Source organism: Sulfuricella denitrificans skB26, assembly GCF_000297055.2.
Taxonomy (GTDB): Bacteria; Pseudomonadota; Gammaproteobacteria; order Burkholderiales; family Sulfuricellaceae; genus Sulfuricella; species Sulfuricella denitrificans.
The window spans coordinates 2,148,810-2,203,522 of sequence record NC_022357.1 but is presented as its reverse complement, the minus strand read 5'-3'; the positions used below and the strand labels follow the sequence as shown (position 1 = coordinate 2,203,522).

63 protein-coding genes and 2 tRNA genes (1 of these 65 only partly in view) are annotated in these 54,713 nt (G+C 56.1%); 40 read left to right on the top strand and 25 right to left on the bottom strand.

The window, feature by feature from the left end; translation table 11 throughout:
* Positions 1 to 143: 143 nt before the first annotated feature.
* The 3 genes from SCD_RS10715 to SCD_RS10705 all read left to right on the top strand — a co-directional run bounded on the left by SCD_RS10715 (position 144) and on the right by SCD_RS10705 (position 2,000).
* A complete protein-coding gene (locus SCD_RS10715) occupies positions 144 to 608 on the top strand; it encodes a rubrerythrin family protein (protein WP_009205171.1) in 465 nt (154 codons plus the stop codon).
* A gap of 73 nt (positions 609 to 681) precedes the next feature.
* On the top strand, positions 682 to 846 hold the full coding sequence (locus SCD_RS10710) for a rubredoxin (protein WP_009205170.1): 165 nt from the start codon (positions 682 to 684) through the stop codon (positions 844 to 846).
* A gap of 2 nt (positions 847 to 848) precedes the next feature.
* Complete coding sequence (locus SCD_RS10705; protein ID WP_009205169.1) at positions 849 to 2,000, top strand: NAD(P)/FAD-dependent oxidoreductase; 1,152 nt, start codon at positions 849 to 851, stop codon at positions 1,998 to 2,000.
* Positions 2,001 to 2,062: 62 nt separating this feature from the next.
* On the opposite strand, the gene SCD_RS10700 is transcribed toward SCD_RS10705, so the two are convergent.
* From SCD_RS10700 to SCD_RS10680, 5 genes are read right to left on the bottom strand one after another with little or no spacing between them, the layout of a single operon-like run.
* The gene (locus tag SCD_RS10700; protein ID WP_009205168.1) at positions 2,063 to 2,308 is read right to left on the bottom strand and encodes a CDGSH iron-sulfur domain-containing protein; all 246 of its coding nucleotides are present in this window, start codon (positions 2,306 to 2,308) and stop codon (positions 2,063 to 2,065) included.
* A 54-nt stretch (positions 2,309 to 2,362) separates the two neighbouring features.
* Positions 2,363 to 2,929, bottom strand: coding sequence for a YceI family protein (locus SCD_RS10695; RefSeq protein WP_009205167.1), 567 nt, complete (start codon positions 2,927 to 2,929; stop codon positions 2,363 to 2,365).
* Positions 2,930 to 2,953: 24 nt separating this feature from the next.
* Complete coding sequence (locus SCD_RS10690; protein ID WP_009205166.1) at positions 2,954 to 3,499, bottom strand: YceI family protein; 546 nt, start codon at positions 3,497 to 3,499, stop codon at positions 2,954 to 2,956.
* Positions 3,496 to 4,050 carry a cytochrome b gene (locus SCD_RS10685; protein WP_009205165.1) on the bottom strand — a complete coding sequence of 185 codons (555 nt, stop codon included), beginning with the start codon at positions 4,048 to 4,050 and terminating at the stop codon, positions 3,496 to 3,498. The genes SCD_RS10690 and SCD_RS10685 overlap by 4 nt, the downstream gene beginning before the upstream one ends.
* Positions 4,047 to 4,502, bottom strand: a complete 456-nt coding sequence (locus SCD_RS10680) for a MarR family winged helix-turn-helix transcriptional regulator (RefSeq protein ID WP_009205164.1) — start codon at positions 4,500 to 4,502, stop codon at positions 4,047 to 4,049. Before SCD_RS10680 ends, SCD_RS10685 begins: the two co-directional genes overlap by 4 nt.
* 160 nt (positions 4,503 to 4,662) lie before the next feature.
* On the opposite strand from SCD_RS10680, the gene SCD_RS16180 reads away from it, so the two are divergent.
* From SCD_RS16180 to SCD_RS10625, 12 genes are all read left to right on the top strand, one after another.
* Entirely contained in the window at positions 4,663 to 4,878 is a 216-nt protein-coding gene (locus tag SCD_RS16180) for a DUF3330 domain-containing protein (protein ID WP_009205163.1), read from the top strand.
* 71 nt (positions 4,879 to 4,949) lie between these two features.
* Positions 4,950 to 5,297, top strand: coding sequence for a metalloregulator ArsR/SmtB family transcription factor (locus SCD_RS10675; protein WP_023506958.1), 348 nt, complete (start codon positions 4,950 to 4,952; stop codon positions 5,295 to 5,297).
* A gap of 78 nt (positions 5,298 to 5,375) precedes the next feature.
* Entirely contained in the window at positions 5,376 to 6,446 is a 1,071-nt protein-coding gene (arsB, locus tag SCD_RS10670) for an ACR3 family arsenite efflux transporter (protein ID WP_009205161.1), read from the top strand.
* 45 nt (positions 6,447 to 6,491) lie between these two features.
* On the top strand, positions 6,492 to 7,481 hold the full coding sequence (locus tag SCD_RS10665; RefSeq protein WP_009205160.1) for a permease: 990 nt from the start codon (positions 6,492 to 6,494) through the stop codon (positions 7,479 to 7,481).
* A complete protein-coding gene (locus tag SCD_RS10660) occupies positions 7,478 to 7,780 on the top strand; it encodes a hypothetical protein (protein WP_009205159.1) in 303 nt (100 codons plus the stop codon). The genes SCD_RS10665 and SCD_RS10660 overlap by 4 nt, the downstream gene beginning before the upstream one ends.
* Before the next feature lie 15 nt (positions 7,781 to 7,795).
* Entirely contained in the window at positions 7,796 to 8,593 is a 798-nt protein-coding gene (locus tag SCD_RS10655) for an arsenite methyltransferase (protein WP_009205158.1), read from the top strand.
* 29 nt (positions 8,594 to 8,622) lie between these two features.
* Complete coding sequence (locus SCD_RS10650) at positions 8,623 to 8,943, top strand: hypothetical protein (RefSeq protein WP_023506955.1); 321 nt, start codon at positions 8,623 to 8,625, stop codon at positions 8,941 to 8,943.
* On the top strand, positions 8,940 to 9,248 hold the full coding sequence (locus SCD_RS10645; protein ID WP_009205156.1) for a c-type cytochrome: 309 nt from the start codon (positions 8,940 to 8,942) through the stop codon (positions 9,246 to 9,248). Before SCD_RS10650 ends, SCD_RS10645 begins: the two co-directional genes overlap by 4 nt.
* Before the next feature lie 45 nt (positions 9,249 to 9,293).
* Complete coding sequence (locus SCD_RS10640) at positions 9,294 to 9,563, top strand: thioredoxin family protein (protein WP_009205155.1); 270 nt, start codon at positions 9,294 to 9,296, stop codon at positions 9,561 to 9,563.
* A gap of 5 nt (positions 9,564 to 9,568) precedes the next feature.
* Positions 9,569 to 9,997: an arsenate reductase ArsC gene (locus tag SCD_RS10635; RefSeq protein WP_009205154.1), complete on the top strand. Its 429-nt coding sequence runs from the start codon at positions 9,569 to 9,571 to the stop codon at positions 9,995 to 9,997.
* Positions 9,998 to 10,412: 415 nt separating this feature from the next.
* Positions 10,413 to 11,567 carry a DUF4236 domain-containing protein gene (locus SCD_RS10630; RefSeq protein ID WP_009205153.1) on the top strand — a complete coding sequence of 385 codons (1,155 nt, stop codon included), beginning with the start codon at positions 10,413 to 10,415 and terminating at the stop codon, positions 11,565 to 11,567.
* The gene (locus SCD_RS10625) at positions 11,564 to 11,980 is read left to right on the top strand and encodes a hypothetical protein (protein ID WP_009205152.1); all 417 of its coding nucleotides are present in this window, start codon (positions 11,564 to 11,566) and stop codon (positions 11,978 to 11,980) included. Before SCD_RS10630 ends, SCD_RS10625 begins: the two co-directional genes overlap by 4 nt.
* Before the next feature lie 34 nt (positions 11,981 to 12,014).
* On the opposite strand, the gene thrH is transcribed toward SCD_RS10625, so the two are convergent.
* The gene (thrH, locus tag SCD_RS10620) at positions 12,015 to 12,629 is read right to left on the bottom strand and encodes a bifunctional phosphoserine phosphatase/homoserine phosphotransferase ThrH (protein WP_009205151.1); all 615 of its coding nucleotides are present in this window, start codon (positions 12,627 to 12,629) and stop codon (positions 12,015 to 12,017) included.
* A gap of 335 nt (positions 12,630 to 12,964) precedes the next feature.
* Here thrH and SCD_RS10615 point away from each other — a divergent pair, with 335 nt between their 5' ends.
* On the top strand, positions 12,965 to 13,786 hold the full coding sequence (locus SCD_RS10615) for a class I SAM-dependent methyltransferase (protein ID WP_023506951.1): 822 nt from the start codon (positions 12,965 to 12,967) through the stop codon (positions 13,784 to 13,786).
* A 95-nt stretch (positions 13,787 to 13,881) separates the two neighbouring features.
* The gene (locus SCD_RS10610) at positions 13,882 to 14,802 is read left to right on the top strand and encodes a cation diffusion facilitator family transporter (protein ID WP_009205149.1); all 921 of its coding nucleotides are present in this window, start codon (positions 13,882 to 13,884) and stop codon (positions 14,800 to 14,802) included.
* A gap of 29 nt (positions 14,803 to 14,831) precedes the next feature.
* Here SCD_RS10610 and nhaR read toward each other — a convergent pair whose 3' ends face one another.
* The gene (gene nhaR, locus SCD_RS10605; RefSeq protein WP_009205148.1) at positions 14,832 to 15,761 is read right to left on the bottom strand and encodes a transcriptional activator NhaR; all 930 of its coding nucleotides are present in this window, start codon (positions 15,759 to 15,761) and stop codon (positions 14,832 to 14,834) included.
* A gap of 110 nt (positions 15,762 to 15,871) precedes the next feature.
* Between nhaR and SCD_RS10600 the strand changes: the two genes are divergently transcribed.
* From SCD_RS10600 to htpX, 3 genes are read left to right on the top strand one after another with little or no spacing between them, the layout of a single operon-like run.
* Positions 15,872 to 16,540 carry a Bax inhibitor-1/YccA family protein gene (locus SCD_RS10600; protein ID WP_009205147.1) on the top strand — a complete coding sequence of 223 codons (669 nt, stop codon included), beginning with the start codon at positions 15,872 to 15,874 and terminating at the stop codon, positions 16,538 to 16,540.
* 6 nt (positions 16,541 to 16,546) lie between these two features.
* On the top strand, positions 16,547 to 17,104 hold the full coding sequence (locus SCD_RS10595) for a YqhA family protein (protein WP_009205146.1): 558 nt from the start codon (positions 16,547 to 16,549) through the stop codon (positions 17,102 to 17,104).
* 3 nt (positions 17,105 to 17,107) lie between these two features.
* Positions 17,108 to 17,989, top strand: coding sequence for a protease HtpX (gene htpX, locus SCD_RS10590; RefSeq protein ID WP_009205145.1), 882 nt, complete (start codon positions 17,108 to 17,110; stop codon positions 17,987 to 17,989).
* Here htpX and SCD_RS10585 read toward each other — a convergent pair.
* The 5 genes from SCD_RS10585 to SCD_RS10565 all read right to left on the bottom strand — a co-directional run bounded on the left by SCD_RS10585 (position 17,986) and on the right by SCD_RS10565 (position 23,062).
* Positions 17,986 to 18,936 (bottom strand): tRNA dihydrouridine synthase, encoded by a 951-nt coding sequence (locus tag SCD_RS10585; protein ID WP_009205144.1) that lies wholly within the window; start codon positions 18,934 to 18,936, stop codon positions 17,986 to 17,988. The genes htpX and SCD_RS10585 overlap by 4 nt on opposite strands.
* A 211-nt stretch (positions 18,937 to 19,147) precedes the next feature.
* Positions 19,148 to 21,001 (bottom strand): thioredoxin domain-containing protein, encoded by a 1,854-nt coding sequence (locus SCD_RS10580; RefSeq protein WP_009205143.1) that lies wholly within the window; start codon positions 20,999 to 21,001, stop codon positions 19,148 to 19,150.
* 93 nt (positions 21,002 to 21,094) lie between these two features.
* On the bottom strand, positions 21,095 to 21,841 hold the full coding sequence (locus tag SCD_RS10575) for an RES family NAD+ phosphorylase (protein WP_009205142.1): 747 nt from the start codon (positions 21,839 to 21,841) through the stop codon (positions 21,095 to 21,097).
* Entirely contained in the window at positions 21,842 to 22,201 is a 360-nt protein-coding gene (locus SCD_RS10570; RefSeq protein WP_009205141.1) for an MbcA/ParS/Xre antitoxin family protein, read from the bottom strand.
* Positions 22,202 to 22,477: 276 nt separating this feature from the next.
* On the bottom strand, positions 22,478 to 23,062 hold the full coding sequence (locus tag SCD_RS10565; RefSeq protein ID WP_009205140.1) for a superoxide dismutase: 585 nt from the start codon (positions 23,060 to 23,062) through the stop codon (positions 22,478 to 22,480).
* A gap of 175 nt (positions 23,063 to 23,237) precedes the next feature.
* On the opposite strand from SCD_RS10565, the gene murJ reads away from it, so the two are divergent.
* The 6 genes from murJ to ispH all read left to right on the top strand — a co-directional run bounded on the left by murJ (position 23,238) and on the right by ispH (position 30,744).
* A complete protein-coding gene (gene murJ / locus SCD_RS10560; RefSeq protein ID WP_009205139.1) occupies positions 23,238 to 24,782 on the top strand; it encodes a murein biosynthesis integral membrane protein MurJ in 1,545 nt (514 codons plus the stop codon).
* A gap of 182 nt (positions 24,783 to 24,964) precedes the next feature.
* Positions 24,965 to 25,891: a bifunctional riboflavin kinase/FAD synthetase gene (locus tag SCD_RS10555; protein WP_023506949.1), complete on the top strand. Its 927-nt coding sequence runs from the start codon at positions 24,965 to 24,967 to the stop codon at positions 25,889 to 25,891.
* Between the two features lie 78 nt (positions 25,892 to 25,969).
* Positions 25,970 to 28,810, top strand: a complete 2,841-nt coding sequence (ileS, locus tag SCD_RS10550) for an isoleucine--tRNA ligase (protein ID WP_009205137.1) — start codon at positions 25,970 to 25,972, stop codon at positions 28,808 to 28,810.
* A complete protein-coding gene (gene lspA / locus SCD_RS10545) occupies positions 28,803 to 29,273 on the top strand; it encodes a signal peptidase II (protein ID WP_009205136.1) in 471 nt (156 codons plus the stop codon). The genes ileS and lspA overlap by 8 nt, the downstream gene beginning before the upstream one ends.
* Before the next feature lie 92 nt (positions 29,274 to 29,365).
* On the top strand, positions 29,366 to 29,806 hold the full coding sequence (locus SCD_RS10540) for an FKBP-type peptidyl-prolyl cis-trans isomerase (RefSeq protein WP_009205135.1): 441 nt from the start codon (positions 29,366 to 29,368) through the stop codon (positions 29,804 to 29,806).
* A 2-nt stretch (positions 29,807 to 29,808) separates the two neighbouring features.
* Entirely contained in the window at positions 29,809 to 30,744 is a 936-nt protein-coding gene (gene ispH / locus SCD_RS10535) for a 4-hydroxy-3-methylbut-2-enyl diphosphate reductase (protein ID WP_009205134.1), read from the top strand.
* A 93-nt stretch (positions 30,745 to 30,837) separates the two neighbouring features.
* On the opposite strand, the gene SCD_RS15780 is transcribed toward ispH, so the two are convergent.
* From SCD_RS15780 to SCD_RS10505, 6 genes are all read right to left on the bottom strand, one after another.
* A complete protein-coding gene (locus tag SCD_RS15780) occupies positions 30,838 to 35,370 on the bottom strand; it encodes a PilC/PilY family type IV pilus protein (protein WP_023506947.1) in 4,533 nt (1,510 codons plus the stop codon).
* Between the two features lie 29 nt (positions 35,371 to 35,399).
* Positions 35,400 to 35,969, bottom strand: a complete 570-nt coding sequence (locus SCD_RS15775) for a pilus assembly PilX family protein (protein ID WP_148290770.1) — start codon at positions 35,967 to 35,969, stop codon at positions 35,400 to 35,402.
* Between the two features lie 62 nt (positions 35,970 to 36,031).
* Positions 36,032 to 37,198: a PilW family protein gene (locus tag SCD_RS10520; protein ID WP_009205131.1), complete on the bottom strand. Its 1,167-nt coding sequence runs from the start codon at positions 37,196 to 37,198 to the stop codon at positions 36,032 to 36,034.
* A 13-nt stretch (positions 37,199 to 37,211) separates the two neighbouring features.
* Positions 37,212 to 37,613: a type IV pilus modification PilV family protein gene (locus SCD_RS15770; RefSeq protein ID WP_023506946.1), complete on the bottom strand. Its 402-nt coding sequence runs from the start codon at positions 37,611 to 37,613 to the stop codon at positions 37,212 to 37,214.
* A gap of 25 nt (positions 37,614 to 37,638) precedes the next feature.
* Complete coding sequence (locus SCD_RS10510) at positions 37,639 to 38,157, bottom strand: GspH/FimT family pseudopilin (RefSeq protein WP_023506945.1); 519 nt, start codon at positions 38,155 to 38,157, stop codon at positions 37,639 to 37,641.
* Positions 38,154 to 38,588, bottom strand: coding sequence for a type IV pilin protein (locus tag SCD_RS10505; protein ID WP_009205128.1), 435 nt, complete (start codon positions 38,586 to 38,588; stop codon positions 38,154 to 38,156). The genes SCD_RS10510 and SCD_RS10505 overlap by 4 nt, the downstream gene beginning before the upstream one ends.
* Before the next feature lie 171 nt (positions 38,589 to 38,759).
* Here SCD_RS10505 and SCD_RS10500 point away from each other — a divergent pair, with 171 nt between their 5' ends.
* The 3 genes from SCD_RS10500 to SCD_RS10490 all read left to right on the top strand — a co-directional run bounded on the left by SCD_RS10500 (position 38,760) and on the right by SCD_RS10490 (position 40,447).
* Positions 38,760 to 39,791 (top strand): FAD-dependent oxidoreductase, encoded by a 1,032-nt coding sequence (locus SCD_RS10500; RefSeq protein WP_023506944.1) that lies wholly within the window; start codon positions 38,760 to 38,762, stop codon positions 39,789 to 39,791.
* A 44-nt stretch (positions 39,792 to 39,835) separates the two neighbouring features.
* Complete coding sequence (locus tag SCD_RS10495) at positions 39,836 to 40,264, top strand: Fur family transcriptional regulator (RefSeq protein WP_009205126.1); 429 nt, start codon at positions 39,836 to 39,838, stop codon at positions 40,262 to 40,264.
* A 107-nt stretch (positions 40,265 to 40,371) separates the two neighbouring features.
* Positions 40,372 to 40,447: transfer RNA gene (locus SCD_RS10490), tRNA-Thr, on the top strand.
* Positions 40,448 to 40,520: 73 nt separating this feature from the next.
* Here the strand turns inward: SCD_RS10490 and SCD_RS10485 are convergent.
* Both SCD_RS10485 and SCD_RS10480 read right to left on the bottom strand, forming a co-directional pair.
* Positions 40,521 to 41,138: a lytic transglycosylase domain-containing protein gene (locus SCD_RS10485; RefSeq protein WP_009205124.1), complete on the bottom strand. Its 618-nt coding sequence runs from the start codon at positions 41,136 to 41,138 to the stop codon at positions 40,521 to 40,523.
* Positions 41,126 to 42,841, bottom strand: coding sequence for a proline--tRNA ligase (locus tag SCD_RS10480; RefSeq protein WP_009205123.1), 1,716 nt, complete (start codon positions 42,839 to 42,841; stop codon positions 41,126 to 41,128). Before SCD_RS10480 ends, SCD_RS10485 begins: the two co-directional genes overlap by 13 nt.
* Before the next feature lie 125 nt (positions 42,842 to 42,966).
* Here SCD_RS10480 and SCD_RS10475 point away from each other — a divergent pair, with 125 nt between their 5' ends.
* From SCD_RS10475 to SCD_RS10450, 6 genes are all read left to right on the top strand, one after another.
* Positions 42,967 to 43,296, top strand: coding sequence for a DUF883 family protein (locus SCD_RS10475; protein ID WP_009205122.1), 330 nt, complete (start codon positions 42,967 to 42,969; stop codon positions 43,294 to 43,296).
* A gap of 13 nt (positions 43,297 to 43,309) precedes the next feature.
* Entirely contained in the window at positions 43,310 to 43,702 is a 393-nt protein-coding gene (locus SCD_RS10470) for a phage holin family protein (RefSeq protein WP_009205121.1), read from the top strand.
* Positions 43,702 to 44,001, top strand: coding sequence for a YqjK-like family protein (locus SCD_RS10465; RefSeq protein WP_041673449.1), 300 nt, complete (start codon positions 43,702 to 43,704; stop codon positions 43,999 to 44,001). Before SCD_RS10470 ends, SCD_RS10465 begins: the two co-directional genes overlap by 1 nt.
* 182 nt (positions 44,002 to 44,183) lie before the next feature.
* Positions 44,184 to 44,972, top strand: a complete 789-nt coding sequence (locus SCD_RS10460) for a polyamine aminopropyltransferase (protein ID WP_009205120.1) — start codon at positions 44,184 to 44,186, stop codon at positions 44,970 to 44,972.
* 203 nt (positions 44,973 to 45,175) lie between these two features.
* The gene (locus SCD_RS10455) at positions 45,176 to 45,655 is read left to right on the top strand and encodes an RNA pyrophosphohydrolase (protein WP_009205119.1); all 480 of its coding nucleotides are present in this window, start codon (positions 45,176 to 45,178) and stop codon (positions 45,653 to 45,655) included.
* Between the two features lie 12 nt (positions 45,656 to 45,667).
* Positions 45,668 to 46,261 carry a CBS domain-containing protein gene (locus tag SCD_RS10450; protein ID WP_009205118.1) on the top strand — a complete coding sequence of 198 codons (594 nt, stop codon included), beginning with the start codon at positions 45,668 to 45,670 and terminating at the stop codon, positions 46,259 to 46,261.
* Between the two features lie 221 nt (positions 46,262 to 46,482).
* Here SCD_RS10450 and SCD_RS10445 read toward each other — a convergent pair whose 3' ends face one another.
* The gene (locus SCD_RS10445; protein ID WP_009205117.1) at positions 46,483 to 48,213 is read right to left on the bottom strand and encodes a nitrite reductase; all 1,731 of its coding nucleotides are present in this window, start codon (positions 48,211 to 48,213) and stop codon (positions 46,483 to 46,485) included.
* A gap of 317 nt (positions 48,214 to 48,530) precedes the next feature.
* On the opposite strand from SCD_RS10445, the gene SCD_RS10440 reads away from it, so the two are divergent.
* Positions 48,531 to 49,118 (top strand): CNP1-like family protein, encoded by a 588-nt coding sequence (locus SCD_RS10440; RefSeq protein WP_232504400.1) that lies wholly within the window; start codon positions 48,531 to 48,533, stop codon positions 49,116 to 49,118.
* 189 nt (positions 49,119 to 49,307) lie between these two features.
* Here SCD_RS10440 and proB read toward each other — a convergent pair whose 3' ends face one another.
* The 4 genes from proB to rplU all read right to left on the bottom strand — a co-directional run bounded on the left by proB (position 49,308) and on the right by rplU (position 52,129).
* A complete protein-coding gene (proB, locus tag SCD_RS10435; RefSeq protein ID WP_009205115.1) occupies positions 49,308 to 50,426 on the bottom strand; it encodes a glutamate 5-kinase in 1,119 nt (372 codons plus the stop codon).
* A complete protein-coding gene (gene cgtA / locus SCD_RS10430; protein ID WP_009205114.1) occupies positions 50,423 to 51,478 on the bottom strand; it encodes an Obg family GTPase CgtA in 1,056 nt (351 codons plus the stop codon). The genes proB and cgtA overlap by 4 nt, the downstream gene beginning before the upstream one ends.
* 66 nt (positions 51,479 to 51,544) lie before the next feature.
* Positions 51,545 to 51,802, bottom strand: a complete 258-nt coding sequence (rpmA, locus tag SCD_RS10425; protein WP_009205113.1) for a 50S ribosomal protein L27 — start codon at positions 51,800 to 51,802, stop codon at positions 51,545 to 51,547.
* A gap of 12 nt (positions 51,803 to 51,814) precedes the next feature.
* The gene (rplU, locus tag SCD_RS10420; protein WP_009205112.1) at positions 51,815 to 52,129 is read right to left on the bottom strand and encodes a 50S ribosomal protein L21; all 315 of its coding nucleotides are present in this window, start codon (positions 52,127 to 52,129) and stop codon (positions 51,815 to 51,817) included.
* 178 nt (positions 52,130 to 52,307) lie between these two features.
* Between rplU and ispB the strand changes: the two genes are divergently transcribed.
* The 4 genes from ispB to SCD_RS10400 all read left to right on the top strand — a co-directional run.
* Complete coding sequence (ispB, locus tag SCD_RS10415; protein WP_009205111.1) at positions 52,308 to 53,276, top strand: octaprenyl diphosphate synthase; 969 nt, start codon at positions 52,308 to 52,310, stop codon at positions 53,274 to 53,276.
* Between the two features lie 14 nt (positions 53,277 to 53,290).
* A tRNA-Pro gene (locus SCD_RS10410) sits at positions 53,291 to 53,367 on the top strand.
* Positions 53,368 to 53,416: 49 nt separating this feature from the next.
* Positions 53,417 to 53,641 carry a PP0621 family protein gene (locus SCD_RS17005; protein ID WP_269763866.1) on the top strand — a complete coding sequence of 75 codons (225 nt, stop codon included), beginning with the start codon at positions 53,417 to 53,419 and terminating at the stop codon, positions 53,639 to 53,641.
* Between the two features lie 42 nt (positions 53,642 to 53,683).
* Positions 53,684 to 54,713, top strand: partial view of a sensor histidine kinase gene (locus SCD_RS10400; RefSeq protein ID WP_009205109.1) — the 5' portion only. 572 nt of this gene lie beyond the right edge of the window; only the first 1,030 of its 1,602 coding nucleotides appear in the window; its start codon is at positions 53,684 to 53,686; the stop codon falls past the right edge of the window.

The following is a 54,713-nucleotide window of genomic DNA, read 5'->3' as shown; positions in this document are numbered from 1 at the left end:
TGATTTTCTACTCTCCTCCGCTTGGCATAGTTAATAGCTATCGCTTATATCGTAACAATCAATTAGACCTATTTGCTATCTTTCTCTACCATGCGAATCGTGTACTCAACGCACGATGATTAAAACTCTAAAGGAGAAACCAGATGCAAGCACCTACCACGATCCAGAATATTGAAGCTGCCTTTGCCGGCGAATCGATGGCTCACACCAAGTACATGTTCTTTGCAAAAGTCTGCCGCGCTGCAGGCGATGTCGAGACCGCCAAGGTGTTCGAGGAAACCGCTGCCCAGGAAGTGCAGCACGCGTTGGGACATCTTGACCTGCTCTACCCAGCCGGTACCATGACGCCCGCCAAGTGTCTGGAAATGGCGATTGCCGGTGAGACGCACGAATACACCGAAATGTACCCTTCCTTCCGCCATACCGCAGTGGAAGAAGGCAACCAGGCTGCCGTGGCTGAAATCGATGAGCAGATCGCCGAATCCAGGGAACATGCCCACCAGTTCAGGGTCACTCTGGAAAAAGCCGCCAAGCGCTTTGCGGCATTGGCCAAGGTGGAAGAGAAGCACGCCAACCACTACCGCGATACGCTGGCCCTTTTGAAGTGAAATAACAAGCGAAGCGAAATAAGCTGGCGAAGTGAAATAACCCGATTATTTAATGATTATTTAGGAGCTGAAAATGAAAGTATGGAAATGTATCGTATGTGGCTATGTTTACGATGAAACTGCAGGTGATCCCAAGGAAGGAATTCCTGCCGGCACGCGCTGGGCAGATGTGCCGGAGAGCTGGGCCTGTCCTGAGTGCGGCGTAGCCAAGGCCGACTTCGAGATGGTGGAGATCTGATCATGAACCAGCCGCCCGTGGTCATTATCGGCAGCGGGCTTGCGGGCTACACCGTGGCCCGCGAGTTCCGCAAGCTGGACGGCGAGGCAGCCCTGGTGATGCTTTCTTCGGATCACGGCGGTTTCTATTCCAAACCCATGCTCTCGAATGCATTTGCCCAGAAGAAGGATGCCGATGCGTTGCTGGGCAAAAGTGTCGACCAGATGGCGCAGGAGCTTAAGTTGGAGATCCGTGCACATGCCAAGGTGACGGCTATCGATGTTACGAAGAAGCAGGTGACGGTGAATGGCGAAACCGTACCCTACAGCAAACTGGTACTGGCCATGGGTGCCGATCCCATCCGTCTGCCGCTGCAGGGCGATGGGGCGGATGCGATGTTGTCGGTGAATGATCATGGCGACTACCGGCGTTTTCGCGAGGCCATAGCTGGGAAGAAGAATATCGCCATACTCGGTGCCGGGCTGATCGGCTGCGAGTTTGCCAATGATCTAGTCGGGGCCGGTTACAGCGTGCATGTCATCGATCTTGCCCCGCAACTGCTTGGGCGTTTGTTGCCGCCGGCATCTGCGGCATTCATCCAGCGCAAGCTGGAAGCGGCGGGAGTCGTATTCCATCTCGGCACGACCACCCAGCAGGTGGAGCGCGCCGGGGAAGGTTTACGCATGACGCTGGCCAACGGCGAAACCCTGGTGGCTGATGTAGTGTTGTCGGCTGTCGGGTTGCGGCCGCGGATCGCACTGGCCGAAGCGGCGGGGATCAAGGTCAATCGCGGCATCGTGGTGAATGCTACCTTGCAGACCAGTGATGAGCATGTCTACGCTCTGGGTGATTGTGCGGAAGTGGAGGGCCGGGTGCTGCCTTTCGTCATGCCGATCATGCAGGCGGCGCGCGCCTTGGCGCCAACCCTGGCCAGCAACGCGACCCCGGTGCGCTACCCGGCCATGCCGGTGGTGGTGAAGACGCCGGCCTGCCCGGCAGTGGTGTCGCCGCCGGAGTTGGGCGCACAGGGCGAATGGCAAGTCGAGGAAGTGGACGATGGCGTCAGGGCATTGTTCCGCAGTGCGGAAGGAAAGCTGCTCGGTTTCGCGCTGCTGGGCACCGTGACGACGGAAAAGAATGCACTCGCTGCGCAATTGCCGCCGGTGATGGAATAGTATTTGTCAGGCGTAAAAAAACCCGAGGCAGTTATTCTCGGGTTTTTTTACGCCTGATTGGATTAGAGCTTCTGGTGGCTGCCGTCGCAGGTTACGCCGCTGGCACTATGCTTGCAGCCGCAAAAGTAAACCGTGCCCGATTTTTCCGCCTTGTGCTCGACAGGAGCGAAATTGCTGCCCTTGTGGCTGCCATCGCAAAACGGCTGGGTCGCGCTTTTTCCGCAGGAACACCACCAGTAACTCTTGCCGGCTTCCACTTCCACGGCGAAGGGAGATTTTTGGGCGATAACGGGTTGCTTGTCTGACATTGTGAATCTCCTGGTTAATAACAAAGTTAATGACTTCCGGGAAACCCGGTATTTTTAGTCCTTGGTGGCTTCGACCTGGATGACGATTTTAACTTCGTCGCCCACTGCCGGTACATATTTTGTAATTCCGAACTCGGAACGCTTGATCGTGGTGGTGGCGTTGGCGCCGCAGGTGGGTTTCTTGTTCATCGGGTGAGGCGCGCAGCGGAAATGGTCAATCACCAGGTTCACTGGCTTGGTCACGCCGTGCATAGTGAAGTCGCCATTGGCGCCGATCAGCTTGTCGCCCTCAAATTTAAGACTTTTCGAGGTGAAGGTGATGGTCGGGTATTTGGCGACATCGAAGAAATCCTCGCCCTGAAGATGTTTTTCCAATTCGGCCAGACCGGTGTCGATCGAGGCGGTATCGATGGTCACGTCTATGCTGCCGGACTTGGCGGAAGTGTCGAGGGTGATCTTGCCGGCGGAGTTGTTGAAGCGGCCGCGCTGGATGGAGAAGCCGAGGTGGCTGACTTCAAAGCTGGGGAAAGTGTGGCGCGAGTCGATGGTGTAGCTGTCGGCGGCAAAGGCGGACACGTTCAGGGTGCTGGTAAGGGCCAAGGCGATCAGGGTTTTGTTCATGATGGTTCTCCGGTTGGGGTGGTGTTATTTCAAGACAAAATGAAACTTGACCAGGACTTCGTCGGCGACCACCGAGGTGTCGCTCCACACGCCGGAGCCGATGCCGTAGTCGAGGCGTTTCAGCGGAAAGGTTCCGTCCAGGATCAGGACGCCTTTTTCTTGTTTGAGGGTAAATGGTGCGCGCGTTTCCATTGTTTTCCCCTTGAGGGTCATCTTGCCGGCAGCTTCGAAGCTGCCGCCGCCGAGCGCCTTGACCGTGCTGGAGACAAAGCTGGCTTTGGGAAATTCGCGGGTATTGAACCAGGTCTTGCCTTTGATCTCGTCGTTCGCCTCGGCGCTGCCGGCGTCGATGCTGGCAAGGTCAATCTCGATCCGGGCGCGACCGGCTTCGGGCCTGGACGGATCGATGTTGATTTGTGCGCTGAATTTTTTGAAATCGCCTTCGACCGGCACGTTCATCTGTCTGGAAACGAAAGCGATGGTGCTTTGGTCGAACTGCACAACACTCAGTTCGGCGCCATAGGCGAAACTCGAAGAGAGCAGACTCAGGATGGCAAGCAGGCGGATCATCGGGTGTTCTCCTTGTCGAGGAAAGGCAGCATTCGGGCAAGGATGCCGTCGCGGTCGATGAAATGGTGCTTGAGCGCGGCGCCGACGTGGGCGATAACCAGCCCCAGCATCCCGTAGTTCAGCAGTTCATGCACTTCCTTGAGAATGTCTCCCAGCGCCTTGTCCTTGCCGATCAGATCGGGCAGCGGCAGCACGCCGAAATACACGGTCTGGAAACCCTTGGCCGAACTCATCAGCCATCCGCTGAGTGGAATTGCGATGATCAGCAGATACAGCAAGTGATGCACTGCGTGCGTGGCGGTTCGTTGCCAGGCGAGCATGGTCTCTGGTAATGGCGGTGGCGTGTGTTTCGCACGCCATGCCAGGCGTGCCACAGCGAGCAGGAAAATGGTGACGCCCAGCCATTTGTGATAGCTGATCAATTGGAGTTTGAGCGGCGATAGTTCCAGGTCGCTCATGTACAGGCCGATCGGGAAGGCGGCGAAAATCAGGAAAGCGATCAGCCAGTGCAGGCGAATGGCGGTAAAGGTGTAACGTGCAGAGGTTGTCATGATGTTGCCTTTATGTTGTTGCGTGCGCTGACCAGCGCCTCGCGCAAGTGGTGCAGGGATTTTTCCAGATTGACCAGTTCATCCGGCGGGAGTTCGACGAAAGCGCGCTGCAAATGAGCCAGATGATCGGGGAAGATGCGCTCGAACAGGGCGACGCCCTGCGGGGTCAACTGTACGGTCTGGCTGCGGCCATCGCTCAGGGACGCCACGCGCTGCACCAGCTTTTTGTCAGTCAGACGGTCAACCACGCCGGTGAGCGTCCCCTTGGTAATCAGCGTTTTTTCGCCCAGTTCCTTGAACGGCATGCCCGGCGTATTGCCGAGCGTGGCGATGATGTCGAACTGGGCCGGGGTCAGGTCGAGGGTGCGGATATGCACTGCCGAATAGGCCTCGAAGGCCTGATAGGCGCTGGTCAACTCGCGTAGGGTTGGCAGAAATGGAGTGGTAGTCATGGTCGATATAAAGTTCTAGTTAGGATTATTATTGTTCTAATTAGAACCATTGTCAAGCTTGTATTTGTAGTTTTTATCCGTCATGGGCGGCAATACGGATTGAATTATTCTGCATGACGGGAGTCTATGTTTTACAAGTAAGAAGATAAGGAGGTGAATCATGCAATCGAAAGCCCATACCGGTGCGTCCATTGGCTCCTGTTCTGATGACGATGTTTGTGTTCCCTTGACCTGTGATCTCTGTAAGGCCGAAATTCCACAAAGTGCGGCGCTGACTTTTGAAGGTGCTGACTACTCCGCCCATTTCTGTGGCCTGGGATGTATGGAAACATGGAAGTTGAGCCAACCCGCGAAGGATTCCCAGCCTACAGTCTAAATTTAATGAAAAATCAACCGGAACGGAAAAAACTGGTTGATTATATCTGTATTGGCGTATATAGTCGCCACATGATAAACACCAATGATTTTTTCGATGCGCTTTCCGACGAAACCCGTCGTCGCCTTCTGGCGCTGCTGGTAGGCGATGATGAACTGTGCGTGTGCGAGCTTTGTTACGCTCTCGATTTGCCCCAGCCCAAGGTGTCGCGCCACTTGGCGGTGATGCGCGAGAGCGGCGTGCTGTCGGTGCGCAGGGAAGGGTTGTGGGTCTATTACCGCATCCACCCTCTGTTGCCTGCATGGGCTTACAGGATACTCGACCAGATGGGTCAAGGTTGCGCTGCGTTGGAGATTTTTCAGGACGACCGCAAGCGCCTGAAAGAAATGCCCAATCGCCCCGTACGCTGCTGCGCCTGAAAAAATTTTGTTTCTGTACATCTGAATTGATAAATATATGAGTGCGCGTATGTTCTCCTGCTTCCGGGGTTGTGATTGATGAGAGCTCAATGCGAAATCACGGCCAGGAAAGCTGCTGGCGCGGAACTGGGTTTTTTCGAGCGCTGGCTGACACTGTGGGTGTTTCTGTCCATCGTGGCGGGCATTGCGCTGGGGCAGCTTGCGCCCGCACCCGTTCAAATTCTTGGCAAGCTGGAAGTGGCCCAGGTCAACTTGCCGGTGGGCCTGCTGATCTGGCTGATGATTATTCCGATGCTGATGAAGATCGATTTTTCGGCGCTGAATCAGGTCAAGAAACACTGGCGCGGCATCGGTGTCACCCTGTTCATCAACTGGGGCGTGAAGCCATTTTCCATGGCGCTTCTAGCCTGGTTGTTCATTCGTGTAGCCTTTGCCTCCTGGCTGCCGGCTGAGCAGATCGACAGTTACATCGCCGGGTTGATTCTGCTGGCCGCTGCCCCCTGCACGGCCATGGTGTTCGTGTGGAGCAGTCTATCCAAGGGCGACCCGCTGTTTACCCTTTCGCAGGTGGCTCTCAACGACACCATCATGGTGTTCGCTTTCGCGCCCATCGTCGGCCTGCTGCTGGGCGTCGCCTCAATAACGGTGCCGTGGGATACCCTGTTGTTGTCGGTGGTGATGTATATCGTCATTCCGCTGGCTATTGCCCAATCCCTGCGCCGGGTGTTGCTTGTCAGAGGTGCGCTGGACATTGTTCTTGCCTGGCTCCACCCGGTTGGCATCCTGGCTCTGCTCGCCACCCTGGTACTGTTGTTCGCCTTCCAGGGCAAGGCCATTCTCGCTCAGCCTCTGATCATTCTTCTGCTGGCAGTACCGATCCTGATCCAGGTGTATTTCAATTCCATGCTCGCCTACTGGCTTAACCGAACCGTGGGGGAGGCCCATAGCGTGGCTGGCCCATCTGCACTGATCGGTGCCAGCAATTTCTTCGAACTGGCGGTGGCGGCGGCAATTTCAATTTACGGTTTCGAGTCGGGGGCAGCACTGGCTACAGTGGTTGGGGTGCTGATTGAAGTGCCGGTGATGCTGTCGGTAGTGCGCATCGTGAATGGCTCCAAAACCTGGTACGAAAGGGGTGCGCAATCATGATTCTCCTGTTGACCTTGCCCTGTCCGCCTGTGCAGCAGGAGGTTGTTGGCAGCGACTGTTGCGGTGGAGGCAAGCGTGTTTGAAGCATTGGCTGACTGGCTGATCTACGACTTGGCGGCGCTGAAGGATACCCCCTTCGGCGATGCGGCCCATTTCTTCGTGATGGACGTCACTAAGATCCTGTTTTTGCTGACGCTGGTGATCTACCTGATGGGTCTGCTGCGCGCCTTGCTCAAGCCCGAAACCGTGCGCGAATTCATTCGCAACCGGGGCAACGTCACCAGCCGCTTCATGGCGGTGGGGCTGGGTGCGGTGACGCCTTTCTGCTCCTGCTCCTCAGTGCCGCTATTCATCGGCTTCGTCGAGGCCGGTATTCCGCTCGGGGTGACTCTGTCCTTTCTGATTGCCAGCCCGATGGTGAACGAGGTGGCGGTGGTGGTGCTGGCCTCCATCATCGGCTGGAAAATGACGGTGATTTACGTAGTCACCGGTCTGGCAGTAGCGCTGGTCGGCGGCTTCGTGCTGGAGCGCTTCAAGCCGGAAAAGTGGGTGGAAGAGTATGTCTGGAAAATCCACATGGGGCAGTTGCCTTCGGTAGCGGAAGACCTCTCCCTGAAAGCGCGCCATGAATACGCCATGGGACAGGTTCGGGAGATCGTCGGCCGCATCTGGAAGTTCGTCCTGATCGGCGTCGGCATCGGTTCTCTGATGCACGGCTACGTGCCCAAGGATTTTATAGTCGGCATCGCCGGCAGCGGCAGCCTGCTGTCGGTGATCGGCGCGGTGCTGGCCGGGGTGCCGCTGTATTCCGACGCGGTCGGCATCATCCCCGTCGCCGAGGTGCTGCTGGCCAAAGGCGTGCCGCTGGGCACGGTGCTGGCTTTCATGATGGCCGTGGTGGCGCTGTCCCTGCCGGAGATGCTGATCCTGCGCAAGGTAGTGAAATGGCCGCTGCTGGCACTGTTCGCCGGATACCTCGCGACCGCTTTCGTGATTGTCGGGATGTTGTTTAATCAGATAGGAGTATTAAAATGAGTACGGAATTGCATCCATCCATCGTGGCCCTGGTTTCACTGGCGGCGAACATCGCCGCCAACCACCCCAAACAGGGTTTGTGTCAGATCGACAAGCTGAAGCAGTATGGCGTGGCGCAGGAGCAGATCGACGCGGTGGTTGAAATCGCCCGCCACATCCGCGACGAGGCAGGGGATTCGCTGGACACCAGCTTCGATGAAGCGTGCCGGAAGGAAGGCGCCAAGGCGAAATTGTCCGCAATTCCGATCTCGGAAGGTGCCTGCTGCACGCCGACAGCCAGCGGGAAGTCGTGTTGCTAAAGAAAGGAAACTGAAATGCACGACGTGAAGCATGACGAAATCCGTCAGGCGGTGCGCGAGAGCTATGGCGCGGTGGCTCGCGCCGATTCCGGCTGCGGCTGTGGGCCGGCTTGCTGCACCCCGGCTGAATTGCCGGCTGCAGACATCCTGTCGCGTGGCATTGGCTATAGTGAAAGTGAAGTGGGTGCGGTACCGGAAGGTGCTAACCTCGGGCTGGGTTGCGGCAATCCCCAGGCCATCGCCGCGCTGAAACCCGGCGAAACCGTGCTGGACCTGGGCAGCGGGGCGGGTTTCGACTGCTTTCTCGCGGCACGCCAGGTGGGTGACAGCGGCTTGGTCATAGGTGTGGATATGACGCCGGATATGCTGTCCAAGGCTCGCGCCAACGCGGCCAAGGGAGGCTACGCCAACACCGAATTCCGCCTCGGCGAGATTGAACATCTGCCGGTGGCCGATGCCACGGTGGACGTGATCATTTCCAACTGCGTGATCAACCTCTCGCCGGACAAGGCGCAGGTGTTCCGCGATGCCTTCCGGGTGCTGAAGTGTGGTGGCCGCCTGGCGATTTCAGATATCGTCATCACCGCGCCGCTGCCGGAAGAAGCGCGCCGCGACTTGGCCCTGTACACCGGCTGTATCGCCGGTGCGGCGGCTGCGGAGGAAATCGAGCAGATGCTGGCGGCGGCAGGTTTTGCAGATATCCGCATTGAAGCCAAGGATGCCAGCCGCGAGTTTATACGGCAGTGGGCGCCGGGGCGGGGAGTGGAAGACTATGTCTGCTCGGCCAGCATCGAGGCGGTCAAGCCCGGATGATCATGCTATTCCAGACAGGAGTGCGAACCATGCAAAAAATAACCGAAGTTTTCTGGAGTATTTTGGTAATTATGCTACTCGTAGTTTCCGCCCCGCTTCGCGCCCAGGGCGCTGGAGAGCCGCCCCAGGCGGCAGAGCAGCGCGAGCTGATTTACTGCGCCGACAAGATGACTCACGAGGAACGCGAAGCCTATCGTGCTAGTATGCGCGCCGCGCGGACGCCTGAGGAAAAGGCGGCGTTGCGCCAGGCTCATCAGCAGGAAATGCAGGCAAGAGCACGGCAGAGCGGCGGTGATGCGGAACAGTGCATACCCTTGCGCCTGCGCCAGCGTGGAGGCAGAAGCCAATGAAAACCTCCACATCCAACCTGCTACTCGGGCTGCTGGCGACGACGGTTGCCCTGTTGGCGGGATGCTCCTCTTCCAGTTCCAATGCACCCACAACAGGCGACCCGGTGCGCGGCGAGAAGGTTCATGCGGTGTGCCTGGATTGCCATGGTACGGGGGTGTATGCGTCGCCGGAGCGCAAGATCAAATCGCTAAAGGCATTACGCAATGAAGTGGCGCGCTGGGGCGACTATTACAGCCCGGCGCTGTCCGAGCAGGATAACGAGGATGTCGTCGTTTACCTCAACACGAACTTTTATAAATTTTGATCGTTGACCCAAGCGTTTTAATTAATCTATCGGAGGAATGCTGAAATGAAGAACATCAAGGTATTGGGCACAGGCTGTGCCAACTGCAACGCAACCATGAAGCTGATCGAGGAAACCGCCAAGGCCAAAGGCGTCGAAATCCAGCTGGAGAAAGTGGAGGACATGGCGGCCATCCTGGGCTACGGCGTGATGTCGACGCCGGGCGTGGTGATCGACGGCAAGGTGGTGCATGCCGGCGGTGTGCCGTCCAAGGGGGCAGTGGAAGGCTGGGTAGGCGGTGCCGAGTCCTGCTGCGGCTGTTGCGGCAAGGAGTAAGCGCTGTGACTAAAACTGTATTGATTCTGTGCACTGGCAACTCCTGCCGTAGCCAGATGGCTGAAGCCATTGTCAATCACGACCTCGGCCCGCAAGTGCGGGCGCTTTCCGCCGGCACCCGGCCCCAGCCCAAGGTGGCGGACGGCGCTATCGCGGCATTGGAGCTGGGTGGTCTGCCTACCGGGGAGCTTTACCCCAAGGACGTGGACGCGGTGATGAAAGAGGCGATCGACCTGGTGGTGACGGTGTGCGACAACGCCAGAGAAGCCTGCCCGGTTTTCCCCAGGGCTATCCCGGCGATACACATGCCATTCCACGACCCTCACGGCGAGCCACTGGAAAGTTTTGTCAAAGTGCGGGACGAGATTCGGGCGAAGCTGATTCCAGAATTGAAGCAGCGTTTTTCCATTGAGAATTTACAGCACGTGGACTGACTGTCTCAGTTGTGCCAAAGTTCCGGACATTCACGGATCACTAGTTAATGTCTGGTTTTACAGGCAAAGAGCGACTCCAAGCCCCTCTGAAAATGTGTTGATCTTTTCACTGCACAGGACTTGGGTTTGTCAGAGCCGTTTACTCAGCAACCCCAGAAGGTTTCCAAACCGTCGATGTATCTCAACCCCTCCAATGCTTGCAGGTATCGGCAGGCGGCAAAGGTGCTAGACCCAAGTGGGGTCAAGGAACACATTAATAATGGTGGAAAGCTAGAAAACTTGCTGATAACAAATAATGAATAATGATTTCAGCCCCAATGCCATAACCTATGCCACAATAATCAGAACTAGAGCATAGGCTATCGTCATGGCACTACGATTCAGGAAATCAATAAAGCTCGCCCCTGGACTCCGCATGAATTTAAGCGGTAGTGGAGTTAGTTGGTCACTAGGACCAAGAGGTGCTTCCATTGGCATTGGCAAGCGAGGGACTTACCTCAATACAGGCATACCTGGCACAGGTTTCTTTGCAAGAGAAAAATTATCGGGTGGTGCTTCTAGTTCCACTCGCTCCTTCCCAAACTCTACTCCATCAGCTACAACCGCCGTTACCTTGACTGTCTCTATTGATGAGGATGGGGTTCTGACCTTCAAGGATACACAAGGCAATCTAGTCCCTGAATGGCAGATAGATGCTGCCAAGAAGCAGCAGGGCGACAAAATCAAGGCTCTCATACAGGATACATGTGACAAGTTGAACGAGCAGGTTGAAGCTCTTGGAAAAATCCATGAATTCACCTCGCCACCAAAGCCACATAGTTTTGAGCCAAAGCCTTTCACAGAACCCATACCGATACAACCTACCCTAAAGGTGGCGGGATTCTTCTGTCGGTGGTTCAAGTCATGTGTTGCCAAAGTTGAAGCTGCGAATAAAAGAGCGAAAGACCAATACACCGCAGCCCTACAAGCATGGAATCAAAAAAAAGCGGCACACGAAGCAGCCAATGAAACCGAGAAGTCATTCTTGGATAGGTTGAATGCGGGTGATGTGGAAACCGTTGAGCAATACTTTGGAGCTGTATTGCAAGACATCGCTTGGCCGAAGGAAACACTAGTTACTTTTGAAATCCCCAAGCAAGGTGTTCTAGTCGTAGATGTGGATTTGCCTGAGATTGAGGATATACCAAACAAAACGGCATCCGTTCCACAACGAGGCTATAAGCTGTCAGTCAAGGAAATGGGACCTACACAGGTTCAGAAGCTGTACATGCGGCATGTGCATGCCATAGGCTTTAGGATTGCAGGAGAAGCCTTTGCAGCTTCACCAAACATAGAGCAAGTGGTCCTTTCCACTTACTCTCAAAGACCCGACAAGGCTACAGGTCAGATTGGTGATGAATATCTATATTCAGTGAAGATTACTCGTGATGAGTGGCATTCCATCAACTTTGAGAACCTTGAACAACTTGATGTTGTTGAAGCTTTGACGAGATTTGAGTTGCGGCGAGACATGACGAAAACGGGAGTGTTCAAGCCGATTCAGCCATTTGATATTGGAGATACGGCATGAGATTTATTGTTCTTGGCTTGGCTTTAGCTGTTTCGGCTCCTGCTTTTGCCAAGAAGCCACCAACAGTTCAACTCAACTGCATAAAGCTTTCCGACTACAAGACAGAAGCAGAGAGAAAGTATCTTGATAAGGCTTCAGGTGGCGGAGATATCTATACCGTGGATATCACCTTCATTGGGAAGAAACCCGACAACAAAACCACAGACAAGGTTCTGAGAGGGTGTATTGATGTTGCAGTAAAGATGGATAGCAACAAAGACATTCTCGGTAATGCTTGGTTCAGGAAGAAAGCAGGGGCGAATCCATATGACGATGACCAGATCAACCTATATGGTGGAATGAAATACATTAGCTACAAAGCGGCAACAAAGAAAGTTGAGGTTAACGATCTTCTTCCGCTTAAGAAGAAGTAATCTTATATCCAGTCCTCCAGTCACCAGCCCGACCTTATTCGCCAATACTCTCACTGGCGGAGAGGATGGCCGTCTTGAGAGCCTCATAGTCGCGTGTTACGGGAAATTGGGGAAACTCTCGTACCACGTTGTCCGGTGGGCAGAACAGAATGCCTGCGTGAGCTTCGGAGAGCATCGCGGTGTCATTGTAGGAATCGCCGGCAGCGATGGTCCTATAATTTAGCGCCTTGAAGGCCTTTACCGATTCGCGCTTCTGGTCCGGCATGCGCAGGTGGTAATTTACCAGCATGCCGTTTCCGTCCGCTTCCAGACGATGGCAGAACAGAGTGGGCCAGCCGAGATGTTTCATAAGGGGCATGGCAAATTCGTAGAAGGTATCGGAAAGAATCACCACCTGGAAGCGGGGGCGCAACCACTCCACGAACTCGCACGCGCCCGGCAGGGGGTCCAGACCTGAGATCACATCCTGGATGTCGTGCAGGCCCAGCTTCTTCTCCGCCAAAATGCCAAGACGGTATTTCATTAGCTTATCGTAATCCGGCTCGTCGCGGGTGGTGCGGCGCAGTTCTGGAATGCCGGTGCGTTCGGCGAAGGCGATCCATATCTCGGGAATAAGGACACCTTCAAGGTCAAGACAAACGATTTGCATGGCAAAGGCACTCCCTCAGGTTGGACTAAATTAGCCGCTATTTTAAAGGAAAAAGCGATCAAGCAGGCCGTTTCCATTGCATTGGCCAAGGCTGGAAAAAATCGCAATACGTTGCCGCGCGGGTGAGCGCCTGCTAAGTCTGAGTGGCTATACTCCGGGTCAAATCAGATTGACCTCTACAGCTTAAGCGGACATCAAGAAGCAAATGACAGCTGCGGGTCGAACTCGCCAGTCGGCACATAGTCTGGTTTTGATGGGTGATTGTTGTTTGTGGACGAGCAGGACGAAAAGCCCTGAAAACGCTAAAATGGCTTATCGCCTATCCGAAAGTCATCGTGAATCTCATCCCCGAAATCAAGCCCGGTCAATCCATCGAACTGCTCAAAGAGCTGCATATCTTAACGCGGGATGGCAAGCTCAATCAGGACAGCCGGCGCAAGCTGAAACAGGTTTATCACTTGTTTAACTTCATCGAGCCATTGCTGAAAGAAGTGCTGGCCGGAAAGGAAAGCCTGACCTTGGCCGACCATGGCGCGGGAAAGTCCTACCTGGGCTTCATTCTTTACGACCTGTTCTTCAAGGAGCTGGAAGCCGGGCATATCTACGGCATCGAAACCCGCGAGGAACTGGTTACGAAATCCCGCGAGCTGGCCGAACGATTGGGTTTCGGGCGCATGACCTTCCTCAACCTGTCGGTGGAAGCTTCGACAGCCTCCGCTGAGTTGCCGGAACAAATCGACGTGGTGACGGCGCTGCACGCCTGCGACACGGCGACGGATGATGCGATCCGGTTCGCCCTGCAGAAGCAAGCCAAATTCATCGTGCTGGTGCCTTGTTGTCAGGCGGAGCTGGCTGCGGTGCTACGCAAGCACAAGAACGACTCGTTCTCGAAAACACCCCTGTCCGAGATCTGGCGCCACCCCATCCACACACGGGAATTCGGCAGCCTCATCACCAATGTCCTGCGCTGCCTGCTACTTGAATCCCACGGCTATCAGTTGACGGTGACCGAGTTGGTCGGCTGGGAACATTCCATGAAAAATGAGCTGATCATCGCCAGCTTCAAGGACGCACCGAGAAAGAATGCCCAGGACCGGCTGGAGCAGATTCTGCAAGAGCTGAATCTGGAAGAAATGAGGAGTCGTTTTGCTTATTGAGGGTCGTAAGGGGTAAATGAAACATCCTTCACCCAAGCCGGTTCAGAACGGGTCATCATCTGGATCGCCGCGCGGCTGACCAGGGGTAAAGTCATATGAGCGCAGCACACCATCACGATCATCATCATGAGCATCACCATGCCCACGGCGAAACTGCGGGCCGGCTGATGTGGTTTGCCGTGGCGCTGACGCTGGTATTCGCCGGGGTGGAGGCGGGCGTGGGCTGGTGGGCCGGTTCGCTGGCGCTGGTGGCGGATGCCGGGCACATGGTCAACGATGCCGGGGCGCTGGTGATAGCCGCCGCCGCAAGCTGGGTCAGCCGTCGGCCTGTCTCGCGGCTCCATAGTTACGGCTTGGGAAGGGCGGAGTTTCTCGCCGCCCTGATCAACAGCCTGGGCTTGCTGGTGCTGGTAGCGTGGATTTCGGTTTCCGCAGTGCAGCGCTGGCATACGCCTCAGCCCGTGCAGGGCGAGGCGGTCTCACTCACCGCCGCGCTGGGTTTGCTGATCAATATCGGGGTGGCGTGGCTGCTCTTCCGGGGAGAACAAAATCTCAATACCCGCGCCGCGCTGCTGCATGTCATGGGCGATCTGCTGGGTTCGGTGGCGGCGCTGATCGCCGGGGTGGTGATCGTATTCACCGGTTGGACGCCCATCGATCCGCTGTTGTCGCTGGCCATCGGCGCGCTGATCCTGGTATCCAGCCTGCGTCTGCTGCGCCAGGCGCTGCACGGGATCATGGAAGGCGTGCCGCTGCATTTGTCGCTGGAAGAAATCGGACAGGAGATGGCCTGTGTTCCCGGCGTGATATCGGTGCATGACCTGCATGTGTGGAGCGTCGCTTCGGATAAAGTCATGCTTAGTGCGCATTTGACCGTTGCGGATCTGGCGAGCTGGGAAGGCATGCTGGCAGATAGCCGCAAGCTGCTGCATGAGCGTTTCGGCATTGATCATGTCACGCTGCAACCTGAGCCTGCGGTGCAGATAATCAGCTGGGTATCCAGGGAACGGGAATGATTCCTCATGTAGCAAGGAGCGACATGCTGCTAGCCTGAAGCATCCTCCCTTGTCCGCCGTTTGATGAACAGTTCCTGCCGCGCCGCGCGGCTGATGGCGACCACTGCCGGGTGGGTGAGCTTGCGCTCCACCGAGATAGCGTAGAACTGCTCGATCACTTCTTCTGTCGCGCCGATACTGACGACTTCGTGCTGTCGAATCACCTGTTCCGCAATTGCAGTAGGGGCGGCGAAGATGCCTACCCCGGCCTGACCGAAGGCTGTCATCAGCGCGCCATCGTCGAATTCGCCGGTGATACGCGGACGAACCCGCTGGTCGCTGAACCAGCGCGTCAGTCTGGATCGCACCGCGACATCAGCCCCCGGCAGGAGCACTGGCGCGCCATTCAGGCATTGCGGGAACGACCCCGGGTGCTGCTGCGTCAGTTCTGCCGTGGCGAAGAAGGTGAGACCGCATTCTCCGAGCAGGTGGCTGAAGCCCCGCACATCCACCGTGCGCGGCATGGGACTGTCGGCGATCACGATGTCGAGACGGTGCACTGCCAGTTCTGCCAGCAGGTCGGCAACTTTGCCTTCCCGGCAGATGATGCGCGGCGGTTGCTCAACCTGCATCGCCGGCTCCAGCAGTTGATAGGCGACGGCCTTGGGTACCGCATCGGTGACGCCCACCCTGAATTGCAGGGGTCGGTCGGTGGGTTGGTGGTGCAAGGTCTCTTCCAGTTCCTGGCCGAGCGAAAAGATTTCGTCAGCGTAACTCAGTACCATCCGGCCTGTCTCGGTCAACTCGAACTGCCGACCGGTGCGGTTGAACAGCGCTTCGCCCAGCACTCCCTCGAACAGGCTCAACTGGCCGCTGATAGTTTGTGGCGTCAGGTGCAGTCGCTCGCTGGCGCGGGTCACGCTGCCGGCCTTGGCAACAGCCCAGAAATAGTGAAGATGCTTGTAGTTCAGTGTGCCCATGTGCCATCCAGTTCGTAATTCTCGAATGATATATCAATTATAATCGACTTTATGGAATGTATTAGGGTCGCTATAATTTATGCTGTTACTAACAGAAGGAGGAAAGCACCATGAGCCCGATCCATTCCATCAATCAGGCGCAAGCCCTGCCGGCCCTTGCCACCAACAAGATGATTCGCAACACCTACATGCTGCTGTCGATGACGCTGCTGTTCAGCGCGCTGACCGCAGGGGCGGCGGTGGCGATGAATCTGCCCCATCCGGGCATGATCATCACCCTGATCGGCTATTTCGGTCTGCTGTTCCTTACCACCAAGTTCCGTGACAGCACGCTCGGGCTGGCGTTCGTGTTCGCCCTTACCGGCTTCATGGGCTACACCCTGGGGCCGATTGTCAGCCACTATCTGGGCCTGCCCAACGGCGGACAGATCGTGATGACCGCAATGGGGCTCACCGGCGCGATCTTCCTTGGGCTCTCCGGCTACGCGCTGGCTAGCCGCAAGGATTTCAGCTTCATGGGCGGCTTTCTCATGGTCGGCATCCTGGTCGGTTTTCTGGCTGGACTGGGGGCGATGTTCTTTGAACTGCCCGGTCTGTCACTGGCGGTTTCGGCGATTTTCGTGCTGCTCATGTCCGGGCTGATCCTGTACGAAACCAGCAATATCATTCACGGCGGCGAGACCAACTACATCATGGCCACGGTCACGCTGTTCGTGTCCATCTTTAACCTGTTCACCAGCCTGCTGCATCTGCTGGGTTTCATGAATAGCAATGAATAACCGCCCATGCTGAAAATGATCGAAAAGTTGTTCGAAAGCACCCTCTGGAACGGGCGCTTTGTGGTCGTGGTGGCGGTGGTGGCGAGCATGGCCGCTGCTACCGCGATTTTTTACATGGCCACGGTGGACGTGGTGTATCTGGTCAGCCACATGCTGCATTACGCCGACCCCGTTCTGACCGATGAGGCGCGCAAGCTTCTCCACGACCAAACCATCACCCATGTGGTGGAGGTGGTGGACGGCTACCTGCTCGCCACCTTCATGCTGATTTTTGCACTCGGCATGTATGAATTGTTCGTCAGCGACATCGACCAGGCGCATGGCAGCAAGACCTCCAGCAAGATCCTGGTGATCGAGAGTCTGGATGACCTCAAGGCGCGTCTGGCCAAGGTGATCCTGATGATTCTGATCGTCACCCTGTTCGAGGAAGCGCTGAACATGAAGATATCGACCCCGCTCGACCTCATGTATCTCGGTGGGGCCATCGCCCTGATCGGCGCAGCACTGTTCCTGACCCACAAGGCCGAATCGCACAGCAAAGAAACCGAACACCCTGGAGACTGAATCATGAAGCGTATTATTCTTTTTCTTGCCACCAATATGGCTATCGTTCTGGTGCTTTCGATCACCATGCGGGTGTTGGGGGTGGAGCCTTATCTCACCGAAGCGGGGCTGAACTTGAGCTCCTTGCTGATTTTCGCCGCCGTGATGGGCATGGGTGGTTCCTTCATCTCGCTCGCCATTTCCAAATGGACCGCCAAGCGCATGACGGGTGCGCGGGTGATCGAGACTCCCGAAACGCCGGGCGAAGTCTGGTTGGTTGAAACCGTGCGGCGGCAGGCTCAGATCGCCGGTATCGGCATGCCTGAAGTGGCAATTTTCGACTCGCCCGACGTCAACGCTTTTGCCACTGGAATGAACAAGAACAATGCCCTGGTGGCCGTTTCGACCGGCCTGTTGCAGGCCATGACCAAGCCTGAGGCGGAAGCGGTGCTGGGCCACGAAGTCTCCCACGTTGCCAACGGCGACATGGTGACGCTGGCGCTGATCCAGGGTGTGGTCAACACCTTCGTGATGTTCCTGTCCCGCGTCATTGGCTACCTGGTGGACAAGGTGGTGTTCAAGACCGAGCGGGGCACCGGCCCGGCGTTCTTCGTTACCATGATTATCGCCGAGATGGTGCTGGGCATCCTCGCCTCGATCATCGTCATGTGGTTTTCTCGCCGGCGCGAGTTCATCGCCGACTCGGGCGGCGCGGCACTGGCCGGGAAGGGCGCCATGATCGCCGCGCTGGAGCGACTCAAGGCTCAGCACGAACCGGCACCGTTGCCTGAAAAAATGGCCGCCTTCGGGATTTCCGGTGGGTTCGGTTCGGGCTTGAAGCGCCTGTTCATGACTCATCCGCCGCTGGAAGAGCGTATTGAGATGCTGAAGCGGCTGCGTCCTTAACGGGGAATTGCCGGATTTAGCATATACTCCAGCATCTTCCCAACCGCGGTCGGATCGCGCTCAGTGCGCAACGTCCGGTGTAAAGCCTCCGCTTCCGGGTAGGCGACACGCATCATTCCCAGCCATTGCTTGAGCCGTCCCGGCGCGTGCCTTGGGTCCATCCTGGCGCACAGCTGATCATAGAAATCGATGATCCAGGGCAGCAGTTCCGGCCAGTGCATGGCCTCATCCCCGGTTTTGATGCGGCGCATCAGATCCGGGCGAACAATGGCGCCGCGCCCGATCATCACGTCGGTGCAGCCGCTGACCTGGCGTATTTTTCCCCAGTCCTGCGGCGTCCACACCTCGCCGTTCGCTACCACCGGCAGCTTCACGGCTTCGCGGATATGGGCGAGCCATTCCCATCGCGCGGGCGGGCGGTAGCGGTCGGTCTTGGTACGGGCGTGGACGGTGAGCTCGTCGGCGCCGCCCGCTTCGATGGCGCGGGCGCAATCCAGCGTCAGCGAGGTGTCTTCCAGGCCGAGTCGCATCTTGGCGGTGACGGGAACGTGTTTCGGCACGGCGCGGCGAGTGGCGGCCACGATGGCGTGGATTTGCTCCGGATACTGAAGCAGAACTGCACCGCCGCCATGACTATTAACTTTGGGGGCGGGGCAGCCGAAGTTGAGGTCGATACCCGGTGCGCCCAGGCTGGCGATGAATGCGGCGTTTTCGGCGAGGCAAACCGGGTCGCTCCCCAGCAGTTGCACTCGCACCGGCACACCGGCCCGCGTACATCCACCGCTGGCTAGTTCCGGCACGGTGCGTAGGAGCATTTTCTCGGTGAGCAAATGGTTGGTGACCCGCACGAATTCGGCCACGCACAAGTCGATGCCGCCCAGGCGCGTCAATATGTCGCGTAGGCTATGGTCGGCAAGGCCCTCCATGGGGGCGAGAATCAGGCGCATGGTCTTTTTAGCGGTTGAGGGACGCGTATTTTAGAAGAATTGCGGATGGGTTGCTGGAAGTATTTTGATTTTATTGAGACACCCAAATACGATGACATCGTTTGCCCTGTAGTAGGCCGGAGGCCGTTATGGAGCTTGTTCGGCATGGCGTAAAGCCCGTGCTGAGAGCTTTAAAGTTCCGAATATGGGCCGCCGAATGTCATCCGATTCCTTAGCGGGCAGTGGCATCCATCGTTGCCACCAGGCTCGCCTGCAGGAACAAGTCTCGGCCAATGGAGGGAATCGTGAAACCGAGTGCTTCGGAACCCTTGCGCCGAAGTGCCTCGTCGCGGGAAGCCTGGCTAGCTGTAATCAGTTCCGCTGATGGCGAAGGGATTGCTCCGTCCACAATGCTAGCCTGCCAGTTTTCGGAGGCGAGCAGGGTTGTTCCTGCCAGGCGAAATCCTCGGGCAGAATGGAACCGCCGCCAGGCTTCCCGTGCCAGTTTGTCCACCAAGGCATGGTCTGCCGCCTTCCCGCTCAGGCGGGCGTAGTACCGCAGGCCAGCCGCCGCGTAGGCGTAACCCTCCAACTCGGCGGTGCCGAATAGTTTGCCTTTCCCCATTCCTTGTCGCAGTCCATCCTTTTGCCACAGTTGCCTGGCCAGAAAATTCTTCACTTCATCGGCGGAACGACGGTAACGGGGATCTTCCGCCGCCGCTTCGCTCAGGGCCTTGAGCGCCAATCCGTTCAGTCCGGCCAGCAGTTTGTCGTCCTTGGGCAAATGGCGCTGTCGCCACACCTCCCGCAGCTTGCGGTAGACAGGCTCGAGTTGCGTTAACTCCGCTGCCGTCGGTTCGTGCATCTGCTGGGGCAAATAGCCCAGATCCGACTCCGCCGCAGCTTCCAGCCCCCAAACGCGCGAGACCAGGGCAAACTGGCCCGGGCTCAGCATTTGCCGGAGCTGTTCCCTGCTCCAGAGATAGACTCCGCCTTCCCGTCCTTCACCATCCACCGCTGATGTGCTGGCGATGAAGGCGCCGGTTTCCGCATCGCGCATTTCCGCCAGCATGAAATCCAGGGTTTCGAAGGCGATTTCCCGGTATTGCGGCTTGCCCAATACGCGGGCGGCACGTAAGTAAAGCAACGCGAGCTGGGCGTTGTCGTAGAGCATTTTTTCGTAATGCGGGGTGTGCCAGTCAGGATCGACCGTATAGCGGAAAAACCCGCCGCCGACATGGTCGCGCAGTCCGCCCTTCATCATCCGGTCGAGCGTCAGTGTCAGCCATGCAGCAAGCCGCTCGTCTGGATGGTGCTCCTGGATTTGCAGCAGGGAGGTGAGCTGGGGTGCGATGGGGAACTTGCGCGCCTGGTCGAGTCCGCCGCGCAAGGGGTCGGCCATCGCCAAGGTCTCTTCCACCAGGCGTTTGCGCCAGGTCGCGGCAATATCGGGAGACAGTTTCACCGGGGCGGATGCCACCGGTTTGCCGCTACCGGCAGTCTTCCTGGCCGCCGCCTTGAGTTCCCGGCTCCCCGCCTGCCAGCGTTCACTCAGTTGGGTTATCAGGCTGAGGAACTGATCCGGCTTCGAATAAAGCGTGGCGTAGAGCGGATAGCCTTCGGGCGTGATGAATACATTGAGTGGCCAGCCGGCAACGCCACGGGAGCGCCGCGAAAATTCGATCATTTCGGCATCCAGCGCGGCATTCAATTCGCGATCCACCTTCACCGGAATGAAGTCACGATTGAGTATTTCGGCGATTCTCGGGTCGCTATAACTTTCCTGCTGCATTACATGGCACCAGTGGCAGGAGAAATAGCCAATGGAGACGAACAGCAGTTTGTTTTGTTGCCGCGCCAAGGCGACCGTGGCCGGGCTCCATTCCTGCCAAGCCACCGGGTCGGCACCGTGCAGTGCGAGGTAAGGGGAAGGATTATGGGCGAGGCGGTTGGCCAGCGGCGCTGCCATCACCGTCAGAGGCAGGGCGAACAGGTACGCCACCAGGAGCCAGCCGAGTAGCCGTTGCCTTGATGACCAGCCGATGAGTTTCTTGTGTAAACGCGTTCCTGAGGATTGTGTGCGCATAAAAAAAGGGTTCGAAGATAAAGCTTCGAACCCTTTTTGACGACATTTGTTCAAACATTTTGTCGTTGTTTTGTTGGTCATTAATATCTTCAACTAAGCGGGCTGCGGAAGTTTGCCGCCTACCAGGAAAATCTCAATAGGGAATTCATGGATTCCTGTGCCGCGGACAGCATGAAATCTGACTCGCTCTCCGGTTAATTCACAGAACCAGGATTCTTGTGAAATAGGGTTCTTTCCAGGGAAGGCTTCGGGCGTGAACAGCGCAACATTGATACCCCCTTCAGGATCTCGGGCAGACGCAAACTCAAAAGCCTGGATGCCATCTGCTCGCAGGATAGCCCCGAGTGCCTGGCTAGTCTGGTAATCAGCGGGATGGGTGAGTTCGGCATGGTAAGCGGTGAACGGTTGCGCCTGCAGCTTGAAGCCCCTGTCAGTCTGATAGGCCGCCTCGAATAGAGTGTGTTGGGTGTCTAACTTGCCGAATGGAGGCGTCGTCATGCCAAACCAGAATACGAAGCGGTAGTAGGCTGCCTCCATAAGGACGGTCCTGGTTCCCTGGGAACCGTAAAACAGGCTGGGTTCGTTGCGTGAGCCAAAGCGGGAACCATGCTTCAGGGGCGGATAGCGGAACGGCGTGGCCAGCAGATAATGAAGTCCCTCGGAGTGTTTGCGCAAAGGAGGCTTGGTTGCTTCCAGCATGTCTTCGAGTGCGGCCTGCCGGCTAAGTGAGCTGACAAGCTGGTGTGTTGCCACTTGCTCCTGACTTTCCACGAGACGAAGCAAGCTGCCTGAGAGCCTGACCGGCTTGGTAGTTGCCAGGCAGGCATTCCAGTTGACCACTTAAAGCTTTCCTCGCATGGCATCCAGGTATTCAAGCACCGTGACCAGACCTTGTACCGTTTTGGCTTGCTCAGCCGGTATGCCGCCTGTATGGGTGTTTTCAGTCTGCATCCAATGCTGCATCTGCTGGTAATTCCCCCCCACCAGGACGTAAAGGGCGCGATAGCAGCGGATAAAAAGTAGCGCCAATTCACCGGCCTTACTGCCCGGTTCAATCCTGCCACGGCTGATGGCAGAGCGGTCCTTGCCGATGATGTCGCCCAAACAGGATTGGTTCATACCCAGATTCTTCCCGGCGTTGATGAGTGCTTCTGCGAGGACGCTGGCTTTGTCGATGTCCTGAATGGCAGCGAGGTTCATTTTAGGCTCCTTCTCAAATCTGTATTGTGCATAATGCACATTATAGTCAATTAATGTGATAAACACACACAATTTCAGGCGCCATATCGTTGTGATTCACGGCACTGCTCCACAACACATTTCCCGGTTCATATACCTTTTTATTACGGATTATTCGCCCATAAAAAAAGGGTTCGAAGATTATCTTCGAACCCTTTTTAACCGCATTTGGCCAAAACTTTATTGCTTCGGTAACCTTAAAAGTTCAAACCTTTATTGTCACGAAACATAAATATTTTAGGCGAAGTTCTTTGCCGCGAAGTCCCAGTTGACCAGGCTGGCCAGGAAGGTCTCAACGAACTTCGGACGCATATTACGGTAGTCGATGTAATAGGCATGCTCCCACACGTCCACACACAGCAGGGCCTTGTCGCCAGTGGTCAGCGGGGTGCCGGCGGCGCCCATGTTGACGATGTCGACGGAGCCATCAGCCTTTTTCACCAGCCAGGTCCAGCCGGAGCCGAAGTTACCGACTGCGGAGGTCTGGAAGGCTTTCTTGAAATCATCAACAGAACCCCACTTGGCCTTGATGGCATCAGCCAGCGCACCGGTGGGTTCGCCGCCGCCGTTCGGCTTCATGCAGTTCCAGAAGAAGGTGTGGTTCCAGACTTGGGCGGAGTTGTTGTAGACACCACCGGCCGGGGCCTTCTTGATGATGGCTTCCAGGTCCAGGTTTTCGAATTCGGTGCCCTTGATCAGGTTGTTCAGGTTGGTGACATAGGCCTGATGGTGCTTGGCGTAGTGGTATTCGAAGGTTTCTTTGGACATGTGCGGTTGCAGGGCGTCCATGGCATAAGGCAGTGCTGGCAGGGTGTGTTCCATAGTGTATTGTGCTCCAGATGGTGGGTGGATTAAAACAAGTCAGTAAATTAGACTAAGTTTAATTGTATCGACTTTCATTGTTTACGGCAACACTCAATCATAGACCAATTCTCTTGTCTGGAAAGCATTGGGCAAACGCTATAACATAGCCGCTTTTGGTTTTATAGCGTAATCCATGAATTTATTGAAGGCATTGGCCGCCGTCGGCAGCATGACCCTGATTTCCCGCATCCTGGGTTTCCTGCGCGACACCATCATTGCCCGGGTGTTCGGTGCGGGGCTGTATTCCGACGCATTTTTCGTTGCCTTCAAGATTCCCAACCTGCTGCGGCGACTGTTTGCCGAAGGGGCTTTTTCCCAGGCGTTCGTGCCTATCCTGGCGGAATACAAGTCCAAGCGCGGCCATGATGCAACGCGCGATCTGGTGGATCATGTAGCGACATTGCTGGTGCTGATTCTTCTTGTCGTCTCGGTGATTGGCGTTCTTGCCGCGCCGGTGCTGATCTATATCAGTGCGCCCGGTTTTGCCGCGGTGCCGAGCAAATTCGATCTGACGGTCGATTTATTGCGTCTGACTTTTCCCTACATCTTTTTCATCTCGCTGGTTTCGCTGGCTGGCGGTATCCTCAATACCTACAGCAAGTTTTCCGTGCCGGCCATCACCCCGGCGCTGCTCAACCTGTCCTTCATCGGCTGCGCGCTCTGGCTGGCGCCGTATTTCGATCCGCCGGTGCTGGTGCTGGGAGTTGCAGTGCTGCTCGGCGGCCTGCTCCAGCTCGGTTTCCAGCTTCCCCATCTGGCGAAGCTCGGGCTGCTGCCGCGCTTTCGTCTGAAGTTCAACGACGAGGGGGTGTGGCGGATTCTGAAGCAAATGGGCCCGGCAGTCTTCGGTGTATCGATTAGCCAGATCAGCCTGTTGATCAACACTATCTTTGCCTCGTTCCTTGTGACCGGCAGCGTGTCCTGGCTGTATTACGCCGACCGCCTGATGGAATTCCCCACTGGCATCCTCGGCGTGGCACTGGGCACCATTCTGCTGCCCAGCCTGGCCAAGCACTACGCTGATGCCTCTACCGTGGAGTATTCCCGCCTGCTCGACTGGGGCCTGCGCCTGACTCTGATGCTGGCACTGCCTGCCGCGCTGGCGCTGGCGATTCTGTCGGTGCCGCTGATTTCCACGCTGTTTTTCTATGGCAAGTTCACGCTTACCGACTTGTGGATGACGCGGGAAGCGCTGCTCGCCTACAGCCTCGGATTGCTCGGCCTGATCATGGTGAAGGTGCTGGCGCCGGGTTTCTATGCCCGACAGAACATTCGGACGCCGGTCAAGATCGCGCTTTTCACCCTGTTCTCGACGCAGATAATGAACCTCATTTTCGTTTTTATTCTGGATCTCAGACACGCCGGGCTGGCACTTTCCATCGGCCTGGGGGCATGCCTCAACGCCGGGTTGCTGTTCTATCATCTGCGCCAGCACGATATCTATCATCCCCAGCCCGGCTGGCTTAAGTTTTTCCTGCAGGTGACGGCTGCTTTAGCGGTGATGGGCGGGGTGCTGTGGTTTGCCATGGGAGGGGAGGAAGTGTGGCTCAAGGGCGGCATCGTCTCCCGTGTGGTTCACCTGAGCTGGACAGTCGTAGCCGGAGCGGGAGCCTATTTTGCCGCGCTCACGCTGTTCGGTGTGAGGGTCAAGGATTTCATCCGCCACGGCGCTAAATGACAGGCTGTTTTTTTGGTAAAAGATATGAACCGCAGAGGGCGCGGAGGACGCAGAGTAATACAAAGGCTAACTCGCCATAAAACCCTCGCCTAAGCAGGTCTTAAACCCTTGTTTTTCCTCTGCGTCCTCCGCGGTGAAATACGGCTTTTTGGGTTATAATCTCATCTTTTTTGCACACGGCTATGTTGATTTACCGCGGAACACCCGCCCAGCCTCTATCTCCGGTCGCGCTTACCATTGGAAATTTCGATGGCGTGCATATTGGCCACCGGGCCATGCTCGCCCGTCTCACGCAGGCGGCGCGGGAGCGTGGACTGTCGCCCTGCGTGATGACCTTCGAGCCGCATCCGCGCGAATTCTTTACTCCAGAGCAAGCGCCGGCGCGCCTTTCCAACCTGCGTGAAAAGCTGGAACTGTTTGAGCGCTTCGGCGTGGAGCGGGTCTTTATCCTTCGTTTCAACAAACGCTTCGCTCAGGTCAGCGCTGAGAACTTTATCAGCCGTATCCTGTGCGAGGGTTTGCAGACGCGCTGGGTGCTGGTGGGCGATGATTTCCGTTTTGGTGCCAAACGCGCCGGTGATTTCACCATGTTGCAGCAGGCCGGAAAGCAATATGATTTTGAGGTGGAAGCCATGGACAGCGTGACCGTGTCCGGTCAGCGCGCATCCAGCACCGTCGTGCGCGAGGCGTTGGCGAATGGCGACTTGGCTCTTGCCGAGCGCTATCTCGGCCGCCATTACAGCATCAGCGGCAAGGTGGTGCACGGCGCAAGCCTTGGCCGCAAGATCGGCTTCCCTACAGCCAACATCCAGATGAAGCACAACAAGCCGCCGCTGGCCGGTATTTTTGCGGTCGAGGTTCACGGGATCGGTGACAAGCCGCTGCAGGGCGCGGCCAGCTTGGGCGTGCGCCCGACCATTGACGACAAAGGCAAGGCTACGCTGGAAGTGTTTCTGTTCGACTTCAACGGCGACCTTTACAACCAGCACCTGCACGTGGAATTTCTGCTCAAGCTGCGCGACGAAATGAAGTTCCCTAATCTTGAGACGCTGACTGCACAGATTGCGGCAGACGTAGAAAACGCGAAGAAATTCTTTATTAACCGCTAAGGACGCAAAGGTACGCAAAGGAAAAGCTTTTTTGTTTTCCCTCGCGTCCTTCGCGTCCCTTGCGGTGAGAGGTTATAAATGGCTGATTACAAAGACACGCTCAATTTACCTGACACTCCCTTCCCGATGCGCGGCGATCTCGCCAAGCGCGAGCCGGGCTGGCTGAAACAGTGGCAGGAAAGAAAGCTCTACGAGAAAATCCGTGAGGTCAGCGCTGGACGGCCCAAATTCATTCTGCACGACGGTCCGCCCTATGCCAACGGCGACATCCACATCGGCCATGCGGTCAACAAGGTGCTCAAGGACATCATCGTCAAGAGCAAGACTCTGTCCGGCTTCGATGCGCCCTACGTGCCCGGCTGGGACTGCCACGGGTTGCCGATCGAGCTGCAGGTGGAGAAACAGCACGGCAAGGAGATTCCCGCCGCCAGATTCCGCGAGCTGTGCCGGGAATATGCGGCATCGCAGATCGAGCGCCAGAAGGCCGACTTCATCCGTCTTGGTGTTCTGGGAGAGTGGAATAATCCCTACCTGACCATGGACTTCAGGTTCGAGGCCGATATCATGCGCACGCTGGGCCGCATCCACGCCAACGGCTACCTCTACCAGGGGCAGAAGCCGGTGCACTGGTGCGTGGACTGTGGCTCCGCCCTGGCGGAAGCCGAGGTGGAATACGAGGACAAGGCTTCACCGGCAATCGACGTCGCCTTTGCCGTGAAGGATGTCGCCGCGCTGGCCAAGGCGCTGGGTATCAACCCCTCTCCCGCAGGGGGAGAGGGAGCAAACGTGAAGGGCGCTGGTTTTGACTTGCCAGTGTATGCGGTGATCTGGACGACCACGCCGTGGACCCTGCCGGCTAACCAGGCGGTGTGTGTTCACCCCGATTTCATCTACGACCTGATCCAGACGCCAAAGGGTATCCTGATCCTGGCGCGCGATCTGGCAGAGGCCTGCATCACGCGCTACGGTTTCGACGCGGTAGAAGTGGTGGCGACCGTGCAAGGCTCGGCGCTGGAATATCTGCAATTGCAGCATCCCTTCTACGACCGCACCGTGCCGGTGATCTGCGGCGACCACGTCACGCTCGAAGCGGGTACCGGACTGGTGCATACCGCGCCGGCCCATGGCCTGGAAGACTACGCAGTTGGTGGCAAGTACGATCTGTTGGTGGATTGTCCGGTAGGCGGCGATGGCAAGTTTTACGCCAGCGTTCCCCTGGTCGGCGGCCAGTCGATCTGGGCGGCCAACAAGACCGTGGTCGAAACTCTGACCAACAGCGGTGCGCTGTTGCTGGAAATCAAGCTCAAGCACAGCTACCCGCACTGCTGGCGGCACAAGACGCCGATCATCTTTCGCGCCACGCACCAGTGGTTCATCGGCATGGAAACTACCGGGCAGCACAGCAGCCTGCGTACCGCTGCGTTGAAAGCCGTCGAGAACACCGAGTTTTTCCCGGCGTGGGGTCGCGCTCGACTCGAGGCCATGATCAAGAATCGCCCGGACTGGTGCGTTTCGCGCCAGCGCAACTGGGGCGTGCCGATGCCGCTGTTCGTTCACAAGGAAAGCGGCGAACTGCACCCGCGCACCGCGGAACTGCTGGAGCAGGTGGCGCAACGCGTGGAACAGCAGGGCATCGAAGCCTGGTTCAGCCTGGAAGCCAGCGAACTGCTCGGTGCCGAGGCGGAAACCTACCAGAAGGTGAGCGACACTCTCGATGTCTGGTTCGATTCCGGCTCGTCTCACGCCTGCGTATTAAAACGGCGCGACTATCTGCAGCATCCAGCGGACCTGTATCTGGAAGGTTCCGATCAGCACCGTGGCTGGTTCCAGTCATCGCTCCTCACCGGCTGCGGAGTGGATGGCCACGCACCTTACAAGGCTCTCCTCACGCACGGTTTCGTGGTCGACGGCAACGGCCACAAGATGAGTAAGTCCAAGGGCAATGTGATCGCGCCGCAAAAGGTAGTGGACAGTCTCGGTGCCGACATGCTGCGCCTGTGGGTCGCTTCCACCGACTATTCCGGAGAACTGACCATTTCCGACGAGATCCTCAAGCGGGTGTCCGAGAGCTACCGCCGCATCCGCAACACCTTGCGATTTCTGCTGTCGAATATCGCCGATTTCGATCCGGCGCAGCACTCTCTGCCGGTTGAAGAATGGCTGGAGATCGACCGTTACGCACTGGCGATGGCAAGGGATTTCGAGAACGATTGCAAAGCACACTATGAAAAATACGAGTTCCACTTCATCGTTCAGAAACTGCAAGCCTTCTGTTCCGAAGATCTGGGCGGTTTCTACCTGGATATCCTGAAGGATCGACTGTACACCGCCGGCGCTGATTCCCGCGCCCGCCGCTCGGCGCAGAATGCGCTTTACCATATCACCCACAGCCTAGTGCGGTTGATGGCACCCATCCTCTCCTTTACTGCCGAGGAAGTGTGGCAGGTGCTGGCTAAAATCCCGGAAGACAGCGTATTTCTGCACACCTGGAACGATGTGATGCCGACCCAGCCGGAAGAGGATGTGATCAGGCAGCGCTGGGTGCAGTTGCGTCGCGTGCGTGCCGATGTGCAGAAGCAACTGGAAGAAGTGCGGGTGGCTGGGAAAATCGGGTCCTCGCTGGCCGCCGAGGTGGATCTTTATGCCATCGGCGAAATCTTCGACCTCCTTGATTCTTTCGGTGATGACTTGCGTTTCGTGTTCATTACGTCGCAGGCGCGTTTGCATCAAGGTGGCCATCCCGAAGCGGTGGCTGGCGAAGCCGGGGTGGGTATCCGTGTCAGTGCCAGCCCGGAGCAGAAGTGCGAGCGCTGCTGGCACTACCGCGCCGATATGGGTGCCGATGCCGCCAAGCCCGGCTTGTGCGGACGCTGTGTTTCCAATCTGCACGGCGAAGGCGAGCCGCGCCAGTATGCGTAACGGGTGGGGCTGGCTCGTGCTCAGCGTGGTCATTGTCTTGCTCGACCAGCTGAGCAAGCAGTGGGTGTTGCAGTCGCTAGTCTTTGGCGAAGTGATCGCGGTGATGCCCTCCTTCAACCTGGTTCTGGCCTACAATTCCGGCGCGGCGTTCAGCTTTCTGGCCGGAGCCGGGGGGTGGCAGCGCGGGTTTTTTAGCGGGGTTGCAGTGGTTGCGGCAGTGGTGATCGTCTATCTGTTGCGCAAGCATCGCGGGGAAAGACTTTTCAGCCTGGCCCTTGCCATGATCCTCGGTGGTGCGATCGGTAACCTGATGGACCGTATTCTGCTCGGCCACGTAGTGGATTTTCTCGATTTTTATGTGCAAGGCTATCATTGGCCCGCGTTTAATGTCGCCGACATGGCGATCACTGGCGGCGCAGGACTGCTGATCTGGGACAGCTTTAAAAAACCCGCAAAACCGTGAGGGGTGAGGAGTGAGGAGAAAAGTAAAAGGCGGCACAGCCGCGGCTCAACTCCTTGTTTCTCACTTTAAAGTAATAAACTTAGGAGGCGACCATGAGCAAACAAACTGCCGCTGCCGGCGATAAAGTGAGTGTGCATTACACCATCTCTGTCCAAGAGGGCGAGGTGATTTTCGATACCTACGAGGAAGACGAGCCTGTCGTCCTGGAGATCGGTGCCGGTGAAATTGCGGAAAACCTGGAGAAGTGTCTGATCGGACTGGAACCGGGCGAGCAACGCGTATTTCTGCTTGAGCCCGAGCAGGCGTTCGGCCTGAGCGATCCGGAACTGGTGCAGCGGATCGAACTGGACATGTTCCCGGATGACATCGTTGTAGAAATCGACAGCCTGATCGAATTCAACCTGCCCAGCGGCGAGGCCGTGATGGGGGTGATTCTCGACAAAACCGAGACCGATGCGCTGGTGGATTTCAATCATCCCCTGTGCGACTACCCGCTGAAATTCGAAGTAGAGATTCAGGAAATTCTGGAGTAAATATGGAAGTGTTGCTCGCCAACCCTCGCGGCTTCTGCGCTGGTGTGGATCGCGCCATCGAGATCGTGGAGCGCGCGCTGGAACTGTTCGGTGCGCCGATTTATGTGCGCCACGAGGTCGTCCACAACAAGTTCGTGGTGGAGAGCTTGCGCGCCAAAGGTGCGGTGTTCATTGAGGATCTTGCCGAAGTGCCGTCCGGCAGCACGCTGATTTTCAGCGCCCACGGTGTTTCGCAAGCCGTGCAGCAGGAGGCGGAAGCGCGCGGCCTGAAAGTGTTCGATGCGACCTGCCCGCTGGTGACCAAGGTGCACCTGGAAGTGGCGCGGATGCGCAGGCAGGGCAAGGAAATCATCATGATTGGCCACAAGGGCCACCCCGAAGTGGAAGGCACCATGGGGCAGGCAGATGGCGGCATGTACCTGGTCGAAAAGCCGGAGGACGTGGCTGGATTGCACGTTAGCAACGAAAATAATCTCGCCTATGTCACCCAGACCACCCTGTCTATGGACGACGCCAGCCGTATCGTCACCGCGTTGAAACTGCGCTTTCCAAGTATCAGCGGCCCGAAAAAGGACGACATCTGCTACGCCACACAGAACCGCCAGGATGCAGTGAAAACCCTGGCGCAGCAGTGCGACGTCGTGATTGTGGTGGGCTCGCCCAACAGCTCCAATTCAAATCGCCTGCGCGAAGTGGCGCAGAACATGGGGGTAGCCGCCTACATGGTGGACAACGCCAGCCAGATCGAACCTGTCTGGCTGCAAGGCAGGAAAAAAGCCGGCGTTACCGCAGGAGCTTCCGCACCGGAGGTGCTGGTGAAGGAAGTGATTGCCCGGCTGGAACAGCTTGGCGCCGGTAACGTGGAGGAGTTGAGTGGCATCGCCGAGAACGTGGTGTTTCCTATCCCGAAGAGTCTTTCCTTATCTGAGCACGATTAAGCGAGCGCACCCGACTTGAAGTGGCCGGGTGCGCTGGAAAGTTCCTCTCACTTCTTAAAGTCCTGAATCAGACTAAATCAGTAAAACTGATTTTCAGTCCAGGACTTCGCGCCAGGAAACTCTTTTCCCCGAGGCGCCTCCACCACCGATGTCTACCCCTTGAGTTTGCTTATCGCCTGAAGCGCTGGTAACGATGGTCTTGATTGTGCCGTCCGGGAGGCGGATCACGACGAAGCCTACTGTCAGGGAGCCCGTGATTTTATTGGCCGCTATACTTTGTACTGCGGATGTTGAGATGTATGAGCCCGTGCAATAGTTCAACTGATAGAACCAGCTGTCGCCGCCGGTAGAACAGGCGTCCTGTTTTGGAACATTGGTCGCGATTAGCATCGTGCCCAGAACGAGCTGAGGATCAACGGTAACACGTTCCCCAGGTGAACTGTTAGCAGGGTTGAAATCCAGAAGCCAGCCCGTATTAGAGCTCAGGTCCACCGGGTTGGTGCTTATCGTTCGCGAGGTTGTCGATGAGGCAGCGAGAGTTTGCTGAACGATCGGGGTGCTTCTCAGGTTGCCCCATGCGGCGGTCGAGTCCTTGATTGCATAAAAGGATTGCTGGCTGGCATCTAGTGAATCGTTGAGACCAAGATAACGGCCGGTTCCGACGAAGATCATTTCGGTTGAAGTGCCGCATATCCCAAGTTCCGGGCGGGTCGTGACGGGTTGTGTGTTGTTGCTGCCGTCCTTAAGTTCGCCGAGTTTAATGACAGAGTTGGTAGTAAGGTCGAAGCGCCAAAGGTTGCCGCGCAGGTCTCCTCCATAGATACGGAGCGCTTTGTTGTCGGTGTTGGGATTGTTCGACCATCCAGAAATCATGGATAACCCGGCTGGATCCGTAGTCGAACCGAAACCAGTGTCAATTTTGCTAAGGACGCTCCCGTTCGCCGCATCCAGCACAAACAGGAACGCCTTACCGGTTCCCGGGCTAACGTTGTTATGTCCGGAACTGACCAGTACGACCCATTTTCCGTCAGATGGGCGTTTCGTGATCACTGCGTTGCCGTAGCTATAGCCCAGGTCGGTATCGGAATTTGCGCAAACGGTGCTGTCGGAGCAGGTTTCCCACAGCATTGTCGGGTTATTGGGGTCAGTGATGTCTAGCGCGTAATAGCCCCGTCCCCCTTTGTTCAGCCCTCCAACAAGAATGGTTTTCCACACACCGCCAATATAGACATCCATGGATTCTGGTGTCCCATCCACGAAAAACTTGTGGTTGGTCGAGTAGTTATCGTTTGCCAACTGGTACAAATCAGACATGATCATACGGGGCACATATGCCCAAACTTCACCACCACCTCCGGCGGTGGCGTCAGGGCTGGCGTTGAAGGCATGGAGCATGCCGTCATTGGCTGAAATGTAGAGCATCGCCTGGCGCGCCGCCTGAGTGGTCTTGAAAGTTGCGTAGTCGGTATCGCCGAAATTGTACTTCGGCCGCGCCACATAGGCGGGTTTGGCGTTAACTGTATCGCCGAGGATATGCTCGCGGTCACGGTAAAGTATACCTTCATACTCGCTATGCCCACGCAGGTAGTTGACCAGATTCTCACCATTGTCCGCCAGCAATCTCTGGGCAGAGTCAAGGGTCGAATATTGCGACATCGTGGCAGATTTGCTGTTGAAATAGGCTTTCTCAGTGGCGTTCAGATTGGTCCAGTCAAAAGTCTTGAGTAGTCCGGTTGAGGTATCTCGGGTGTAAATCGTGCGCGTATCCGAGGAGTCCAATGCCTTGGCGTCAAGCAGGGTTTGCGCCGACCAGTTGACGGTGGCAATGACATTGCCGGTAGCCGGATCGATGGATTGCGCCTTGACCTCGCCATCCCATTTGAGGGTGCGGAAAAAGGTACTGTAAATTGAATTGTCGGTCTGTGTGATGTTCGGGCTGCTGGTGGCGGAAGCCGCAGCGGCGCCGGTGATGATCTTGATGCTGCTGAGAGCCTCAGACAGCCCGCTGGCAAGAGCGGCCGGATCGCGGGCGCTGAAATAATGGCCACGGCCATTTACCGCCGCATGCCAAAGATCATCCACTGCGGTTTCCGAGTCGTTTACCGGCTTTGGCCAGTTGCATACTCCGGACGCCCAGGCGCAGCCAGTTGAAGCAGTTTTGATGTTGTAGAAGTCGCCGTTGGTGGCGGTTTCATAGTCTGGCCGGTAGGTCATAACGCCATCAACGCCCAGACCCAGGGTGAAGGTGATCATGTGCTGGTGGGGGGCGGGATCCTTGTCGGAAGTCGGTACGTTGTCCTTGGACACGTCCGTACCCAGTACACCGGTCGTGCCGGTTGGCCGGAGGTCATTTTTGTAGTAATACATGGCTACGTCGGCAAGGGTATCGGTTGACCCGATATTGCCATCATAGGCCCCCACGGCGCGGGTGGAGTAGCCGGTGTCGGAGTTGTCCTGATCACCCACGCCACTATAGGTCTCGTTCCAGTAACCATCCGTGGTGAGTAGTGAGAAGTTCTGCTGGCAGGAGTATTGCACCGGGTCGACTGCACCGCTCCAGTTCTTCTGGAAAATTTTTCCGGCCTTGGTGAGTGCGCCGCGCAGCGGTGTTGACCCCGATGGAACCTGATAAAACAAGGTGTTGTACCAATACTCTTTCTGGGTTGCATCGAAATTCGAAATATCCAGAAACTTGGTGCTGGAATAGCGGTTCGGGCTGCTTCCACTAATGCTTTGGGTGACACTGGATGTATTGATGGTGTAAAAGCCGACCCGGTAGTTGTCGCCCAGCGGCAGGAATGCCACGCTGCTGGAGGATTTCATCATTTGCATGCGGGTGCGGTAGTAAGCGTACCAGTTGGCGAAGTTGGTCATTTCTTCAGCGTAGCTGCACGAACTGGCGCTGGCAACGCAGTCGAGGCGGCTTGCGCCGCGTGGATAGGCTGTAGTGGTCGGCACGATGTTGATGCGCGAGAAGGTGCTGAGGCCCGCGCCGCCGCCGCTGATGTTGGAGACGGTGGTTGGCATGCTGCGCGAAATGCCGCCAGTTAGAGTGCTGGCGTTGGCGATGGTTGTGTCTGTATTGGACGCGGTGATGACGATGCTGAAGCCATTTGGTGCCGAACCCTGCGCTACCGGCGCCTGGATGTAGAAAGTGGCGGAATTGGTCGGGCAGGAAGTGCCGGTCGCACTGGAAGCGCCGGTATATTCGAATGGCGTGGAATTCAAATAGGTATTGATCCGGTTGCACACGGCCAAGGCCATGTTCTTGTTGCGCGTGCTGCCGCTTGTGCTGCTGGATGCGGCTATGGTGCCATTCAGGATTTCGACGCCGTTGACCGTGATGCTGGTGACGGCCCCAGAAGTGGTGGTGTTCGAAAAGTCGACGCGCGAGGTGGCTGCGGTGGTGCCCGTGGAGGGTGAGAAGGCCATGATCACCCGGCCGTTGGGGATTGCGCTGTTGGAAAGCGCGGTGACGTTGCCGGAACCGGTGGTGGGAGTGATTACCACCGTGTCGTTGCTGGCGGTGGCGGAATATCCAGGATATGGCGTAGCCGGGGTAGTTCCATTATAGGCATTAATTGCCGAAGCAACGGCAGAGGCAACGGTCTGCCGCTCGGCGGTGGCATTTGTGCCGGTGCTGGAAGTGATGGTAGTGTTGATGACGTTGATACCGTCAATTTGAATGCTGGTGATACTGACGGAGTCATCCGAGCCGGAGTTGCCGATTACGATCGTGCCCTTGGCGGTGGAGCCTGCCGAGGTATTGGAAAAACGGGAATACTGAAAAGAGCCGGTCTTCTTGGCTTGGCAGTTGGTCATGGCTGCAGAATCGCACCAGCGCACTGTGGCGGGAATGGTGTAGATGCCGGTCGGCGCATCGGCGACTTGGCAGGTCTTCAGGTCGGTAGAGGTGCAGTATTCCTTGGCGGCAATGGTGAAATAGTAGGGGGCGCCGTATTTGTATTTGATGTTGCTGGAGGAGTCCTTGCCCCGGTTGTAGCCACCGGGGGTGTTGTCCGGATAGGAGTAACTGGCCGAATTGGTTTTGCAGTTCGCACCGGTGGCGGAGTCAGCCGGGTCAAGGCACCAGACCCGATCGGGGTACTGGGTGGTCAGGTTCACGCTGGTGTTGGACTGCTCCAACTGGTTGGTATTCTGCCGGTTGAAGCCGTCGGTCAGAACGGCACTCCAGTTGGTGGAATTGGCGGCATTCATGCTGTTGAACTTGGTGCCGTTGAATTTCACCGGGGGAGAATAAACGATGGCCGGATTGTAATACTGGGTGTTGAAATCACTTGACATATAGGGTGGATCGCCAATCAGGCATTTGTCCCGGTTGGAGTCGGCGTCGTCGCCGCTGTCCAGGCAGTGGAAGTCGCCAGGGTACGAGCCGCCGCCCCAGCGGTCGCTGATGTAGTCCGGCGTGTATTGCTGCATCATGCTGCCGGAATCATCCAGAATGTAAAACAGGTTGGGCCTGACTGTCGCCGTAGTGGCTTGGGCGAGCGGTACGTCCGCCAATTCCGTGACGGCCGCGTGGCTGGGTAGCCCCGCAAGATTCGCGCAAATAAATAGTACAGTCAGCAAAGCCTGCTTGCCGTAAGAGTGGGATTGTACGTTCATGGTTTTCTCCTGTTGCACAAACATGCCGATCAGAATGGAATCAGCAGCATGGCTTGAACGATGCTGGTCGAATTGCGCGGGCCAATTGTACGGGCGGTGACGCGGTAATAAACACCGGATGCGGTTGCGTCGAAGCAGTAATTGCCAATACTCTGACTACCTCCGGGGCAGACACCACTGGAAGTGGAGACGGCAGTGGAGCACTGGTTTGCCACGCCACCATTGTTGCCGTTATAGGCGGTATTGGGCTGGGTACACATGCGATGGATAATGTAGGTGGTGGTATTGCTGGCGGCATCCGTGGCGAGGGTTGCGGTGTTGAGTCCAGACCAGGTCGCCGTATCTTTCCAGTCAGGTTCAGGATCGAGCTTGGATGAGTAATAGCCGGCGCTCGAATCGGAGTTGTTGAGCGAGGAGGTGCCCACTTTGCTCATTAGCCAGAGATAGGCGGCATTGACGCCCTGATCGGTTGCGTTCAGGGTGCTCTGCCTGAACGCGAGGTTGCCTGAAATTACCGTGGTGGTATCTATCGAGCGCACCAGTGCTATGCCGGCCAATGTCATCGCAACCAGCACGATCAGTGCAATAAAGAGTGACATGCCCTTTTGCTGTTGGCGCAGGGAAGCAACTTTCGTGAATCGCCGGTTTGAGTCTTGGGGGGTCATACTGGTCTCCAGATCATGTTTCTGACTGGTACAGTCGTTTCGAAGGTCTTGTAGCGATAGCACTGCCAACTCGTTCCGTCTGCGTCATTGGGCAGGGTGATGGCACCGCCAGCCCAGTTCAATGAAAAGGACGCTGCGGACGTGACATTGCATAATCCTGTTGCCGGATCGGGTTTCTCACGCAGGCCGCTGCGCGCAACGACAACCAGGCGTACTGAGCCAATGCGGCTAAAGTCTCCGCTGCTTCCAATGACGCCATTGCCATCTGCGTCCAGCATGGTGTCGCTATAAGTGTCGACCCTCAAATCAGAAATAATGCCCGCACGGGTGTCAAAGCCGTATTGTGCGTGCATGCTGACAATGCCATCCATGATGGCGACAGCCGGGTCGGGGGTAAGGACATTTCGCACCATCAGCTGGTTATTCTGGATGGTGTACTCATTGATGGTGGGTATTCCACCCAGATTGAACACCGGTGAATTGACGTTGTATGCGATGCCCAGCCCGGAAGGCTTGTTGTAGCGGGCAGCAACCTGCTGGCAGCCTTTATTTGGGTCTTTGTAGTTGCCGGAATTATGTATGATGTTGTCAGTTTGGGCCGCCGCGCTCGAACCTCCACAGGCATCGACAGCGGCAGGCAGGCCGGTGACCTGGGCAAGCGTGCAGTCTTTGCCGGGCTCGGCGATGATGACCAGATCACCTTCCTTGAAGCCGAAGCGATTGTTAACTTTTAAATTTGCCGCATTCCCGTTGTAATCAGCAGTAATTAAGGCTGGCGCGGTCTGGAGTGGGGAATTGCCATAAGAAAGGGTGATGGTGTCCGGATTCGTCCCCACTCCCTGAACAATCTGGACGGGGATAAGATTGAAATCGAACTCGTAAGGCGTTCCGGCCCCTTCATCATAGGCCTTGATGGTGCAGCCCATCAGGGTGAGGCTGTTGAACCCATAACCGGCTTGGCGGACATCGCGCTCGATCTGGTACAGGGCGATGGCCCCTGCCTGGAGCGCATCGCTGCCGCTGGTGGTTGTTCTTTTTTGTCCTTCAAAAAAGGTAAATACTTGCAAGATAGCCAAGGTGGAAATCAGGGCGATAACCATACCTACCATGAGTTCAACCAGGCTGAAACCCCGACTTGTTTTTTTCGAAATGCGCGCAGTCATGGTCTGTTCTGCCTCAATTGTTGATCTGAGTAATTACCTGGTGCCTGTGCGCAACCGGGGTCTTGGGGGGTTGCCATGACACTGTTATAGTAACCAGGTTGTTGGCCCCAATTGCTATCGTTGGCGCGTTGGCGGTTGCGCCCGGCAAGGTGCTTTGCACTCTGGCAACCCAGTTAGTCAGTACGGCGGGTGGTGTGCCTGTCCCGCCGTAGGCATAGGATGTTATGTTGGGCTGATTCGCCCACATTTCACCAATTACCTGGTTGGCAAGGAACGCCGCATCACTGCGGTACTTGGCATCGGAGACATTGCTGATGGCGGCTGCCTGCATGCCAATCAGCGCCAGGATGCCCATCGAAAAAATCAATATGGCGATTAAGGCTTCGAGCAGCACGGAACCTCGTTGGTTGTGCATGGAGGTATGGAGCTTGGCTATGGGTCTAACAGGCGCGTGGATCATTGGGTGAACTCACTGTCAAATTAGGGTCGCACATTCTAATGTTGCCGCCGGCGCCGATTGTGATCCTCATTTCCCGGCTGTCCGCGGTGTTAAGAACCGACGAATCCACGTCGATTCGGTTAATGGCGTTGGCGTTCTGAACCCGGCCGAAGGCGTTGAAGGTTATGGTGGTTGCACCGGCTGGCGTAACGGCGACTGTGACGTTCGGGCTTCCATCCTGCGAGGTACGAGTCTGGATGGTCGTGCCTGCCGCCGTTTGAACAGTCCAGTCGGCTTTGCTGCCTAGCACAAACTGAGTATTAGTATTGCGCTGAACCGCTTCTGAACGAGCTAATTGAATACCGTTCAAAATGGCCTCGGCACCACCTCGAATCTGGGTGTTCTGAATCCAGATGCGGTAACTAGGTATCGCGAAAGATGACAGAATGCCGAGCAATGCGATCGTTATCATCAGCTCGATTAGCGTGAAACCCGAGTTGTGCGTGTGGTTTGCGGTCAACACGTACCACCTTTTGCTCTGATCCAGCAATTGTTGGGACTGGCTGTTGCCCATCCCGATGGAACGCCGGCAGTGGTGCGAGCGTTGTCCTGGTTGATTGTGAAGATGAAACTTCCCGTACCTTGGTTAGCGATGCCAGTTGCCCTCGCCTCGAATTGTGTTGCGTTCAGGGTCGGGCAGGTAAAGGTGAAATATTTACTGGTAGGCAGTAATGCTACGCTGCCCGCCGCGCAAGCTCCCACATAGCTACGGTTATCCTGGAAATGCTGTTCGAGCTTGACACGCATATCGGCCAGTAAAGAATGGGCCTCTGCCAGCTTGCTGCGTGTCAAATAATCCTGATAGGAAGGCAATGCCACTGCGGCTAATATGCCGATAATCGCGACGGTAATCATCAGTTCAATAAGCGTGAAACCCAGTGATTTTTTCATAAATGTTATCCTGCGCGACGATGATTTGAAATGATTCGATCCCAAAATAAAGTAACTGCAAATTTGTTAAACAAAGCTTAGTCTGAATGAGTCGGTGGTTCAACGTTGGGCCGACTAAAGGTTGGTTTGCTAGAATGAGCGGCAATAACTGGAAATCAACAAGATTTGAACATGGATGTTTTGATTGTCGGCGGTGGTGTGATTGGCTTGGGTAGTGCGCTTGAGCTTGCACGGGGTGGCGCTACTGTCACTGTAATGGATCGCAGAGAATGCGGTGGCGAATCTTCCTGGGCAGGCGGGGGAATCTTGTCGCCACTGTTGCCTTGGGATTATTTGCCGGCTGTGACCAATCTGACGCAGTTGAGTGGCCGGTTGTTCCCGGAATGGGTGGAGCGTATCGCCGATTTGAGTGGTATCGACCCGGAATACCGGGTCAGTGGTATGCGTGTTTTGCCTCCGTTTGATGCCGAGCGTGCCGTGCAATGGTGCGCCGGTCATAATGTGCGGCTGGAGAAGGATGGCGATGTTTTGTGGCTGCCGGATGTTGCGCAGGTGCGAAATCCACGTTTGATCAAGGCATTGCGCCTCGCGCTGGAGCGGATGGGGGTGCGGATTGTGGAACAGGCTGAGGTGACCGGGATCGTTTCCACGGATGATCGGGTGGAGCGACTGGATACCACGGCGGGGTCTTTTACGGCGGAGCATTATGTCGTTGCCGCCGGAGCCTGGAGCAAGAAGTTGCTGGGAAAACAGGGTGTGCAGCTCGATATCAAGCCCGTGCGCGGCCAGATGCTGCTGTACAGGGCGAAGCCCGGAATGTTGCAGCATATTCTCCTTCAGAATGGGACCTATCTGATTCCTCGTGATGACGGACATATCTTGGTTGGCAGCACCCTGGAGGATGTCGGCTTCGACAAGGCGACGACCGAAGAGGCTGGGGCTGCGCTTCATGCGCGGGCACTGGGCATGCTGCCTCAACTGGCCCAAGCCGAGTTTATCAAGCACTGGGCAGGGTTGCGCCCGGCTGCGCCTGACAATGTTCCGACCATAGCCCGGCATCCGCAGTTGGAGAACCTGTACCTCAATAGTGGACATTTCCGCTATGGTGTCACCATGGCGCCGGCAAGTGCTCAAATCCTGACTAACCAACTATTTAACCGGGAGCAACCCTTGGATGTATCGAACTATAAGTGGCCAGGCTAATTAAATTGTTAGACAAAGTCCAATGTTTGGTTTGGCATGATTTTATGGATATGAAAACTTACACTCGCGACAACATGGCTGACTTGCTAAGGCAGCATGCGATCAATCCGACGCACCAACGGCTAGAGATTGCCTATGCACTGTTCTCCAGGCAGGAGCACCTTTCTGCCGATCAGATCCTTGCGATCGTCAATACCAAGCACAGCGAAACCTCCAAGGCAACGGTCTATAACACCTTGAATTTATTCGTTGAAAAGAAGCTGATCCGTGAAGTGATCGTGGACCCAAGCAAAGTATTCTACGACCCCAACACTTATGAGCATCATCACTTTTATGATGTGGTAAGTGGTCATCTGACCGATATCGACGCGGCGGACTTCAAGATCAGCGGTTTGCCCATGTTGCCGCCGGGCGTGATTACCGAAGGTATCGACATCATCGTCCGTATCCGCCCGCAAGCGGTTCCTGCCTGATCTAAATTCCTGATCGCTTTGTACTTATATCATCCGTTCGACCAGTTATGGTGCGCCGTAACGGTTGATGGCTGAGGTCGAACAGGGATATAATGCCGGGCTTGTGTGCCGATGTAGCTCAGTTGGTAGAGCAGCGCATTCGTAATGCGAAGGTCACCAGTTCGATTCCGGTCATCGGCACCAGTAACACATTCAAAGCAGTCCAAAGAAGTCTTAAAAACCCGCATTTAGCGGGTTTTTTCATTTCAGGACCAGATTACGACAAAGGGACTGATGCCGCTTTGCCGATTTTACTCGGATAGGCCCAGCCGTTGCGCCAGGCGCCGATCACCAGGTTGGGATACTCCGGCCTGCCCAGGCTGCCGTTGTAGCGGCCCAGGGCTCGATATAGATCACCCTTTTCAATGTCGAGGTAGTGCCGAAGGATGGTGCAACCATAGCGCAGGTTGGTGCGGATGTGGAACAGGTTCTGATCCGGAGTGCCGATATGCTTGACCCAGAACGGCATGACCTGCATGTAGCCACGAGCCCCAGCACTGGATACGGCATATTTTTTGAAGCCGCTTTCCACCTGGATCAAGCCTAGCACCATTTGGGGGTCGAGACCCGCGCGGGATGCTTCGTAGTGTACGGTTTTGAGGAAGTCTTGGCGCACTTTCCGGTCCGGCATGCGCTTCTCCAAGCGCTGTGACATTTCCGCCATCCAGATGTTTGCATCGACTTGTGAGGTAAAGACGAGGCGCGGAGCCGCGCCATCACTGACCGTTTTATGCAGCGCCGCCTGCACGCTGGCGCTCAACGGTTCTTCAAGCTGCCTGCCGGCTTGGGCAGGCAGGCAGGTCAGCAAAGCAAAGGCAATAATTAGCTTACGCATACTGCTGATTTTATGTGACTCACAATATTTTGCAAGGGGATGGCGGTGGCTTTGTCATCTTTTCGCCCCTGATATTCCACGTTGCCGTCCTTCAGTCCACGCTCGCCGATGACGATGCGGTGCGGGATGCCGATCAGTTCAAGGTCAGCGAACATGACGCCGGGGCGCTCGTCGCGGTCGTCCAGCAGCACTTCGATCCCTGAGGCAATGAGCTCGGCATAGAGCTTCTCGACTGTTTCCTTCACCAGTTCGCTACGGTTGAGGCCGATGGGTACGATGGCGAGTTGGAACGGGGCTATTGCGGGCGAGAAGACGATGCCGTGCTCGTCGTGGCCCTGCTCGATAGCGGCGGCGACGATGCGTGACACGCCGATGCCGTAGCAGCCCATTTCCATTACTTGTTCTTTGCCGTTCTCGTCAAGAAAAGTGGCTTTCATCGCTTCGGAATACTTGGTGCGCAGCTGGAAAATATGGCCGACCTCGATGCCGCGGCACAGTTCCAGTTTTCCCTTGCCGTCCGGGCTGTCGTCGCCTTCCACCACATTGCGGAGATCGACCACTTCTTTCAATTCCGGCAGGTCGCGACCGAAGTTGACGCCGGTGAGGTGGTGCCCGTCCTCATTGGCGCCACAGATGAAGTCACTCATTGCGGCCACAGCGCGATCGGCAATTGTCGTAACATTCAGGCCGACCGGACCGAGCGAGCCGGCGTTGCAACCGGCAGAGGTACGAATTTGTGCGTCGGTGGCAAAGCGTATCGGTTGTGCAAGCTGGAGCAGTTTGCCGGCCTTGACCTCGTTGAGTTGGTGATCGCCCCGCAGCAACAGCGCTACCACATCGCCGTCACGCCCTTCCAGCAGCAGTGTTTTAACGACCCGGTGTGCGGGAATTTTAAGAAATTCGCACACTTCCTCAATGCTGTGTTTGCCCGGCGTGGCGACTTTTTGCATTGCTTCGGTCGGAACGGGGCGAGGAGTGGTGGGAGAAACTGCCTCGGCCAGCTCGACGTTGGCGGCATAGTCGGAACTCGGGCAGAAGGCGATGGCATCCTCGCCGGAATCGGCTAGAACGTGGAACTCATGTGAGCCGGTGCCGCCGATCGCGCCGGTATCCGCCGCAACAGCGCGGAACTTTAATCCCAGGCGGGTGAAAATGCGGCTGTAGGTGTCGTACATCACCTGGTAGGTCTGCTCTAGGCTGGGGAAGTTGGCGTGGAAGGAATACGCGTCCTTCATCACGAATTCGCGTGCGCGCATCACGCCGAAGCGCGGACGAATTTCGTCGCGGAACTTGGTCTGGACCTGGTAGAAATTTACCGGCAGCTGACGGTAGCTTTTGATTTCGCGGCGTGCGACATCGGTGATCACTTCTTCGTGGGTCGGTCCGAAGCAGAAGTCGCGCTCATGGCGATCCTTGATCTTCAGCATCTGCGGGCCGAAAACGTCCCAGCGTCCAGTTTCCTGCCAGAGCTCGGCGGGAACGACCGCCGGCATCAATAGTTCGACTGCGCCGCTCTTGTCCATTTCATTGCGTACGACGTTTTCGACCTTGCGCAGTACCCTGAGGCCGAGGGGCATCCAAGTGTACAGACCGCTGCCGATGCGCTTGATCAGGCCGGCGCGGAGCATCAGTTTGTGGCTGACCAACTCGGCTTCGGTTGGCGCTTCCTTGAGGGTGGACAGGAAAAATTTTGAGACACGCATGGGGATTCCCGTAATCAAATTCTGAATTCGCAATTTTAACCGAAAACAAGGGGGTTATCGGATTGATTTGGACTGGGAATAGCAGTAGCCTATAATTGTAGTCACCGTTTAATAAGAAAAAGGAAATGATCATGTATAGCGAAGTCGATGAAGTAGCCGATGTAAACAAGGAAAAGCTGGTTGCGGATTTTAAAGTAGTGGTGGCTGATGCTGAAGCGTTGCTCAGGGCGACTGCGAATGATGCGGGTGAAAAAGTAGCGGCCGCGCGCGAAAAAATTCAGGCTAGTCTGGTTGACGCTAAAGTGCGGTTGGCACAGGCTGAAGCAGCGATCATTGATAAAACCAAGCAGGCTGCCCGTGCCACTGACCAATATGTGCATGACAATCCGTGGAAGGCAGTGGGTATTTCCGCCTGTGTCGGGCTGGTGATTGGCGTTCTGATCGCACGTCGCTGACATTCGGATAGTGATGACGGAAACTGATGCAGGCATAGCACATGCCACTGGGTTGTTTGCCTCACTGCGCAATTTTGCCGCTACGCTTTCGGGCGTAGCGCAGACAAGACTGGAGTTGTTGGCGAATGAAGTGGAGGAGGAAAAACTCCGCTTTGCTCAGTTGCTGTTGTTCGGCAGTATCGCGCTGTTTTGCTTGGCTATGGGCAGTGTGTTTCTTGCGATATTCATCACCGTCCTGCTATGGGATAGTCACCGACTGTTGGTGCTGGGGGGTTTGGCGGGACTTTTTTTTAGCCTGGGCGGTGTGGGTGTCGTGATGTTTCGTGCTCGCGCTTCGGTCGGTGGTCGTTTATTTGCGGCCAGCCTGGCAGAGCTCGGCAAAGATCGCCAGCAGTTGCTGCCGTAATGGGTGCCGAGCAACGGTTGGTTCAACTTGCCCGACGGCGTGCCGAACTGGTGGCGCATAGCGCGGCCCAACGTGCGGAATTGGGCGATATTTGCCATGTCTGGCGTGTACCAATGGCGATAGCCGATCAGGGCGTGACTGTATGGCGCTTCCTTCGCATGCATCCGGCATTGCTGGTCGGGTTGGGTGTAGCGTTTGCGGTGGCACGGCCTCGTAGAGCAGTAAATTGGCTTGGTCGTGGCTGGGCGTTGTGGCGTGTTTTCCGCGGCATGGCAGCCGGGAAATGGAAGCCGAATTAATTGACAGTGGCCGAGGGCTTTTCGACACGGGTCAATTTTCATCCAGTGTTAGCCCAATTTCTTTCCTTGCCGCGTCCTGGCGGCAGGTGTAATTCTTCCTGCACCCTTCCTGAAGCAACCCGGATATATGAAGTGGAGTTACCGGGATAGACTTGATTTTTCTCCGCACTATCGAGGCAACAATGGGAATGTTTTTTGGGCGGCGTATTCATAAAGCGGTAGCCGCTGGTGACGTCGTAGACGTTAGCGAGCGCGACGGCGTGCGGTCGTTGCATCTGGGCAGTCAAACGGTGCAGAGTTCGATGCGCATCAGTGCGCCCAACGAGCTTGAACTGGCCTATACCCGCAGCATGATGGGTCTTCTCCTGTTCAATCCTGACCCCGTGCGTTTTCTGATGGTCGGGTTGGGAGGGGGGTCATTGGCCAAATTCGTTTATCACCGCATGCCGGCCACACGCATAGCGGCGGTGGAACTGAACTCGCAGGTTGCGGCAGCAGCACGCGCCTATTTTCAGCTGCCGCCGGAAGATGAACGATTCGAGGTGGTGATCGCCGAAGGCGGCCAGTATGTGGCCGACCACCCCGATAGCGCCGATGTGTTGATGGTGGATGGCTTCGACGGTGTTTCGCTGGCCGATTCGTTGGTTACCCAGCGTTATTACGACGACTGTGCCTCAGCACTGAGTGAACGTGGAATCCTCGCGGTAAACCTGTGGGGCAGCGACAAAAATTTCGATGCCTACTTGCAGCGTATCGAGACCAGTTTCAATGGCCTGACATTGTGTCTGCCTACGGAAAAGCACGGCAACATCGTCGTGTTCGGTTTCAAGCGCAGCCCCGGCAATCCACGCTGGGACGATTTGCGCCAGCGTGCCAGGGAACTGGAGCAGACATATGGGCTGGAATTTCTCAAGTTCGTTGAAGGTCTGCGCAGCCTCAATACTCACACGGAAAAGCGTCTGCTGATTTAGATAATATTGCGTGTTGAACTGGCGCCTTATGTCTTTGTCCCATGAAAGGTGATGCGGTGATTTTTTCGGAATACGCAGGTGTATGGTGAGTCTGTTTCATTCGCAATCGTGACTTCGGTCATGGGTGTGCGTTATTTGACTTTCATTGCCGGGTGAAATGTGAAAAAATTACGTTAACTTAACGAATTTGAGGTGTTTCACTAATGATAGACCGGGACGGTTATCGCCCCAATGTCGGCATCATTCTATGCAATGCAAAAAATGAGGTTTTCTGGGGCAAGCGTATCAAGGAGCATTCCTGGCAGTTTCCGCAAGGAGGCATCAAGGCCGGTGAATCACCCGAGCAGGCAATGTTTCGGGAGTTGGAGGAAGAAGTCGGGCTGCAGCCGCAGCACGTGAGAATTATCGGCCGCACCAGGGACTGGCTGCGCTATGATGTGCCGCAGAACTGGGTGCGACGCGAGTGGCGCGGTAGCTATAGGGGCCAGAAGCAGATCTGGTTTCTTTTGCGTTTGACCGGGCGCGACAGCGATGTGTCGTTGCGCGCGTCTTCGCATCCCGAGTTCGATGCCTGGCGATGGCACCATTACTGGATTCCTCTGGAATCGGTGATCGAATTCAAACGCGATGTATACCGTTTGGCGCTCAACGAGCTGGCAGGCTACCTGAATAAATCAGAATGAACTGGAGTCAATATGGTTGATTTTTCCCCGTTACCACCCAGCGATTTGGCGCAAGGGGCGACTTATTATCAACCTCTGCAAACCTCGCCGGCGCATGTCGAATTGCGCGACCCGGCGGTGCGGGTGATGACTGACCTCAAAGCGGTAATGGCGGTGACCATCGGGCCAGAAAAAACGGTAGATGCCGCTAGGGAGCGTATGGTTCGGCACAGCGTCAGGCTGCTGCTGGTGATTGATGATCAGGAAACAGTCCTCGGGCTGGTTACCGCCACCGATATTCTGGGCGAGAAACCAGTGCAATTTATCGAGAAGTCTGGCTGCAGGAGGGAGGATGTTCTGGTGCGCAACATCATGACGCCGCAGGAAAAGCTGGAAGTGCTGTGCATGAAGGATGTCGCTGCGGCAAAAGTGGGCCATATCGTCGCAACCCTGAAAAAATGTGGTCGCCAGCATGCCTTGGTGGTGGATACGGAAGGGCCGGGGCATGCCCAACAGGTGCGTGGTATTTTTTCGACTTCCCAGGTTTCAAGACTCTTGGGCACGGAAATCCAGACACTGGAAATCGCCCAGACCTTTGCCGAAATTCAGGTGCAGCTCGCCAAGTAGTTTTTTGTTTTTTTCCGCTGCTCTTCCCGGATTTTCCTGGTCTTGGATTCACATGGCTGGTTCCGTGTACGCCTTCGAACAGGGCTGGCTGTCCGTGAACCAGGTGCTTACCGCCAAACCGCAGGAGAACTGGGCGGCGCCCTGCCCTCTAACGAGAGCATATTTATGGGCAAAAAAATGCCGGATGAGAAATAACCTCGTCCGGCATCGGATGATGTGGCTTAGTAAATGTCGTGCTGGGTATTGTAGACGTTGAATTTTCCGGTGGGTGTAACTAGACGCTTATCTTTGATCACAGCTTTCAACTTGCGCGTTTTGTCATCCACCACCACGATGGCCGATTCCTGATCTTTTCCGTTCCAGACCGAGAACCAGACTTCATCACCCGCCTTGTTGTATTCGGGCTCAACCACGCGTTTTGGACCATCTTTCAGCCCCGCCCATTCGCCGATTGGTAGTGCCTCATAGCCCTTGTTCATGTTGTTGATGTCCCACACAGCAATCGATTGGCTGATCTTGGGGTCGGGATTGAGTGTAGTGTCCACCCATAGATTTCTGGATTTGGGATGGGTTTTGAGGAACAGTGAACCGCCGCCTTGGCCCTTTAATGTGCGCACTACCTTCCAGGCCTGTTTTGGATGCTTCAGCGGGTCGGTGCCGATCAATGTAATCTTTTCATCGCCAAGGTGGCCGGTTGCCCACACTGGGCCGAATTCGGGGTCAATAAAATTGGCGCCGCGACCAGGGTGAGGCGTTTTGCCGACTTCGACCAATTTGGTCAACTTGCCTTCCTTGGTGTCTATCACCGCAATTTTGTTGGAGGCGTTGGCCGCATCCATGAAGTAGCGATGCGTAGACTCAAATCCGCCATCATGAAGGAACGGGGCAGCATCGATCATCTTGATTTTGAGATTGTTCAGGTCTTCATAGTTGACTGCATAAACCTGGCCGGTCTCCTTGACGTTGACATAGAACTCAGGATTAAAGTGCGAGGATACGATTGCAGCAACTCGGGGCTCGGGGTGATACACTTGCTTGTCCACGGTCATACCGCGAGTGGAAACAATTTTCCTCGGTTTGAGTGTATCGCCATCCATGATGACGAACTGCGGCGGCCAATAGGCGCCAGCAATCGCGTATTTGTCCTCGTAGCCCTTGAATTTCGAGCTTTCCACCGAGCGGGCTTCCATGCCGATCTTGATTTCCGCTACCGTGTCGGGATGTTCCATCCACAGATCAATCAGATTGATCTTGGCGTCGCGGCCGATCACAAACATATAGCGGCCGGAAGCCGACATCCGTGAAATGTGTACGGCATAACCTGTATTCAGGATGCTGACAATTTTCTTGCTGTCGCCATCAATCAGGGCTATTTCTCCTGCGTCACGCAACGTAACAGAGAACAAATTTTCCAGATTGAGATTGTTCATTTTCTTCTTGGGGCGTTTGTCCACCGGCACGGTTACCTTCCATGAGGCCATCATTTCCGGCATGCCGAATTCCGGCGGGGCAGGAGGTGTCTGTTGAACGTAGCGGGCCATCAAATCAACCTCATCGTCGGTCAATATGCCTGCAGTTCCCCAGTTTGGCATGCCGGCCGGTGAGCCATATTTAATAAAGGCTTTAAGATATTCCAGACTCTTGTCCAGAGTGATGTCCGGGGTCAGCGGTTTGCCGGTTGCTCCTTTTCGCAATACACCATGGCAACCGGCGCAACGTTCGAAGAATATTTTTTTTGCCTTTTCGAATTCATCGTGTGACATTTTTGGAGCTTTTGGATTGATATCCTGGTGCATGGGCACGGATTCCAGTGGGGAGCCGCCAGCTGTTTGATATTCGGCCATCACCTTGTCGTCGTGTTGTGGGGTGGCATCTGCATTGGCGAACTGAATCGCCAGCGGAAGTGTTGCTAGAACAGCCAATCTAAGCAAGTTGTTATATCTTTCTTTCATGATTTCTCCGAAGTGTTATTGAACTTGTCATTCCTTGTAGAGGCACGTAGCAGATGAAACTGCAAAATTACGTTGTAATTACGCCATAGCATGCCAACGCTTGTTGCGGACGTAATCGATCATTCTGCTTTGTAAGCAATTAATAATAATTGATCTGTATCAACAATTTTCAATTGAGATTGAATTCATTGGCATAACGACATGACGATAAAATATATTTATTCGTGATTGGCAGCGTGATTGCCGGAAATGCAAAACAACGCGATTTTGTTTCATGCTAGACTGGGTTGAAGTGCATAAAAAACTGTCGAGCGGGAATGTGTAGATTAAAGAAAAATGCCTTTGGGTTCCGTATCAATTGGGTTGGTGCCGTCTTGTATCGTATCGGGTTGCGCCATCACTTGATGTGGGTTGCCGTGGGGCTTGCCCTAGTGCTATCAGGTAGTGCCTTCGCCGAGTGGGGGAAATTCGAATACGAATTCGATGAGGAAAAGCCGTGGGCCGAGATTGAGGCTCAACTCCCTGCTTACCCGAAGGAAGAAAACCTGCTGCCCTTCTTCGTTAGTGCCGCCACTGATAACAGGTTTTTTGTCGATGCCGTTTCCATCAGTACAGGTGAGGACGGCGTGGTGCGTTACACGATGATCGTCAAATCATCGGCGGGTGCCTCCAATGTGAGCTTCGAGGGTATCCGCTGCGCCAGCCGCGAAAGGAAGCTTTACGCCTTCGGACGCAAGGAAGGAGCTTGGTCAAGGGCGCGCTTCGCCAAATGGGAACCGATCCGCTACCAGGACCGTAACCGTCAACATCACGTGCTTTATGACGATTTCTTTTGTCCCAACGGGATTATCGTGAAAAACCCGCAGGAAGCGGTCGATCTGCTGAAGCGCAGCTTCAGGCCTTAGGGCGAAAGTGTGAGTGTTAGTCTCCCCGCAACCTTAAAAAAAAACCAGATACAGCTCCGACCTAACCTTATGCTTCGCAGAGTTAGTCTTCGCCGCAATCTGGCTCTGCTTTTACAGCAGAACCAGATTGTAGCTCCGGCATAACGTTAGCTACGCGAACGTTAGCCTTCACTGCAACTTGGTATTGCTTTAAAGCAATACCAAGTTGTCCCGATGAATCAATTCCGGTTCGTCGACGTAACCCAGGATAGATTCGATCTCGGTACTGGCGTGGCGCAGGATTTTCTGAGTTTCCGGCGCGCTGTAATTGACCAGGCCACGGGCAATTTCACGGCCTGTCGTGTCCAGGCAGGTCACCACTTCCCCACGTTCGAAATCCCCTGCAATCGCGCTCACGCCGATCGACAGCAGACTTTTGCCTTCCTTCCGCAGTGCGTTGACCGCACCATCGTCGAGCGTGAGTTTGCCTCCGACCTGGAGGTGATCGGCGAGCCATTGTTTGCGCGCCACGGTCTTCATTTCGTCGGCAATTAGCTGGGTGCCGATCGCTTCGCCTTGGGCGAGCCGGGTCAGCACGTCCGGCTCGCGCCCCCAGGCAATCACGGTATGGGCGCCGCTGCGAGCCGCGCGCTTGGCGGCAAGAATTTTGGTCAGCATGCCGCCGCGGCCGATATCGCTGCCGGCTCCGCCTGCCATGGTTTCCAGTGCCGGGTCACCGGCGCGCGCTTCGCCCACCAGCGTGGCAGTAGGGTCCTTGCGCGGGTCGGCAGAATACAGGCCAGTCTGGTCGGTCAGAATGATTAACGCATCCGCATCGATCAGGTTGGTGACCAGAGCCCCCAGGGTGTCGTTATCACCGAAGCGGATTTCCTCGGTGACGACGGTGTCGTTTTCGTTGATGATCGGGATGGTGTTCAGCTTGAGCAGGGTGCGCAGGGTGGAGCGGGCATTGAGATAGCGCTTGCGGTCGGCGAGGTCGTCGTGGGTCAGCAGGATTTGTGCGGTGTGCAGGCCATGCTTGCGGAAGCAGGTTTCATAGACCTGCACCAGCCCCATCTGGCCCACCGCGGCTGCGGCTTGCAGTTCATGCACGGCACTGGGTCGCTTCTTCCAGCCGAGGCGTTGCATCCCTTCGGCGATCGCACCGGAAGAGACCAGTACCACTTCGCGCCCCATGGCTTTGAGGGCGGCGATCTGCGCTGCCCAGGTGGCGATGGCCTCATGGTCGAGGCCGGCACCGCTGTTGGTGACCAGGCTGCTGCCGACCTTTATTACCAGGCGTTTGCTGTTGGCGATAATCGAGCTCAAGGTTGTGCTTCCTGCGTATCTTCTGCGGGCTCTTCCACCGGCCGGTTCTGGTCGAGAAACTCCATGATGGCGTAGACCACTTCCTTGCAGCCTTCTCCGGTGAGGGCGGAAATGATGAAACATTTCCCATCCCAGCCGAAATCCTTGAGGAACTGCTGCTTGTACGCATCACGATCTTCCGCGGGCAGCATGTCCATCTTGTTCAACAGCAACCAACGTGGCTTCTGGTACAGCGATTCGTCGTATTTCTTGAGTTCGTTGACGATCGCATGAGCTTCTGCCACCGGGCTGGCGGTTTCGTCGTAGGGGGCGATATCGACCAGATGCAGCAGTACCCGGGTACGCGCCAGATGGCGCAGGAACTGGTGACCGAGTCCGGCGCCTTCGGCCGCACCTTCGATCAGGCCCGGAATGTCGGCGATGACGAAGCTTTTGTCGTGCTCCACGCGTACTACACCAAGGTTAGGGTGTAGCGTGGTGAAGGGGTAGTCCGCCACCTTGGGCTTGGCCGCCGAAACAGCGCGGATGAAGGTAGACTTTCCGGCATTGGGCATGCCCAGCAGCCCGACGTCGGCCAGTACCTTGAGTTCCATTTTGAGTTCACGTACTTCGCCCAGTTCGCCGTGAGTGAACTGGCGCGGGGCGCGGTTAGTACTGGACTTGAAATGCAGGTTGCCGAGGCCGCCTTTGCCGCCCTTGGCGATCAAGGCTTTTTCGCAGTCCTTGGCAAGGTCGGCGATGATTTCATTGGTGTTGAAGTCAGTAATCACGGTGCCGACAGGAACGCGCAGCACCATATCTTCGCCGCCCTTGCCGTAGCAATCCGAGCCCATCCCGTTTTCACCCTTCTCAGCGCGGTGGATGCGGGCGAAGCGATAGTCCACCAGGGTGTTGATGTTGCGGTCGGCAATCGCATAAATGCTGCCGCCGCGTCCGCCATCACCGCCGTTCGGCCCGCCCTTGTCGATGTATTTCTCGCGCCTGAAGCTGGCCGACCCGTTGCCGCCGTCACCGGCATGGACTTCGATTTTTGCTTCGTCAATGAATTTCATTGTGAGTGCTCAAATAAAAAAGCCCTATCGTTTGATAGGGCCTAAAGGCTACACTATCCGGCTGGTTTAAGCCGGAGTGATGGTAACCACTTTGTGTTTAGCTGCACCCTTGATGGCGAAGCTGATGGTGCCGGCAACCTTGGCGAACAAGGTGTGATCCTTGCCCATGCCGACGTTGTCACCAGCGTACATCTGGGTGCCACGCTGGCGCACGATGATGCTGCCGGCGGAAACCAGTTCGCCACCGTAGCGTTTCACGCCCAGGCGCTTGGAATGAGAGTCGCGGCCGTTGCGTACACTGCCGCCTGCTTTTTTATGTGCCATTGCTGATTCTCCTTACTTCGCCGCGATGCCGTCGATGCGGATCTCGGTGTAGTTCTGACGATGCCCCTGATGCTTCTGGTAGTGCTTGCGACGACGCATTTTAAAAATCTGCACCTTCTCGCCGCGACCATGCGCGACTACTGTCGCCTTGACCGTAGCGCCGCTTACCAGAGGCGTGCCTACCGTGACTGCTTCACCGTCTGCAACCATTAATATCTGATCCAGTACGATTTCGCTGCCAATGTCTGCCGGTATCTGTTCTATTTTCAATTTTTCGCCAGGGGCAACGCGATACTGCTTGCCACCGGTTTTTATGACCGCATACATATTGAGCTCCAATTACTTAGCTTTTAAAAAGGAACGCGATTGTACCAGAATTTCATGGCGAGGGTTAAATTTTGTTTAGAAATTTGTTTAGAAATCAGGGGCAGGGCTGGAAAAACTTGACACCGAATTGCCCTCGTTCCTACCATTAGCCCTTTTTCACCCAACCTCTGGATTTTTTGTGTCGCTGGAAGCCATACGCAGTCCCATCGAGTCGGACATGCTAGCCGTGGATGAAGTCATCCGCAAACGGCTCTATTCCGAAGTCGTGCTGATCCGCCAGATCAGCGAATACATCATCAATAGTGGTGGCAAGCGCCTGCGTCCTGCGCTGGTGCTATTGTCGGCCGGTGCATTCGGTTATTCCGGCGGTTATCATCACATCCTAGCCGCGGTGGTCGAATTCATCCATACCGCCACCCTGCTGCATGATGACGTGGTGGACGAGTCTAACTTGCGGCGCGGCAACGCCACGGCCAATGCCCTGTTCGGCAACGCTGCCAGCGTTCTCGTCGGCGACTTCCTCTATTCCAGAGCTTTCCAGATGATGGTCGGAGCGGGCAACATGCGCGTCATGGAAGTACTGGCGGATGCAACTAACGTCATTGCCGAGGGCGAAGTGCTGCAATTGTTGAACTGCAACGATGCGGATATCGACGAGGCGCGCTATCTTCAGGTGATCCACTACAAAACCGCAAAACTGTTCGAAGCTGCCACTCGCCTCGGTGCGATCCTGGGCAATGCCTCCAGTGCCGATGAGGAGGCCATGGCCGTCTATGGGATGCGCATGGGCACAGCGTTCCAGTTAATCGACGACGTGCTGGATTATTCCGGCGACCATGCCGAAACCGGGAAAAATGTTGGTGATGACCTGGCTGAGGGTAAACCTACGCTGCCCCTGATTTATGCCATGAAAAATGGGTCGCCTCAGCAAGCCGAGGTGATCCGCAGGGCGATCGAACATGGTGGCCTGAACGAGCTGGATGCCGTGATGGCCGCGATCCGCGATACTGGCGCACTGGATTATGCAAAAAGCCAGGCGAAGGATGAAGCCCGTGTGGCGTGTGAGGCGATTTCGCATCTGTCGCATTCAAAATACAAGGAATCTTTGCTACAATTGGCCGACTTTTCTGTAACACGAAGCTACTGAAAAACAAATCAAAACGGGGTGTAGCTCAGCCTGGTGGAGCGCTGCGTTCGGGACGCAGAGGCCGGAGGTTCGAATCCTCTCACCCCGACCAGTTCATCCGAATCTTAACCCTGGGGCGCCTCGTTGACTGAGGCAGAGTGATGTTGATCAAACTGATACTTCTTGCTTTGGGTGCATGGGTTGTTTACCGCCTCGTCCAAAGCTATGGCCGCAGGATCAGACAGGAGGACACAACAAAACCTGAAACTGGCGAGGATATGGTGCGCTGCGCCCATTGCGGAGTGCATCTTCCGAGAAGCGAAAGCATCGTCAGTCATGGTGAATCCTTTTGCACCAATGAGCATCGCCAACTTCATCAGAAATAATCCTTCGTTGGCCCGGCCGATTCGGTCGAGCGATACTCTGCAATGCTGACAGAATGGCTACAGGTTCGGCCCAGGCCTCAACCCGAGTCGTACTGGCGGTATCTCCGCTATTTCAATCTTTTTCGACTGACACTGGCAGGCACTTTTGCCGTCGCCTATGCTCTGTTTGGCGCCGTCAATCCCTTTGGCGCTTACTATCCTTCCTTGTTCTACGCCACCAGCATTGCTTACGTGTTCCTTGCGGCGCTGATGGTCGTGCTAATCGATATTCGCTGGCCGCGCTTCAATCTGCTCCTGAGTGCCCAGGTGAGTGCGGACATCTTGTTTATCGTGCTGCTGATGCATGCCAGCGGGGGTATTCAGAGTGGACTCGGACTACTCCTGCTGGCACCGTTGGTAGCCATCGGCATGGTCAGCCGTGGCCGCCTGGCAATGTTCCATGCCGCGATGGCGAGCATAGCCCTATTGCTCGAGCAGACCTATCAGGTGATGGTACTGGAGGGAAGCGCCAAGGATTATTTGCAAGCCAGTCTGACCAGTATGGGATTTTTTGCTATCGCCGGGCTGGCCTTTGTCCTGACCAGGCGCCTGACTGTGACTGAAACTCTGGCGCAGAGGCAGAGCATCGATCTTGCCAATCTGGCCCAGGTCAACCAGTTGGTGATTCAGGGCATGCAGGACGGCGTGCTGGTAGTGGACGAGCAAGGGCGAGTGCGCCAGCACAATAGCGAAGCCGAGAAATTGCTGGGAAAGCCGTCAGGGATCTGGAGCCGGCTCATCCTGAACGATTATTTCCCCGCTTTATCCGAGTGCCTGCAGCGCTGGCATACAGATCCGGGCAACAATCGATTTGAGCTGACTGTGCCGGCCACCGGCAAGCGGGTTCAGGCGAGTTTTACCGCGATCGGCTGGGATGAGGTGCTGGGTGCAGTTATTTTTCTGGAGGATCTGAGCCTGATGCAGGTGCGTGCGCAACAGAACAAGCTGGCTGCACTGGGCAGGCTGACGGCCAACATAGCCCATGAGATTCGCAATCCCCTGAGCGCGATCAACCATGCGACTGAATTGTTGC

Coding starts and splice junctions, on each gene's coding strand:
- SCD_RS10675 (WP_023506958.1), top strand. CDS start 4,950: ATGATAAACACCAATGATTTTTTCGATGCGCTTTCCGACGAAACCCGT.
- SCD_RS17005 (WP_269763866.1), top strand. CDS start 53,417: ATGTTGATCAAACTGATACTTCTTGCTTTGGGTGCATGGGTTGTTTAC.
- SCD_RS16180 (WP_009205163.1), top strand. CDS start 4,663: ATGCAATCGAAAGCCCATACCGGTGCGTCCATTGGCTCCTGTTCTGAT.
- SCD_RS10680 (WP_009205164.1), bottom strand. CDS start 4,502: ATGACTACCACTCCATTTCTGCCAACCCTACGCGAGTTGACCAGCGCC.
- SCD_RS10465 (WP_041673449.1), top strand. CDS start 43,702: ATGGGTGCCGAGCAACGGTTGGTTCAACTTGCCCGACGGCGTGCCGAA.
- SCD_RS10475 (WP_009205122.1), top strand. CDS start 42,967: ATGATCATGTATAGCGAAGTCGATGAAGTAGCCGATGTAAACAAGGAA.
- nhaR (WP_009205148.1), bottom strand. CDS start 15,761: ATGGGCACACTGAACTACAAGCATCTTCACTATTTCTGGGCTGTTGCC.
- SCD_RS10700 (WP_009205168.1), bottom strand. CDS start 2,308: ATGTCAGACAAGCAACCCGTTATCGCCCAAAAATCTCCCTTCGCCGTG.
- SCD_RS10650 (WP_023506955.1), top strand. CDS start 8,623: ATGCAAAAAATAACCGAAGTTTTCTGGAGTATTTTGGTAATTATGCTA.
- SCD_RS15775 (WP_148290770.1), bottom strand. CDS start 35,969: ATGTCACTCTTTATTGCACTGATCGTGCTGGTTGCGATGACATTGGCC.
- SCD_RS10450 (WP_009205118.1), top strand. CDS start 45,668: ATGGTTGATTTTTCCCCGTTACCACCCAGCGATTTGGCGCAAGGGGCG.
- SCD_RS10715 (WP_009205171.1), top strand. CDS start 144: ATGCAAGCACCTACCACGATCCAGAATATTGAAGCTGCCTTTGCCGGC.
- SCD_RS10565 (WP_009205140.1), bottom strand. CDS start 23,062: ATGGAACACACCCTGCCAGCACTGCCTTATGCCATGGACGCCCTGCAA.
- ispH (WP_009205134.1), top strand. CDS start 29,809: ATGGAAGTGTTGCTCGCCAACCCTCGCGGCTTCTGCGCTGGTGTGGAT.
- SCD_RS10685 (WP_009205165.1), bottom strand. CDS start 4,050: ATGACAACCTCTGCACGTTACACCTTTACCGCCATTCGCCTGCACTGG.
- ileS (WP_009205137.1), top strand. CDS start 25,970: ATGGCTGATTACAAAGACACGCTCAATTTACCTGACACTCCCTTCCCG.
- SCD_RS10440 (WP_232504400.1), top strand. CDS start 48,531: ATGTGTAGATTAAAGAAAAATGCCTTTGGGTTCCGTATCAATTGGGTT.
- SCD_RS10580 (WP_009205143.1), bottom strand. CDS start 21,001: ATGCGCACACAATCCTCAGGAACGCGTTTACACAAGAAACTCATCGGC.
- SCD_RS10470 (WP_009205121.1), top strand. CDS start 43,310: ATGACGGAAACTGATGCAGGCATAGCACATGCCACTGGGTTGTTTGCC.
- rpmA (WP_009205113.1), bottom strand. CDS start 51,802: ATGGCACATAAAAAAGCAGGCGGCAGTGTACGCAACGGCCGCGACTCT.
- cgtA (WP_009205114.1), bottom strand. CDS start 51,478: ATGAAATTCATTGACGAAGCAAAAATCGAAGTCCATGCCGGTGACGGC.
- SCD_RS10610 (WP_009205149.1), top strand. CDS start 13,882: ATGAGCGCAGCACACCATCACGATCATCATCATGAGCATCACCATGCC.
- SCD_RS10455 (WP_009205119.1), top strand. CDS start 45,176: ATGATAGACCGGGACGGTTATCGCCCCAATGTCGGCATCATTCTATGC.
- thrH (WP_009205151.1), bottom strand. CDS start 12,629: ATGCAAATCGTTTGTCTTGACCTTGAAGGTGTCCTTATTCCCGAGATA.
- SCD_RS10705 (WP_009205169.1), top strand. CDS start 849: ATGAACCAGCCGCCCGTGGTCATTATCGGCAGCGGGCTTGCGGGCTAC.
- SCD_RS10640 (WP_009205155.1), top strand. CDS start 9,294: ATGAAGAACATCAAGGTATTGGGCACAGGCTGTGCCAACTGCAACGCA.
- SCD_RS10630 (WP_009205153.1), top strand. CDS start 10,413: ATGAATTTAAGCGGTAGTGGAGTTAGTTGGTCACTAGGACCAAGAGGT.
- rplU (WP_009205112.1), bottom strand. CDS start 52,129: ATGTATGCGGTCATAAAAACCGGTGGCAAGCAGTATCGCGTTGCCCCT.
- SCD_RS10655 (WP_009205158.1), top strand. CDS start 7,796: ATGCACGACGTGAAGCATGACGAAATCCGTCAGGCGGTGCGCGAGAGC.
- SCD_RS10690 (WP_009205166.1), bottom strand. CDS start 3,499: ATGATCCGCCTGCTTGCCATCCTGAGTCTGCTCTCTTCGAGTTTCGCC.
- SCD_RS10505 (WP_009205128.1), bottom strand. CDS start 38,588: ATGAAAAAATCACTGGGTTTCACGCTTATTGAACTGATGATTACCGTC.
- SCD_RS10540 (WP_009205135.1), top strand. CDS start 29,366: ATGAGCAAACAAACTGCCGCTGCCGGCGATAAAGTGAGTGTGCATTAC.
- SCD_RS10710 (WP_009205170.1), top strand. CDS start 682: ATGAAAGTATGGAAATGTATCGTATGTGGCTATGTTTACGATGAAACT.
- SCD_RS10645 (WP_009205156.1), top strand. CDS start 8,940: ATGAAAACCTCCACATCCAACCTGCTACTCGGGCTGCTGGCGACGACG.
- htpX (WP_009205145.1), top strand. CDS start 17,108: ATGAAGCGTATTATTCTTTTTCTTGCCACCAATATGGCTATCGTTCTG.
- SCD_RS10600 (WP_009205147.1), top strand. CDS start 15,872: ATGAGCCCGATCCATTCCATCAATCAGGCGCAAGCCCTGCCGGCCCTT.
- SCD_RS10595 (WP_009205146.1), top strand. CDS start 16,547: ATGCTGAAAATGATCGAAAAGTTGTTCGAAAGCACCCTCTGGAACGGG.
- arsB (WP_009205161.1), top strand. CDS start 5,376: ATGAGAGCTCAATGCGAAATCACGGCCAGGAAAGCTGCTGGCGCGGAA.
- SCD_RS10570 (WP_009205141.1), bottom strand. CDS start 22,201: ATGAACCTCGCTGCCATTCAGGACATCGACAAAGCCAGCGTCCTCGCA.
- murJ (WP_009205139.1), top strand. CDS start 23,238: ATGAATTTATTGAAGGCATTGGCCGCCGTCGGCAGCATGACCCTGATT.
- SCD_RS10495 (WP_009205126.1), top strand. CDS start 39,836: ATGGATATGAAAACTTACACTCGCGACAACATGGCTGACTTGCTAAGG.
- SCD_RS10445 (WP_009205117.1), bottom strand. CDS start 48,213: ATGAAAGAAAGATATAACAACTTGCTTAGATTGGCTGTTCTAGCAACA.
- lspA (WP_009205136.1), top strand. CDS start 28,803: ATGCGTAACGGGTGGGGCTGGCTCGTGCTCAGCGTGGTCATTGTCTTG.
- SCD_RS10585 (WP_009205144.1), bottom strand. CDS start 18,936: ATGCGCCTGATTCTCGCCCCCATGGAGGGCCTTGCCGACCATAGCCTA.
- SCD_RS10625 (WP_009205152.1), top strand. CDS start 11,564: ATGAGATTTATTGTTCTTGGCTTGGCTTTAGCTGTTTCGGCTCCTGCT.
- SCD_RS10520 (WP_009205131.1), bottom strand. CDS start 37,198: ATGACTGCGCGCATTTCGAAAAAAACAAGTCGGGGTTTCAGCCTGGTT.
- SCD_RS10480 (WP_009205123.1), bottom strand. CDS start 42,841: ATGCGTGTCTCAAAATTTTTCCTGTCCACCCTCAAGGAAGCGCCAACC.
- SCD_RS10555 (WP_023506949.1), top strand. CDS start 24,965: ATGTTGATTTACCGCGGAACACCCGCCCAGCCTCTATCTCCGGTCGCG.
- SCD_RS15780 (WP_023506947.1), bottom strand. CDS start 35,370: ATGAACGTACAATCCCACTCTTACGGCAAGCAGGCTTTGCTGACTGTA.
- SCD_RS10460 (WP_009205120.1), top strand. CDS start 44,184: ATGGGAATGTTTTTTGGGCGGCGTATTCATAAAGCGGTAGCCGCTGGT.
- SCD_RS15770 (WP_023506946.1), bottom strand. CDS start 37,613: ATGCACAACCAACGAGGTTCCGTGCTGCTCGAAGCCTTAATCGCCATA.
- SCD_RS10500 (WP_023506944.1), top strand. CDS start 38,760: ATGGATGTTTTGATTGTCGGCGGTGGTGTGATTGGCTTGGGTAGTGCG.
- SCD_RS10485 (WP_009205124.1), bottom strand. CDS start 41,138: ATGCGTAAGCTAATTATTGCCTTTGCTTTGCTGACCTGCCTGCCTGCC.
- SCD_RS10695 (WP_009205167.1), bottom strand. CDS start 2,929: ATGAACAAAACCCTGATCGCCTTGGCCCTTACCAGCACCCTGAACGTG.
- SCD_RS10660 (WP_009205159.1), top strand. CDS start 7,478: ATGAGTACGGAATTGCATCCATCCATCGTGGCCCTGGTTTCACTGGCG.